The 54,722-nt window shown below is 67.3% G+C and carries 54 protein-coding genes and 2 tRNA genes (2 of these 56 cut by a window edge); 34 read left to right on the top strand and 22 right to left on the bottom strand.

Annotated elements, in window-relative coordinates:
- Together ACWIEX_RS13765 and ACWIEX_RS13760 are read left to right on the top strand one after the other, a co-directional pair.
- Positions 1-788, top strand: the 3' portion of a protein-coding gene (locus ACWIEX_RS13765; protein ID WP_454033605.1) for a lysozyme family protein. It extends 277 nt beyond the left edge of the window; 788 of the gene's 1,065 nt are visible here — the last part of the coding sequence; its start codon lies beyond the left edge, outside the window; the stop codon is at positions 786-788.
- On the top strand, positions 785-1,999 hold the full coding sequence (locus ACWIEX_RS13760; protein WP_454033604.1) for a DUF2336 domain-containing protein: 1,215 nt from the start codon (positions 785-787) through the stop codon (positions 1,997-1,999). Before ACWIEX_RS13765 ends, ACWIEX_RS13760 begins: the two co-directional genes overlap by 4 nt.
- A 12-nt stretch (positions 2,000-2,011) precedes the next feature.
- Here the strand turns inward: ACWIEX_RS13760 and ACWIEX_RS13755 are convergent, their stop codons facing one another.
- The 5 genes from ACWIEX_RS13755 to ACWIEX_RS13735 form a co-directional block, all read right to left on the bottom strand.
- Positions 2,012-2,785 carry an NAD kinase gene (locus tag ACWIEX_RS13755; protein ID WP_061967091.1) on the bottom strand — a complete coding sequence of 258 codons (774 nt, stop codon included), beginning with the start codon at positions 2,783-2,785 and terminating at the stop codon, positions 2,012-2,014.
- 135 nt (positions 2,786-2,920) lie between these two features.
- Positions 2,921-3,904, bottom strand: coding sequence for an MBL fold metallo-hydrolase (locus ACWIEX_RS13750; RefSeq protein ID WP_454033603.1), 984 nt, complete (start codon positions 3,902-3,904; stop codon positions 2,921-2,923).
- 76 nt (positions 3,905-3,980) lie between these two features.
- Positions 3,981-4,415: a hypothetical protein gene (locus ACWIEX_RS13745; RefSeq protein WP_454033602.1), complete on the bottom strand. Its 435-nt coding sequence runs from the start codon at positions 4,413-4,415 to the stop codon at positions 3,981-3,983.
- A gap of 121 nt (positions 4,416-4,536) precedes the next feature.
- A complete protein-coding gene (locus ACWIEX_RS13740) occupies positions 4,537-5,046 on the bottom strand; it encodes a hypothetical protein (protein WP_454033601.1) in 510 nt (169 codons plus the stop codon).
- An 83-nt stretch (positions 5,047-5,129) separates the two neighbouring features.
- On the bottom strand, positions 5,130-5,420 hold the full coding sequence (locus ACWIEX_RS13735) for a hypothetical protein (RefSeq protein ID WP_454033600.1): 291 nt from the start codon (positions 5,418-5,420) through the stop codon (positions 5,130-5,132).
- Positions 5,421-5,444: 24 nt separating this feature from the next.
- Here ACWIEX_RS13735 and ACWIEX_RS13730 point away from each other — a divergent pair, with 24 nt between their 5' ends.
- Complete coding sequence (locus tag ACWIEX_RS13730; protein ID WP_454033599.1) at positions 5,445-6,089, top strand: DUF3617 domain-containing protein; 645 nt, start codon at positions 5,445-5,447, stop codon at positions 6,087-6,089.
- A gap of 106 nt (positions 6,090-6,195) precedes the next feature.
- On the opposite strand, the gene ACWIEX_RS13725 is transcribed toward ACWIEX_RS13730, so the two are convergent.
- The 3 genes from ACWIEX_RS13725 to rlmB all read right to left on the bottom strand — a co-directional run bounded on the left by ACWIEX_RS13725 (position 6,196) and on the right by rlmB (position 9,347).
- Positions 6,196-6,270, bottom strand: a tRNA-Thr gene (locus ACWIEX_RS13725).
- 170 nt (positions 6,271-6,440) lie between these two features.
- On the bottom strand, positions 6,441-8,099 hold the full coding sequence (locus ACWIEX_RS13720; protein ID WP_454033598.1) for an MFS transporter: 1,659 nt from the start codon (positions 8,097-8,099) through the stop codon (positions 6,441-6,443).
- Positions 8,100-8,549: 450 nt separating this feature from the next.
- Complete coding sequence (gene rlmB / locus ACWIEX_RS13715) at positions 8,550-9,347, bottom strand: 23S rRNA (guanosine(2251)-2'-O)-methyltransferase RlmB (RefSeq protein WP_454033597.1); 798 nt, start codon at positions 9,345-9,347, stop codon at positions 8,550-8,552.
- A 101-nt stretch (positions 9,348-9,448) separates the two neighbouring features.
- Between rlmB and ACWIEX_RS13710 the strand changes: the two genes are divergently transcribed.
- Together ACWIEX_RS13710 and ACWIEX_RS13705 are read left to right on the top strand one after the other, a co-directional pair.
- The gene (locus ACWIEX_RS13710; protein WP_454034792.1) at positions 9,449-9,997 is read left to right on the top strand and encodes an AAA family ATPase; all 549 of its coding nucleotides are present in this window, start codon (positions 9,449-9,451) and stop codon (positions 9,995-9,997) included.
- Between the two features lie 260 nt (positions 9,998-10,257).
- A tRNA-Tyr gene (locus tag ACWIEX_RS13705) sits at positions 10,258-10,342 on the top strand.
- Between the two features lie 123 nt (positions 10,343-10,465).
- Here ACWIEX_RS13705 and ACWIEX_RS13700 read toward each other — a convergent pair.
- Both ACWIEX_RS13700 and ACWIEX_RS13695 read right to left on the bottom strand, forming a co-directional pair.
- Positions 10,466-12,187 (bottom strand): ABC transporter ATP-binding protein, encoded by a 1,722-nt coding sequence (locus tag ACWIEX_RS13700; RefSeq protein ID WP_454033596.1) that lies wholly within the window; start codon positions 12,185-12,187, stop codon positions 10,466-10,468.
- Complete coding sequence (locus ACWIEX_RS13695) at positions 12,184-14,769, bottom strand: ABC transporter ATP-binding protein/permease (protein WP_454033595.1); 2,586 nt, start codon at positions 14,767-14,769, stop codon at positions 12,184-12,186. The genes ACWIEX_RS13700 and ACWIEX_RS13695 overlap by 4 nt, the downstream gene beginning before the upstream one ends.
- A gap of 225 nt (positions 14,770-14,994) precedes the next feature.
- Between ACWIEX_RS13695 and ACWIEX_RS13690 the strand changes: the two genes are divergently transcribed.
- Positions 14,995-16,011 (top strand): helix-turn-helix transcriptional regulator, encoded by a 1,017-nt coding sequence (locus ACWIEX_RS13690; protein ID WP_454033594.1) that lies wholly within the window; start codon positions 14,995-14,997, stop codon positions 16,009-16,011.
- 138 nt (positions 16,012-16,149) lie between these two features.
- Positions 16,150-18,291, top strand: a complete 2,142-nt coding sequence (locus ACWIEX_RS13685; protein WP_454033593.1) for a TonB-dependent receptor — start codon at positions 16,150-16,152, stop codon at positions 18,289-18,291.
- Between the two features lie 57 nt (positions 18,292-18,348).
- Here ACWIEX_RS13685 and ACWIEX_RS13680 read toward each other — a convergent pair whose 3' ends face one another.
- Positions 18,349-19,026: a GntR family transcriptional regulator gene (locus ACWIEX_RS13680; RefSeq protein ID WP_454033592.1), complete on the bottom strand. Its 678-nt coding sequence runs from the start codon at positions 19,024-19,026 to the stop codon at positions 18,349-18,351.
- Between the two features lie 76 nt (positions 19,027-19,102).
- On the opposite strand from ACWIEX_RS13680, the gene ACWIEX_RS13675 reads away from it, so the two are divergent.
- The 4 genes from ACWIEX_RS13675 to ACWIEX_RS13660 all read left to right on the top strand — a co-directional run bounded on the left by ACWIEX_RS13675 (position 19,103) and on the right by ACWIEX_RS13660 (position 23,847).
- A complete protein-coding gene (locus ACWIEX_RS13675) occupies positions 19,103-20,827 on the top strand; it encodes an IlvD/Edd family dehydratase (protein WP_454033591.1) in 1,725 nt (574 codons plus the stop codon).
- 128 nt (positions 20,828-20,955) lie between these two features.
- Entirely contained in the window at positions 20,956-22,266 is a 1,311-nt protein-coding gene (locus tag ACWIEX_RS13670; RefSeq protein WP_454033590.1) for a DUF3137 domain-containing protein, read from the top strand.
- A complete protein-coding gene (locus ACWIEX_RS13665) occupies positions 22,263-22,841 on the top strand; it encodes a LemA family protein (protein WP_454033589.1) in 579 nt (192 codons plus the stop codon). The genes ACWIEX_RS13670 and ACWIEX_RS13665 overlap by 4 nt, the downstream gene beginning before the upstream one ends.
- Positions 22,842-22,860: 19 nt before the next feature.
- Positions 22,861-23,847 carry an OmpA family protein gene (locus ACWIEX_RS13660; RefSeq protein ID WP_454033588.1) on the top strand — a complete coding sequence of 329 codons (987 nt, stop codon included), beginning with the start codon at positions 22,861-22,863 and terminating at the stop codon, positions 23,845-23,847.
- A 26-nt stretch (positions 23,848-23,873) separates the two neighbouring features.
- Here ACWIEX_RS13660 and ACWIEX_RS13655 read toward each other — a convergent pair whose 3' ends face one another.
- From ACWIEX_RS13655 to ACWIEX_RS13645, 3 genes are all read right to left on the bottom strand, one after another.
- A complete protein-coding gene (locus tag ACWIEX_RS13655; protein ID WP_454033587.1) occupies positions 23,874-24,131 on the bottom strand; it encodes a hypothetical protein in 258 nt (85 codons plus the stop codon).
- Between the two features lie 89 nt (positions 24,132-24,220).
- Complete coding sequence (locus ACWIEX_RS13650) at positions 24,221-25,168, bottom strand: tetratricopeptide repeat protein (protein WP_454033586.1); 948 nt, start codon at positions 25,166-25,168, stop codon at positions 24,221-24,223.
- A 67-nt stretch (positions 25,169-25,235) separates the two neighbouring features.
- A complete protein-coding gene (locus tag ACWIEX_RS13645) occupies positions 25,236-26,951 on the bottom strand; it encodes a caspase family protein (protein ID WP_454033585.1) in 1,716 nt (571 codons plus the stop codon).
- Between the two features lie 250 nt (positions 26,952-27,201).
- On the opposite strand from ACWIEX_RS13645, the gene ACWIEX_RS13640 reads away from it, so the two are divergent.
- Positions 27,202-27,597 (top strand): (R)-mandelonitrile lyase, encoded by a 396-nt coding sequence (locus ACWIEX_RS13640; protein ID WP_454033584.1) that lies wholly within the window; start codon positions 27,202-27,204, stop codon positions 27,595-27,597.
- A gap of 125 nt (positions 27,598-27,722) precedes the next feature.
- Positions 27,723-27,944: a hypothetical protein gene (locus ACWIEX_RS13635; RefSeq protein WP_454033583.1), complete on the top strand. Its 222-nt coding sequence runs from the start codon at positions 27,723-27,725 to the stop codon at positions 27,942-27,944.
- Positions 27,945-28,147: 203 nt separating this feature from the next.
- Here ACWIEX_RS13635 and ACWIEX_RS13630 read toward each other — a convergent pair whose 3' ends face one another.
- Complete coding sequence (locus ACWIEX_RS13630; protein WP_454033582.1) at positions 28,148-29,581, bottom strand: undecaprenyl-phosphate glucose phosphotransferase; 1,434 nt, start codon at positions 29,579-29,581, stop codon at positions 28,148-28,150.
- Positions 29,582-29,764: 183 nt separating this feature from the next.
- Positions 29,765-30,139 (bottom strand): VanZ family protein, encoded by a 375-nt coding sequence (locus tag ACWIEX_RS13625; protein WP_454033581.1) that lies wholly within the window; start codon positions 30,137-30,139, stop codon positions 29,765-29,767.
- A 335-nt stretch (positions 30,140-30,474) separates the two neighbouring features.
- On the opposite strand from ACWIEX_RS13625, the gene ACWIEX_RS13620 reads away from it, so the two are divergent.
- The gene (locus tag ACWIEX_RS13620) at positions 30,475-31,224 is read left to right on the top strand and encodes an aspartate/glutamate racemase family protein (protein ID WP_454033580.1); all 750 of its coding nucleotides are present in this window, start codon (positions 30,475-30,477) and stop codon (positions 31,222-31,224) included.
- 3 nt (positions 31,225-31,227) lie between these two features.
- On the opposite strand, the gene ACWIEX_RS13615 is transcribed toward ACWIEX_RS13620, so the two are convergent.
- The 4 genes from ACWIEX_RS13615 to ACWIEX_RS13600 all read right to left on the bottom strand — a co-directional run bounded on the left by ACWIEX_RS13615 (position 31,228) and on the right by ACWIEX_RS13600 (position 35,634).
- On the bottom strand, positions 31,228-32,151 hold the full coding sequence (locus ACWIEX_RS13615; protein ID WP_454033579.1) for a 3-hydroxyacyl-CoA dehydrogenase NAD-binding domain-containing protein: 924 nt from the start codon (positions 32,149-32,151) through the stop codon (positions 31,228-31,230).
- 2 nt (positions 32,152-32,153) lie between these two features.
- Positions 32,154-33,887: an L-arabinonate dehydratase gene (gene araD / locus ACWIEX_RS13610; RefSeq protein WP_454033578.1), complete on the bottom strand. Its 1,734-nt coding sequence runs from the start codon at positions 33,885-33,887 to the stop codon at positions 32,154-32,156.
- A 138-nt stretch (positions 33,888-34,025) separates the two neighbouring features.
- Complete coding sequence (locus ACWIEX_RS13605; RefSeq protein WP_454033577.1) at positions 34,026-34,943, bottom strand: dihydrodipicolinate synthase family protein; 918 nt, start codon at positions 34,941-34,943, stop codon at positions 34,026-34,028.
- Positions 34,933-35,634: a GntR family transcriptional regulator gene (locus ACWIEX_RS13600; protein WP_454033576.1), complete on the bottom strand. Its 702-nt coding sequence runs from the start codon at positions 35,632-35,634 to the stop codon at positions 34,933-34,935. Before ACWIEX_RS13600 ends, ACWIEX_RS13605 begins: the two co-directional genes overlap by 11 nt.
- A gap of 198 nt (positions 35,635-35,832) precedes the next feature.
- On the opposite strand from ACWIEX_RS13600, the gene ACWIEX_RS13595 reads away from it, so the two are divergent.
- Positions 35,833-36,804: a Bug family tripartite tricarboxylate transporter substrate binding protein gene (locus tag ACWIEX_RS13595; protein ID WP_454033575.1), complete on the top strand. Its 972-nt coding sequence runs from the start codon at positions 35,833-35,835 to the stop codon at positions 36,802-36,804.
- A 226-nt stretch (positions 36,805-37,030) separates the two neighbouring features.
- On the opposite strand, the gene ACWIEX_RS13590 is transcribed toward ACWIEX_RS13595, so the two are convergent.
- Positions 37,031-37,801, bottom strand: coding sequence for an HpcH/HpaI aldolase family protein (locus tag ACWIEX_RS13590; protein WP_454033574.1), 771 nt, complete (start codon positions 37,799-37,801; stop codon positions 37,031-37,033).
- Between the two features lie 201 nt (positions 37,802-38,002).
- Between ACWIEX_RS13590 and ACWIEX_RS13585 the strand changes: the two genes are divergently transcribed.
- From ACWIEX_RS13585 to ACWIEX_RS13570, 4 genes are all read left to right on the top strand, one after another.
- Entirely contained in the window at positions 38,003-39,013 is a 1,011-nt protein-coding gene (locus ACWIEX_RS13585) for a DUF2891 domain-containing protein (protein WP_454033573.1), read from the top strand.
- A 210-nt stretch (positions 39,014-39,223) separates the two neighbouring features.
- Positions 39,224-40,429, top strand: coding sequence for an NnrS family protein (locus ACWIEX_RS13580; RefSeq protein ID WP_454033572.1), 1,206 nt, complete (start codon positions 39,224-39,226; stop codon positions 40,427-40,429).
- Between the two features lie 214 nt (positions 40,430-40,643).
- Positions 40,644-41,081 (top strand): RrF2 family transcriptional regulator, encoded by a 438-nt coding sequence (locus ACWIEX_RS13575; RefSeq protein WP_454033571.1) that lies wholly within the window; start codon positions 40,644-40,646, stop codon positions 41,079-41,081.
- Between the two features lie 79 nt (positions 41,082-41,160).
- Complete coding sequence (locus tag ACWIEX_RS13570; protein ID WP_454033570.1) at positions 41,161-41,790, top strand: hypothetical protein; 630 nt, start codon at positions 41,161-41,163, stop codon at positions 41,788-41,790.
- Here ACWIEX_RS13570 and ACWIEX_RS13565 read toward each other — a convergent pair whose 3' ends face one another.
- The gene (locus tag ACWIEX_RS13565) at positions 41,791-42,483 is read right to left on the bottom strand and encodes a Crp/Fnr family transcriptional regulator (RefSeq protein WP_454033569.1); all 693 of its coding nucleotides are present in this window, start codon (positions 42,481-42,483) and stop codon (positions 41,791-41,793) included.
- Between the two features lie 346 nt (positions 42,484-42,829).
- Between ACWIEX_RS13565 and napE the strand changes: the two genes are divergently transcribed.
- From napE to ACWIEX_RS13490, 15 genes are all read left to right on the top strand, one after another.
- Positions 42,830-43,024 (top strand): periplasmic nitrate reductase, NapE protein, encoded by a 195-nt coding sequence (napE, locus tag ACWIEX_RS13560; protein ID WP_454033568.1) that lies wholly within the window; start codon positions 42,830-42,832, stop codon positions 43,022-43,024.
- A 10-nt stretch (positions 43,025-43,034) separates the two neighbouring features.
- Positions 43,035-43,547, top strand: coding sequence for a ferredoxin-type protein NapF (gene napF / locus ACWIEX_RS13555; protein ID WP_454033567.1), 513 nt, complete (start codon positions 43,035-43,037; stop codon positions 43,545-43,547).
- Positions 43,540-43,827 carry a chaperone NapD gene (locus ACWIEX_RS13550; RefSeq protein ID WP_454033566.1) on the top strand — a complete coding sequence of 96 codons (288 nt, stop codon included), beginning with the start codon at positions 43,540-43,542 and terminating at the stop codon, positions 43,825-43,827. Before napF ends, ACWIEX_RS13550 begins: the two co-directional genes overlap by 8 nt.
- Positions 43,824-46,325 carry a periplasmic nitrate reductase subunit alpha gene (gene napA, locus ACWIEX_RS13545; RefSeq protein ID WP_454033565.1) on the top strand — a complete coding sequence of 834 codons (2,502 nt, stop codon included), beginning with the start codon at positions 43,824-43,826 and terminating at the stop codon, positions 46,323-46,325. The genes ACWIEX_RS13550 and napA overlap by 4 nt, the downstream gene beginning before the upstream one ends.
- Positions 46,292-46,795 (top strand): nitrate reductase cytochrome c-type subunit, encoded by a 504-nt coding sequence (locus tag ACWIEX_RS13540; protein ID WP_454033564.1) that lies wholly within the window; start codon positions 46,292-46,294, stop codon positions 46,793-46,795. The genes napA and ACWIEX_RS13540 overlap by 34 nt, the downstream gene beginning before the upstream one ends.
- 12 nt (positions 46,796-46,807) lie before the next feature.
- Positions 46,808-47,521 carry a NapC/NirT family cytochrome c gene (locus ACWIEX_RS13535; protein ID WP_454033563.1) on the top strand — a complete coding sequence of 238 codons (714 nt, stop codon included), beginning with the start codon at positions 46,808-46,810 and terminating at the stop codon, positions 47,519-47,521.
- 169 nt (positions 47,522-47,690) lie between these two features.
- Entirely contained in the window at positions 47,691-49,346 is a 1,656-nt protein-coding gene (gene ccoN, locus ACWIEX_RS13530) for a cytochrome-c oxidase, cbb3-type subunit I (RefSeq protein WP_454033562.1), read from the top strand.
- Positions 49,347-49,350: 4 nt separating this feature from the next.
- Positions 49,351-50,085 carry a cytochrome-c oxidase, cbb3-type subunit II gene (ccoO, locus tag ACWIEX_RS13525; protein WP_454033561.1) on the top strand — a complete coding sequence of 245 codons (735 nt, stop codon included), beginning with the start codon at positions 49,351-49,353 and terminating at the stop codon, positions 50,083-50,085.
- A 4-nt stretch (positions 50,086-50,089) separates the two neighbouring features.
- A complete protein-coding gene (locus tag ACWIEX_RS13520; RefSeq protein ID WP_454033560.1) occupies positions 50,090-50,260 on the top strand; it encodes a cbb3-type cytochrome c oxidase subunit 3 in 171 nt (56 codons plus the stop codon).
- A 3-nt stretch (positions 50,261-50,263) separates the two neighbouring features.
- Positions 50,264-51,142: a cytochrome-c oxidase, cbb3-type subunit III gene (ccoP, locus tag ACWIEX_RS13515; protein ID WP_454033559.1), complete on the top strand. Its 879-nt coding sequence runs from the start codon at positions 50,264-50,266 to the stop codon at positions 51,140-51,142.
- On the top strand, positions 51,139-51,345 hold the full coding sequence (locus ACWIEX_RS13510; RefSeq protein ID WP_454033558.1) for a hypothetical protein: 207 nt from the start codon (positions 51,139-51,141) through the stop codon (positions 51,343-51,345). The genes ccoP and ACWIEX_RS13510 overlap by 4 nt, the downstream gene beginning before the upstream one ends.
- Positions 51,346-51,359: 14 nt before the next feature.
- Positions 51,360-52,145, top strand: a complete 786-nt coding sequence (locus ACWIEX_RS13505) for a DUF2189 domain-containing protein (RefSeq protein ID WP_454033557.1) — start codon at positions 51,360-51,362, stop codon at positions 52,143-52,145.
- Positions 52,142-54,400 carry a heavy metal translocating P-type ATPase gene (locus tag ACWIEX_RS13500; protein ID WP_454033556.1) on the top strand — a complete coding sequence of 753 codons (2,259 nt, stop codon included), beginning with the start codon at positions 52,142-52,144 and terminating at the stop codon, positions 54,398-54,400. Before ACWIEX_RS13505 ends, ACWIEX_RS13500 begins: the two co-directional genes overlap by 4 nt.
- Positions 54,397-54,612 carry a cbb3-type cytochrome oxidase assembly protein CcoS gene (gene ccoS / locus ACWIEX_RS13495; RefSeq protein WP_454033555.1) on the top strand — a complete coding sequence of 72 codons (216 nt, stop codon included), beginning with the start codon at positions 54,397-54,399 and terminating at the stop codon, positions 54,610-54,612. The genes ACWIEX_RS13500 and ccoS overlap by 4 nt, the downstream gene beginning before the upstream one ends.
- Positions 54,609-54,722: the beginning of a DUF6522 family protein gene (locus tag ACWIEX_RS13490; RefSeq protein WP_454033554.1), read on the top strand. 189 nt of this gene lie beyond the right edge of the window; only the first 114 of its 303 coding nucleotides appear in the window; it begins with the start codon at positions 54,609-54,611; its stop codon lies beyond the right edge, outside the window. The genes ccoS and ACWIEX_RS13490 overlap by 4 nt, the downstream gene beginning before the upstream one ends.

Here is a 54,722-nt window from a genome sequence, read left to right as displayed (position 1 = left end):
GCGGCGGACGTCTCAGCGTCTCCGACCCGGTGGCGCGCGAGAAGATCCTGCAATTGCGCAACGATCCGCAGGTCGCGGCCGTGATGGCTGGCGCGCTGACCCAGAAGAACCGCGACCAGCTTGCCTCGAGCCTCGGCCGGCAGCCGCAGGCCGGCGAGCTCTACATGGCGCATGTGCTCGGCGCGCGCGGCGCCTCCGACCTGATCCGCGCCGTGGCCAGCGACCCCAGCCGCGTTGCAGCGCGCGATTTCCCGGATGCCGCCGCCGCCAATCGCGGCATCTTCTACGACAAGGCCGGCCGTGCGCGCAGCGTGCAGGAAGTCTATGGCGTGCTGGCCGCCAGCCATGCCAGCACGCAGGTCGCGGCCAACGTGGCGCAGAGCGCGCAGGCTGGGCAGGTCGAGCCTCCGGTTGCCGAGGTGGCTGCCGGGCTGCGCGAGGGCCGCGCCAAGGGGCTCGTCGGGTTGTTCTCCACCAATGGCTCACGCGATCCGGTCTCGAAGGCCGTCGCCAATCTCTGGACGACGCCGCCCCGGGCCGGCACGCGCATGGCCTCGCTCGAAGGCGGCGAGCGCTATTTCCCGCGATCCGGCCAGGGTGAGACCACGATGTCCGATGCGAATCCGGTTGCGGGCAGTTTGGCGACCGGGGCCGTCAACGCGCCGCTGCCGCCGTCGCGGCCAAGTGACCTGTCTCAATCCGCTGTCGCGACATCGCAGCCGGCGAAGGCACGGCGAAGCGGGCCGCTCGACCTGTCTTCGTTCATGATTCAGCGGAGCGGAGCATGATCGTTCGGCGCTTCCTGCTTTGGGCCCGTACCGCACCGGCGGAGGCACGCGCGAGCGGTGCCGCCAGTCTCGCGGCGGCCTATCTGCGCTCCGGCATGTCCGACGAGGACAGGCACGAGGCCGAGACGGCATTGATGGCGCTGATCGACGATCCCTCGCCATTGGTGCGGCGGGCGATCGCCGAGGAGATGGCGCCCTCGATGCGCACGCCGCGCAATCTCGCGCTCAGCCTGATCGCCGAGCAGAGCGATATCGCGGCGCTGGTCCTGGCACATTCGCCGGTGCTGACCGAGGCCGACCTCGTCGATGCCGCCGCGATCGGCGATACGCTTGCCCAGAAGGCCATTGCCATGCGCCGCTGCCTGCCGGCCAGCGTCTGCGCTGCGCTTGCCGAAGTCGGCTGCGCAGAAGCGCTCGTCACGCTCGCCGGCAATCGCACCGCCGATATCCCCGATTTCTCGCTCGAACGCATGATCGAGCGGCATGGCGATCATGGCGCCCTGCGGGAGGCCCTGCTCGAACGCGCCGATCTGCCGGGCGGCTTGCGCCAGGCCATCGCGGCCAAGGTCTCCGACACCTTGGCGAATTTCGTCGCGGGCTGCGGCTGGCTGACGCCGGAGCGCAGCGCCCGGCTGGCGCGCGAATCGACCGAGCGGGTCGCGGTCGCGCTCGCCGCCGGTGGCGAAGCCAGCGATGCGCCGGCGATCGTCGAGGTGCTCAGGGTCACCGGCCGGCTGACCTCCGGGCTGATGCTGCGCTCCCTGCTCAGCGGCGAGCCGGCTTTGGCCGAGGCTGCTTTCGTTTCGCTGTCCGGTTTGCCCGAGGAGCGTGTGGCGGCCCTGCTGCGTGACAAGCGCGGCGCGGGGCTCAAGGCACTCTGCCGCAAGGCCGGGCTGCCGGCTTCATTGGAACCCGCCTTCTCGGCTGCCATCCTCGCCCTCAACGCGCGCGGGTTCGATCGCGGTGCGGCCGGCAACGGCATCGATCGCGGTCTTTTGCGCGCGGTCCTGATCGCCTGCGAAAGACTGGAAGGGCCGGAGGTCGACGGATTGATGGGCCTGCTGCGTCGCATGGATGCGGAGGCCGCCCGCGAGGAGGCGCGCGGCCTGGCGGATTCGCTGGCGGACGATGCCGCGCTCGCGCTGCTGGTCGAGGCCGATCCGTCCTTCCTGATCGAGCTCGCCGAAGGCGATCTGCGCGACGCGGCCTGAGCCCGGACCGCTTCAGTAGCCGAACTGTTCGCGCAGGATGCGCTCGTCCAGGCTGTGGCCGGGGTCGTGCATCATGACGAGATCGACATTGCGATCGATCTCGATTTCGACCGAGCGAACCTCGTCGATCTGGGTGTGATCGGCGACGGCGCTGACCGGGCGCTTCTCGGCCTCCAGCACCTCGATCGAGACGCGGGCATGGTCGGGCAGCAACGCCCCGCGCCAGCGCCGGGGGCGGAAGGCCGAGATCGGCGTCAGCGCGAGCAGCGGCGCATCCAGCGGCAGGATCGGGCCATTGGCCGAGAGGTTGTAGGCGGTCGAGCCGGCCGGCGTCGCCAGCAGCACGCCGTCGGCGATCAGTTCCGTCAGGCGCACCTGACCATCGACCGAGATACGAAGCTTCGCGGCCTGATAGGAACGCCGCAGCAGCGAGACCTCGTTGATCGCGCGGGCCTGCACGGTCTTGCCGTGCTGATCCACTGCCTGCATCGAGAGCGGATGCACGACGCTGCGCTGCGCGGCCTCGAGCCGCTTGCGCAGGCCGCGTTCCTTGAACTCGTTCATCAGGAAGCCGACCGAACCCCGGTTCATGCCGTAGATCGGCTTACCGGTGCCGAGGAAGCGATGGAGGGTCTGCAGCATCAGGCCGTCGCCGCCCAGCGCGACGATCACCTCGGCATCGGCCGGGTCGGCATTGCCGTAGCGCTCGACCAGCCGGGCCAGCGCCGCTTCCGCTTCGGGAGTATCGCTGGCGACGAAGGAGATCGCCCCGAATCGCTCGGTCATCACATATCCTGAAACGGTAGCCTCGGCAGTGTCCGGCAGGCTTACCATGAGCCGGCAGCCGGCCGCGAGGCCGGCCGCCCAAGAAAAAGGCCGGGCGAGATGCCCGGCCTCGTGCCTGCGGCAAGCGTCAGGGCTTCAGAGCGCCGTGCTCCACTGCACCGGCACCATCTCGAAGCCGTTGCCGCTCTTGGCGATATGCCCGGTCGCGGGGAAGGGCGCATGGTAGAACGCGACCTGCATCCTCTCGGCCGAGACCATGTCGAGCAGCTTGCGCCGCGTCGCCGCCGCCTGCGGGCCGTCCATGTCGAACACGGCCGACCAGTCGGGGTTGCGCACGAAGAGCGCGGGATGATTGGTCGTGTCCGACATGATCATCAGCTTGCCGTTGCCGGAGGTGAGCGCGAAGACAGTGTGGCCGGGCGTATGGCCGGGCGCCGCGATCGGCGTCAGGCCGGGCAGCAGCTCCTTGCCCGGCTCGAATTGCTTCACATCCTTGGCGACCGGGCCGAAGACGCGGCGCACGCCGGCGAAGGCGCCCTTCATGCCCTCGGGCGCGGCATTCATCTTCGCGTCGTCCATCCAGAAGGCCCATTCGGCCGCCGGCACCATCACCTCCGCGTTGGGGAACACGGCGGTGCCGTCCTTCAGCCGGAAGCCGTTGATGTGGTCGCCGTGGAAATGGCTGAACACGACGCTGGAGACGTCTTTCGGGTCGAGGCCGGCCGCCTTGAAATTCGCCATCCAGGTGCCGGACGTCGGCGCGCCCGAATCACCGTTGCCGGTGTCGATCAGGGTGAGCTTGCCGCCCTGCTGGATCGCCAGCGTGGTGAAGGTGATGTTGAGCGCGTCCTGCGGCAGGAAGGCCTGCTCCATCGCCTTCTTGACATCGGCGAGCTCGGCGTTGCGGACGAAGCCTTCGAGCGGGCGCTTGCCGAAGCCGTCATTGATCGCCGTCAGGGTGACGTCGCCGATCTTGTAGCGGTAGAATCCGGGAGCCTGGTTCACGGGAACTCCTTGTGCCTGGGCCGGGCCGGGCCCGGGCAGATCGAGTGTTGCAGCGGCAATGACGGCACCGGCGCCGACCAGAGCGGCACGGCGCGTGAAATCTGTGTCCTGCATGGTCTGTTCTCCCCTCGGGTGAGGGGCAGACTAGCGGCGGCCGCCTTGTGTTCAACCGCAAGGGCTTGCCGATAGGTCAAGTTTCCGTGAGGCGCGGGTCCGGGGAGGCGGCAGGCAGGGCCGGCTCGCGTCGTGCGAGCGCGCGCAGCATGGCAGCACAAAGCGCGAGCGAGCCCATGACGCCCTCGCCCGAGCAATCGGCGACGAGCGCCTGGAAGGCCAGGCTGTCGTCGCTCGCAAGGCATTGCAGGCTCCAGTTCCAGCCGGGCGCCTTCTGCCGCAGCAGCGACACGGCGATGTCGATATCGGCGCTGACCGTGCCAAGCGTCTTCCAGAAGGAGCCGTGCTGGTAGATGCCGCCGGCCGGTGTGCGGCGATTGACCAGCCGCGCCGGCTTGCGCCGCACGACGAAGCCCAGCGCCTCGTAGATATCGGCATCGAGCTCGCGATCGGGCTTGCTGGAAGCCTCGCACCGGGCCGCGAGCGTCAGAAGTTGAGTCCGGTCGTCCATTCCGGTCCGTACAAAGATCGATGAGATCGGCGCGTGGCAGGGCGGCGCCGCAGGCTGTGACTTCTAACCCATCATCGCGCCTGTCGGCCAGCCATGGAATGACGATGCCGGCCGGTCGACCTCAGGGGCCGATGACCGTTCCGCGGGCGCGACCGCCCGGCACGCGGCAGGAGCACCCGATGCCGATCGGGGCCGGCTCATAAAGCGTGCAGATCTTGACCGGCGTGCTGCATTGGCCGCCCTCCGCCGCCGGCACCGCCTCGTAAGCCGGATAAACCGGATAGGCCGGCTCGTACGGATAGGTTGCGATTGCGCCGAGCGTGGCCGCAGCCGCCAAACCCGAGGCCGCGCCCCAATAGGGATAGCCGCCGCGATATCCGCGATATCCACGATAGGGGTAATAGCCGCCGCGACGCCAGCCCCAGCCGCCGCCATGCCAACCGGTGCGGTAATTCTGGCGATAGGCCGGAAATGCCGGCCGTATGCCTTGCGGCCTCATGCCGATGCCGCGCGCGTGAAAGCCACCATGCCGGAATCCGGCGCCGCCGAAATGCGGCTGCGCCGATGCCGCCAGGCCGGTGGCCAGCAGCAGCGGTGTGATGGAGGCGGTAACGAGGAGAAGGCGACGCATGCGAACCTCCCTGGGAAGACCGGGGTTTCGCCCCACCCGAGAGAACGTGGCATCAGGCGCGAGGTTCCGTGCAGGACAACCTGTCAGTCGTCGAACCAGCGCGATTGGCTCTTGCAGCGATAGCCGACGAAGCAGGTCTGGCTGTCCCGGCTCGGGACGAAGGCAGGGTCCAGGCCCTCGTCGATCTGGCAGAAGCTGCGATCGCGCACGAAGCGGTCATAGGTGTAGCCGCCGGTGCCCAGCACGATGGCGCCGTTGACCTGGACATCGCGCTGGCTTGCTGCGCAGGGGCGCGAGACCGTCGAGGGGCGCGTTTGCGCCGCCGCCATTCCGGCATTCAGGAGGAGGGCGAACATGACGACAATGGCCTTCATCGAAGCCTCCCGGAGCTTGATCGGATGGGTAACCGTCCGGCCTGCCAAACGTTCCCGGAGCGACGGATCTGTCAAGGCCGCTTTCCCGGTCGTCTTGCCGGCCCTGCGAGGCGCTGCCTCATTCTGGCCTTGGCGCCCGTCTTGTCTGGACACCGCCCATTTCAGATCGGAAAGCGTTCCATGAAACCTGTGTTGATTGCCGCGCTCGGTCTTCTCGTTGCGCTGCCCGCCGCCGCACAGGAGCAGATTCCGCAACGCAAGCCCGGGCTGTGGGAGACGAAATCGACCGGCAACGAGGGCGAAACGATCGCGAAGCAATGCGTCGGGCCGGGAACCGACCAGTCAATCGTCGGCGGGCTTGCTGCCGGAGCCTGCTCGAAGATCCTGGTGACGAAGACGGCAACGGGCTACGCCGTCGAGACGGAATGCGCGGTCGGCCAGATCAAGGCTTCCGGCAGCAGCGTCATCACCGGCGATTTCCAGACCTCGGTCCGGACCGAAGGGACGACGAAGCTGAGCGGAATGCCCGGTCAATCCGCTCCGGTGGAGCGCAAGCTGGTCGTAGAGGCCAAGCGCCTCGGCGAATGCGCGGCCGGCCAGAAGCCCGGCGACATCATCATGCCCGACGGCAAGGTCATCTCGATGCCCTCGACGAAGCCTGCGCCGTAAGCCCGGAATCGAACGCGATCCGGCAAGCGGTACGGCATCGGAGCGTCCGTCACGCGCGTATCGGCGAAGAGGGTATCCGCGCGTCGCGCGGATGGCCGTCTGGACGTGGTGCCGGCGGAGAGGATCGAACTCCCGACCTTCGGTTTACAAAACCGCTGCACTACCGCTGTGCTACGCCGGCGCCGTCGCATTCGGCCTTGCGGCCGGAAGCTGCCGCCTCGAAAACGAGCCTTCGAGGCTGACCGGAGCAGCGGTTACCAGCCGCGCGGCGCGAGGGCAAGCCTGCGCATCCGTGCCTATAAAAAAGACCCCGCCTCGGGAGGCGGGGTCCGGATCGCCGTCAGGCGATGATCACTTCAGGATGTCGCGATCCTTGGTCTCCGGCAGGAAGAGCAGGCCGATCACGAAGGTGCCGAGCGCCACGATGATCGGATACCACAGGCCGGAGAAGATGTTGCCGCTGGCCGCCACGATGGCGAAGGCGGTCGGAGGCAGGAAGCCGCCGAACCAGCCATTGCCGATGTGATAGGGTAGCGACATGCCGGAGTAGCGGATGCGGGTCGGGAAGAGCTCGACCAGCAGCGCGGCGATCGGGCCGTAGACCATGGTCACGAACACCACGAGGATGAACAGGATGCCCGCGGCCTGCAGAGCACGGCTGTCGGTCAGGACCTGACCGATGGTCGGCGTCTTCAGGATCGTCGGGTCACCGGCCTTGGGATAGCCGGCGGCCTGGGCGGCAGCGACGAGCTCGGCGGCAGTCGCCGGGGCGTCAGTGCCGTTGATCGAGGCCTTGAGCGGCGAGCCGGCCGGGCCGGGCACCAGATCGTAGTGGATCGAGTTGGTGGCCAGGGTGCGGCGGACGACGTCGCAGGGCTTGGTGAAGGTGCGCACACCGACGGGGTCGAAGAGCGTGCCGCACTGGGCGGGGTCGGAGGTGAGCACCAGCTTGACCGTGTCCGTCGCGGTGATGAGCTTCGGATTCGCGGTCTTCGCGAGCATCGTGAAGAGCGGGAAATAGGTCAGGGCGGCGATCAGGCAGCCGGCGAGCAGGATCGGCTTGCGGCCGATCTTGTCCGAGAGCCAGCCGAAGAAGATGAAGAACGGCGTGCCGGCGAGCAGCGAGAGCGCGATCAGCAGGTTGGCGGTGGTGCCGTCGATCTTCATGGTCTGGGTCAGGAAGAACAGCGCGTAGAACTGGCCGGTGTACCAGACGACCGCCTGGCCGGCGGTGCCGCCGAACAGCGCGATAAGGCCGATCTTGGCGTTCTGCCAGTTGCCGAAGGCTTCCGAGAGCGGGGCCTTCGAATGGGTGCCCTCTTCCTTCATCTTCACGAAGGCCGGCGATTCGGAGAGCTGGAGACGGATCCAGATCGAGAAGCCGAGCAGGATGATCGAGAGCAGGAACGGAATGCGCCAGCCCCAGGCCGCGAAGGCTTCCGGCGACATGCTGAGGCGCAGGCCGAGAATGACGACCAGCGACAGGAAGAGGCCGACCGTCGCGGTCGTCTGGATCCACGAGGTGTAGAAGCCGCGCCGGCCCATCGGGGCGTGCTCGGCGACATAGGTCGCGGCGCCGCCATACTCGCCGCCGAGCGCGAGGCCCTGCAGCAGGCGGCAGACGATGAAGGCGGCGGGTGCGAGATAGCCGATGGTCTGGAAGCTGGGCAGCAGGCCGACGACGAAGGTGGAGATGCCCATCACGGTCATCGTGACCAGGAAGGTGTATTTGCGGCCGATCATGTCGCCGAGGCGGCCGAAGAACAGGGCGCCGAAGGGGCGGACCGCGAAGCCCGCGGCGAAGCCGAACAGCACGAAGATGAACTTCGCCGTATCGTTGTCGCCGGGCACGAAGGTCTGGGCGATGTTGGCGGCGAGCGAACCCGCCAGATAGAAGTCATACCACTCGAAGACCGTGCCGGCCGACGAGGCGATGATGACCTTCCGTTCCTCCTTGGTCATCGGCCGGGGCGCTGCCCGCGAGTCCGATGCTTGCGATGCCATGCTCATGGCGCTTGTCTCCCCTGATGAAGCCCTGAAGCCGGGCATGCCCGGCAACCCCGTTTCGCGCGGGTCGCTTTTTTGAATGACGATGGCCGCGCTGCCGGAAGGTGGGTGCGTCCCCCTCATTCCAGCTCGATTCAGAGGATTGCGCGCGGATTGTCGCAGCGGCAATCAGGCACTTGGTCGTGCACCGTTCGTCTATAAGACTATCGGTGGGGAGTCATCACGCAGGCGGGGCGCGCTCTGGCAACGCGTCGGCAGAGGGTGTCTTCCCGCACGCGCTGCGGCACGTAGTGCTGCTGCGCAGATGCGGGACCGTCATCCGGAAAGGACGCCTTCTCGTCATCCGGTCCCGTGTCTGCGGCGCACCGCTACGCGCTGCACCGCGCACGGGATGACATCGCGCTCAGCGAGGGCGAATGATCGCCCATTCCCGCCGCGCTGCAGCGGGTGCGGTCAGCGGCGGCTGGCCGCGTAAAGCGCGATCGCCGTCGCGTTCGAGACGTTGAGGCTGGTGATCGTGCCGGGCACTTCGAGCCGCGCGACATGATCGCAGAGCTCGCGCGAGCGCTGGCGCAGGCCCTTGCCCTCAGCGCCCATCACCATCACCAGCGGGCGGCGCAGGGAGACGTCGTCAAGCGCGACATCGCCGTCCGAATCGAAGCCGATGCGCAGGAAGCCGCGCTTGCCGAGCATATCGAGCGCATCGCCGAGATTGCGCACGGCGATCAGCGGCACATGCTCCAGCGCGCCGGAGGCGGATTTAGCCAGCACGCCGGTCGCCGCCGGGGAATGCCGGATCGTGACGATCACGGCCGCGGCCGCGAAGGCCGCGGCAGAGCGCAGGATGGCGCCGACATTGTGCGGATCGGTGATCTGGTCGAGCGCCAGCACGACGCAATCGTCCGGCAGGTCGTCGAGATCGGGCGAGGGCAGGGGATCGCAGACGAGATAGAGGCCCTGATGCACCGAGTCGGGGGTGAGCAGCCGGTCGATCTCGGAGGGGCGCACGATCTCGGCTTCGAGCGGCAGGACCTCGACTTGCTCCTGCAGGCGGCGCAGGCCATTCTCCGTGGCGAGCAGGCGCCTGTGGCGCCGCTGCGGATTCTTCAGCGCCTCGATGACGGGATGCACGCCGTAGAGCACGGCCTCGTCGATCTCGCCCGGCCGGTGCGGCGGCGGCCCGTCGGGGCGGCGGGCGCCATGTCTGCCCCCGGCGGGCCTGGCATGTTTCGGGCGGAACGGCGGAGCCATCGCTCTCTCCAGTGATTGCCGGATTGCCGTGCCACGACGCGGCGCGCTTGGCCAGCGCGAACCCTTCTTTTGCCAACAGATCCGCGAGGACAGGAACCATGATGCCAGGCGAAACGGACAGGCTGATCGCGATCACCGGAGGGCCGGGTTCGGGCAAGACCAGCCTGATCGAAGCGCTGGCTGCGGAAGGCCATGCGGTGCGGCCCGAGGCCGGGCGCGCCGTCATCCGCGATCAGCAGGCGATCGGTGGCCGCGGGCTGCCCTGGGCCGATCCTGCCCTGTTCGCCGAGCTGATGCTGGCAGCCGACCTGCGCAGCCATGCCGAGGCGCTCGCGCGGCGGGAAAGCGTGTTCTTCGACCGCGGCGTTCCCGATATCGCCGGGTATCTGGCGCTCTGTGGTCTGCCGATTCCCGACCATGTCGAGCGGGCGGCGCGGCAGCTGCGCTATCGCCGCACCGTCTTCATCGCCCCGCCCTGGCGGGACATCTTCACGCAGGACGCCGAGCGGAAGCAGGATTTCGCCGAGGCGGAGCGGACCCACGCGGTCATGGCCGAAATCTATCCCCGCTATGGCTATGAGCTGATCGAGCTGCCGCGTGCGAGTGTCGCCGAGCGGGTCGCCTTCATCCTCGTCACGGGCACACCGTGAATCGACCGGTCGTGGACTGATTTCCCTATCTCGCGCGCGTTCGGTTCGCTCACTGCTCCGATCGGGCAGTCACTCTTGCGAACCCTTCGCGCTCGGTCCCGCCTCAGCGCGGCGCCCCATCACAACGAATTCGTGCCGTCGGCCTTTTTGCCGTTGACAGGGCGCGGCCCGGTCACCATAAGTCCGGCCGCGCCTACCGGTCGTCGCGAAAGTGACATGTCGGTGGCCCTGGGCTCACAGAGCCGATCAAGGGCGCAGGCGGGGGAATGTCCCGAGCGGCAAAGGGGGCGGACTGTAAATCCGCTGGCTATGCCTTCGCAGGTTCGAGTCCTGCTTCCCCCACCATTTCCGATCAGAACTGCGAACCGGCCAGCGGCCTGGCTTCGCAAGTTACTGACGAAGTTGCCTCTTCTGTCGATCAAGCGGTTTTTTCCAGGCTCGACGCAATCGCGTCGGTGTAATGCGGAATCACGCTTGCTTGGGATCGAATCTCCAGCTCCGGGCTGCCTGGCGATGTTTCCAATAGGCTGAGAAGCGCCCGTCAGCCGCGACCAGCTCATCGCGCGAGCCGGCCTCGATCACGCGCCCGTCCTCGACGAACAGGATCTGGTCCGCGCGGGCGATCGTTTCCAGCCGATGGGCCACGATGAGGACCGTGCGCTGTCCGAAACGGCTCAGCGCCGTCATCACGGCCGCTTCGTTCAGGGTATCGAGCCCGCTCGTCGCCTCGTCGAGCAACAGGATGGGGGCGTCCTTCAGCAAGGCACGTGCGATGCTGACGCGCTGGCGTTCTCCGCCGGAGAGCGCGCCGCCGCCTTCGCCGACCTGCGCATCCCAGCCGCCGAGCCGCGCGACGATCTCGTCGACGCCGGCCGCGGTGGCTGCCGCATGAACGGTCTCATTGTTCGCAGAGGGGCGAGCGATGCGGATATTCGCGGCGATACCGCCCTCGAACAGCTGCACGTTCTGGAAGACGATCGAGAGCTGGTCCATCAGGGTCTGCGGCCGATAGGTACGGACATCCTGCCCGCCGAGCTGGACAGAACCCGCATCGACATCGTGCAGCCGGGCGACGAGCGACAGGATCGTGCTCTTGCCCGACCCCGAAGGCCCGACGATCGCCGTGGTCGATCCTGCCGGGACCGAAAAGGACACGCCCTTGAGAACGCGCTGTCCCCCTGGACTGAAGTCGACCTCGCGGAATTCGATCGCAGGCGGGCCGGGCCTGGCATCGTGCCCGGGCTCCGGCTGACGCGGGACATCGAGGATCGCGAGCGTGCGGCTAGCCGCGCCATGGGTCGATTCCAGCGCCGGGAACAATTCGGACAGCGTGTTCAGCGGCTCCAGGAAACGCAGCGCCACCACGATCAGCGCAACGGTCTGGGCCGCATCCGTCATGCCCCGGGCGAACATCAGGGCCAGCACCGCGACAAGCGCGAGCAGCGCTATCTGCATCGCCAGCGAGAAGGCGAGCGTGCCAGGCAGGGTGAACCAGAGAATGCGCAGGCCGTTGCGCTTCTGGTGTTCGATCGCCTTGCCGAGCGGCGTCCCATCCGCACCCGTCCGGCCGGCTGCGCGCAGCACGAGCTGGGAGCGCGCGAATTCCTCGGTACGGGCGGCGGCCTCTTCCGAAGCTGCGGCGAAGTCTGCCTCGGCCTTGCGCATGAGCTTCGCTCCGAGGAGGAGCGCGCCGAACAGAAGCGGCACGGCGAGCAGCGCCGCCACCCCCAGCGTCCAGGCGACGACGAGGAGGCCGAGCGCTATCGCGGGCGGCAGCATGACGGCGATCGTCGCCTGCGTGGCGAGGTTGACCGAGCTGGCGAAGAGCTCCGGCACGGCCCCGGCCAGCGCACGCTTCGCCTGGGCTTGCTGCCCGGCGCCGAACCAGCCGATCGGCACCGCCAGCAGATGATCGACGAGGCGGCGGTTCATCGAAGTCATCATCGCGAAGCCGAGATCGAAGGCGCGGATCACCAGATACCGCTCCAGTGCCCAGCCGGTCGCGATGCTTGCCGCAAGCGCGCCCAGCCAGGGCAGGGCCTCGCGCGGCGCCGCGGAGAACAGCGCGCCGAGCAGCGGCACCAGCAGGAGCGCGGCCGCCGCCCGCAGGCTCGCGGCGAGGGCAGCGAGCAGCAGATAAGGCACCAGCCGCGGGCGGGCTTCCGGCGGCAGGAGGGCTGCGACGATCATGATGCCTTCCTTTCGGCGCCCGCCTGCCAGAGGTCCCGGTAGAGGCCGGGCTTGAAGAGCAGTTCGTTGTGGCGTCCGCGCTGGACGATGCGGCCGGCCTGCATCACCGCGATGCAATCGGCATGGGTGATCGTGTGCAGGCGGTGTGCCACCACCAGCACGGCCCGCTGGCCGATCAAAGCGCTGAGCGCCTGCTGCACGAGATGCTCCGATTCCGGATCGACGAAGGCCGTGGCCTCGTCGAGCACGAGGATCGGCGGATCGGCCAGCAGCGCCCGGGCGATGGAAAGCCGCTGCGCCTCGCCGCCCGACAGGCGCGCATCCTCGCCGATGACGCTGTTATAGCCGCGCGGCAGGGCCAGGATACGCTCGTGGATCTGCGCGGCGCGGGCTGCCGTCTCGATCTCGGCCATCGTGGCATCCGGGCGGGCCAGCGCGATATTGTCGCGCAGCGTGCCCTTGATCAGGCGAACGTCCTGGAAGACGAAGCCGACGGCGCGTTGCAGAGCCTCGGGCGTGAGGTCGCGAATGTCGATCGCCTCGCCACCGGCGACGATCTTGATCGCGCCCTCGGTGACGTCGTGGAAGCGGCCGGGCAGGCCGGCCAGCGTCGATTTTCCGGCCCCGCTCGGCCCGACCAGCGCCGTCAGAGTCCCCGGCTTCAATTCGAGATCGATCCCGTGGAGCACCGGCTTGCGCGGCCGGTAGCCGAAGCTCGCAGTCTCGAAGCGCAGGCCCAGCGGCCCCGGCGGCAGGTTGCGCAGCGAACGGCTGCGGTCGAGCTCGGTCTCCTCCAGCAAAAGGCCGATGCGCTGCGCCGCCTGCTTTGCCTCACGCAGCGGCACGAAGCCGTACATCACCGCCATGATCTGCGCGCCGAAGGCGGCACCGAGGAAGAGGAAGGGCAGAAGCTCGGCCGGCGTCATGCCGCCGGAGACGATCCGCCAGCAGCCGATCGCCACGATCAGCAGCAGGAAGGCCGGGGGCTGGATCGCGAGCTGCGAGGCGACCTTGCGCCCCGCCATCGGGCGCTGCCAGCCATTCAGGAAGCCAGCCTGCCCGTCGAGGGTCTCGCGCAGGGCCCGGCCGTCGCCGCCGAAGACGCGCACCACCGGCAGCGCTTCGACGAAGGCGCTCGCCGCGGCGTTGGTGCGTTTCGTCCAGTCGGCATGGATGACGAGCTTGTCGGCGACGCCGCGCATCATGTGGCTGAACAGGGCGACGAAGGCGATCAGCGGCAGGAACAGCATGGCCGCGAGACCGGCATCGACCGTGAACAGATAGATGATGACGGCGACCGGCGTGACGATGCCGGCGACCACGTCCGGCACCGCATGGGTGATCATGTAGTGCAGCCGCCCGGCATCCTCCTGCACCGCCTGGTGCACGCTCGCGGCATTGCGGTCGGTAAACCAGCCGAGGGGCAGCCGCGCCAGCTTCGCGACGACCCGAAGCCGCAGCGCATGGCCGAACCGGGCATCGACCGCATGCAGCCAGAGCATCAGCCCGGCCGAGAGCGTCGCTGCCGCGCCGTAGAGGCCGATGGCCCAGAGGATCAGGCCCGACAGATCGTCCCAGCGCGTCTGGCCGGCGAGCAAACGGCGGCCCAGCTCCGCAAGCAGGACGAGCGGCGCGAGCTGCATCAGCGAGATCAGTCCCTGCAGCACGCCCGCCGCACGCAGCTTCCAGCGCAGCGCCGCCAGCAATTCCGTGCCGCCTTGCGAGCGCCAGCGCGGGCGCTTGGCGGAGCCTTCGGGAGCGGCCTTCCCGGCGATCACAGGCGCGGGTTCGATGGCGGGTTGCGGCGCAGCGGGTTCAAGCTGCTCTTCGGATTCCGACGCGGACTCCTTGCGCAGGCGCATCGCCTTGCCACGCATCCAGTAGGCGGTGTGCTTGATGTCGGCGAGCGGGAAGCCGTGCGTCTGGTTCAATGCCACGCGCAACTGCTTGATCGCGGTGTTCTCGGCCGCGACCCAGGCATACCAGTTCGACCAGTCACGGACGGGGACGGCGGCTGCGAGCGCACCCGTGCCGGCTCCCGTCCAGAGGATTTCGGCGCCGGGATGCGGCGTGATCGGGATCGCCGCGTCGCCGGGCAGATTGGCCTGCAGGATCACCACGATCTGCGCCTCTTGCGGCAGGACCCCGAGGATGGCGTTGATCGCGGGGATCGCTGCCGGGTCGCCCATCAGCAGGTAGCCTTCCGGGTCTTCCGGCGGCTCGAACTTATGGAACATGTAGTAGGAGGCGGTGATGGTGTCGCCCGGCCTGGCCGTTGCGGCCCAGCCCGAGGCCGGCCCCATCGGCTCGTGCAGGACGAAATCGAAGCTGACCTCGCCCGTCGCGGCGTCGGGATCGACCAGGGTGTAGCCGCGCTGATGCACCTTGCCGGGCTCGGCCGGATCGGGCGCCCAGAGCCGGACATAGCTCGCCGTCGGCGTTTCGCGGCCGTCGATCATCGTTGGAGCGGCGAGGCGGACGCGGCGGAATCCCGGCGTGATGTCCGTGACCGAGAGCACGGTCATGACATGATCCGTGGCCCCGAGAGCCTTCATCATCGTCTTCTGGAAACCACGCGCCACGACTGCCTCCGATTGTCGGCGCTGCCGTGCACAGGCGGATCGCGGCTGTCAAATCACTCGGGAAAGTGGATTCCATCGTAAGCGCAAATATCAGTGCCGCTTAAAGACTATGCGGTATCTGGCCGAACTGATTGACTATTTAAACAATGCGTCGATATTGGCTTGTGAGCACGCCTGTATACGCATTGTTGGAATTGTTTTTAATTGAAAAGACCTCGTGTCGCCATGACGATGCAGAATCTGATTCCCTCGCGCGGGATGACCACCTCGGACCTCATCCGCCTCGGCGCGGAGTTCTCGCTCGGCGCCCAGCCGGTCGATGTCTCGCCACGGGAGCTCGACACGCCGCTCTATACCGGCCGGCTGCTGGCGCATGAGGTGCAGCCCGGCCTGACGGTGACCGCGAGCGACGTCACCTATGTCGGCCGGCAGGACATGGTCGTCGACATGGAGCCGACCCTGCTCTGCGGCGTCATGCTGACCGGCTGCACCATCGAGACCGAGGTGATGGGGCATGGCCGCGTCACGCGGCAGCCGGGAAACGCCTATCTGATGGGCTTCGGCCGGACGGTGCGGTATTGCAGCCCGGTCGTTCCCGGGCAGCGCTTCCGCACCGCCGGATTCATCCTGAAGCCGGCCTTCTTCGACCGGTTCGGCGACAACCTCGCCGATGACGGACTGGCGATCCTGCGCGATTTCGTGGTCGGCGATTTCCGCGCCGAGATGCTGCCGCGCTCGCCGCGCCTCCTGGAGATCGCCCGGCTCTGCCTCGAACACCCCTATAGCGGCCAGCTCGGCCAGCTCTTCCTGGAGAGCAACGCGCTCGCCTATGTCGTCGAGGTCGCCGAGCTGCTGAAGCAGGAGCGGCGGGTTATCGCGCTGATTGGGCGGCGCCAGTACGAGCGGGTTCTGGAAGCGCGCGAGATCCTCGATTCCGACCTCGTGAACACGCCGACGAGCCTGCAGCTGGCGCGGCGCGTCGGCGTCAACGTCACCACGCTGCAGGCCAATTTCAAGGCAGCCTTCGGCACGACGATCTTCGGCCATGTCCGCGACCAGCGCCTGATGATGGCGCGCGTGCTGCTGCGCGAGCATGGGCTGGGCGTGGCCGAGGCGGCCCATCGCGTCGGCTTCGCCCGCGCTTCTGCTTTCAGCGCCGCCTATAGAAAACATTTCGGTCATTCGCCGCGCGGCGAGACATCGCAAGGTAAAAGCGACCAAAGCAGTTTGGAAGAAATCTAATAAATATTTGTTTTTGCGAATGTTTTTCCGTGTCGGGCGATGGTCCCGGCATGGCGGCGCAGAGGGCGGCCCCGTATTCCTCGCTTCAGACAGGAACCTGGGGCGACCATGATGAACAGTGCTGCGCGATCGAGTCTCGTGGGTGGAACCGCTTTCACGCTCGTTGCCGTCAATCTCGGGCTGGCGGGCATGGCACTGGCGCAGGCTCCGGGCGAAACGATCCAGCTCGACGCCATCACGATCACCGCGACCAAGCGCCCGCAGGCCGATGCCAACCTGCCGATGGCGACGACCGTCCTCTCGCCGGAGGCGGTGCCGCCCTCTTCGCTCGACCCGATCGCCGATGTGGCGCGCCAGTCGCCCGGCACCAACTTCATGGATTTCGGCCGCTTCGGCGAGAGCTACATGACGATGCGCGGCGTCGGCACGCTCGGAACGGCGCTGAACTCACTCGATAGCGTGATCGGCCTGTCGGTCGACGGCGTCCCGACGACGCTGTCAGCCATCAACGCGCCCTTTCTCGATGTCGAGCGCATCGAGGTGCTGCGCGGCCCGCAGGGCACGACCTTCGGCCGCAACGCCTTCGCGGGCGCGATCAACGTCGTCAACACGCCGGCGGACGGCAAGCGCGAATTCCGCATCGATGCCGAGGGCGGCTCGCGCGGTTACGGCTTCGTTCAGGGCGCCGCGGGCGGCTGGCTCGTCCAGGACAAGCTCGCTGGCCGTGCCGCCGTCCGAATCCAGAACTTCAACGGCGACATCCCCAATGTCGTGATCGGCGGCCGGGAAGGCGGCGCGCAGCTCGGCAGCGCGCGCGGCACCCTGCGCTTCACGCCGGACCAGAGCCTGACCATCGACATCACCGGCGCCTATAGCCGCGACCAGCGGCACAACTCCGCCTTCATCCTGCGGGAGCAGGTGCGCTACCCCGCCAGCGGCACCGATATCCGGCCGCAGAACGAACAGGTGCTCGCCTCAGGCTCGCTGAAGATCACCAAGCGCTTCGAGCCGTTCATCCTGACGTCGACCACGAGCTATCAGGACATCAAGCTCAGCAATCTCGGGGATTTCACCGACTCGCTGCTGTTCAGCAAGGCGACCGGCTTCCCGGCCTTCGTCTTCAACAATCCCTTCACCGACAAGATCTACTACGAGGATCGCGAGCGCATCTTCAACCAGGAGATCCGCCTGAACTCGCATGAGGGCGCGCCCGTGCAATGGGTGGTCGGCGCCAGCTATTTCCGCTCGGATTTCGAGACGAACCGCGTCTATGGCACGGCCTTCTCGCCGACGCTGAACGGCACCTTCAGCAACAAGATCGCCAGCGAGACCATCGCCGCCTTCGCCGACGCGACGGTCCCGATCGGCCATGGCTTCGACCTGTCGGGCGGCCTGCGCGTTGCCCATGACCGCCAGACGCTGCGCGGCAATTACGTCTCCAACGGCTTCCCCGGCACGGTGCCGGCGCTGGCGCAGCGCAACAGCTTCGACGACACCTACCTGACCGGCCGGCTCGCCCTGTCCTATCACTGGAACGACAAGGCGATGAGCTACATCTCGGCAGCGCGCGGCTATGCCTCGGGCGGTTTCGAGAAGACCACCTCCTTCGCCGGCTTCGGCCTGCTCTCGACGCCGTTCCGCCCGGCGAAGTCCTGGACCTACGAGCTCGGCACCAAGGCCGAGGTCGCGGACGGCGTACGCCTCAACGGCGCGTTCTTCTTCAACGACGTCAAGGACGGCCAGCTCTCCGGCTTCGACCCGCTGACCTTCCTGCCGTTCATGACGAACCAGGCCTATCGCAGCTACGGCTTCGAAGGCAGCGTCAATGCCAGGCTGGCAGAAGGGCTGGAGCTGACGGCCGGCGGCGCCTGGATCAAGTCCCGCGTCGTCGATGCGACCGCGGCCGCCCTGGCCTCGGGCGTGCGCAACGGCAATGAGGTGCCGCAGGTCCCGAGCTTCACCGCCAATGTCGCATTGTCCTATCGCGTCGCTGCCGCTCCGCTGGGTATCCCCGGCTATTTCAATGCCCGCGCCGAATACCAGTTCGTCGGCAGCCGCTACAGCGACGTGCAGAACAGCACGGGCGCCAAGATGGAGGCCTATCACATCGTCAACGGCCAGATCGGTTGGGAGAAGGACAATCTGAAGGTCTACGCCTTCGCCCGGAACCTGCTCGACGAGCGGCCGCTCTCCTATGCCTTCACCTATGCGCCGGGCGCGACGGTCAATTATGTCGGGCGCGGGCGCGTGATCGGCGTCGGCACGTCGGTCACCTGGTAGGACGGCGCCGTCGCGGAAAATCCCGTCCGCCACGTCAGGCTTTCCAGGCTCCAGCCTTCAAGTGCGGGGAGGGCGCCCGCCGGATCGCCTCTCCACGGCGGCGATATAGGCGTCGCGTGAAGGGCTCAGATGGTCGCGGCAGAGGCTGACGAGCCGTGCTCTGTCGCCAGCAGCGATCGCCGCGATCATGGCTCGGTGCTCGTCGCGCGCTCGCGCAAGATGCTGCTCACTCCCAGCGGTGATCGAGCGCACCCCATGGACTTTCTGGGCCATGGCCTGGATCAGCTCGACGAGATGCCCGTTGCCGCACGCCCCGAACAACGTCTCGTGGAACGTCATGTTGGCCCGAAACGCAGCGCGAGCGTCGCCGATGGCCACCGCAGCGCTGTGCGTGTCCTGGATGTCCTCGAGCCGCGAGACGAGGCCAGCAGGCGCGGGAAGGGGAATTTGTTCGGCGGCCAGCGTTTCGAGAGCCGTCCTGACCGAATAGATCTGGCAGACGTCGCTGGGGTCCAGCAGCCTCACGACGGCGCCGCGGTTGGGAACGCGCTCCACCAGCCCGATCCTTTCGAGCTCGGCCAGCGCCTCGCGCACGACATGGCGCTTCACCTCCAGCCGCTCGGCCAGGTCTTCCTCGACCAACCGCTCGCGGGGCATCAGCCAGCCGAGCACGATCTCCTCTTCGAGCGTCGCGGTGATGCTGCGGACGCGGTCGGTCGTCTGGAGCTTGAGCAATCTCGCCGGCATATCACTTTATATCTATTCAAGAGTATTGTTGACAATATTGGCAACCGTATGCATCCGATGATGCATGACCAAGCACGACGATGATACGCCGTCTCCCGGGCCTGCCGCGCGTGGCATGCGTCGCAATCTCGCGACCTATGGCGACCCGGGCTTCTCGCTGTTCCTGCGCAAGGCCTTCATCAAGGCGGCCGGGTTCTCCGACGACGCGCTCGACCGGCCGATCATCGGCATCACCAACACCTTCAGTGACTTCAACCCCTGCCATGGCAACGTCCCGCGCCTGATCGAGGCGGTGAAACGCGGCGTCATGCTGGCCGGCGGGCTGCCGATGGAGTTCCCGACGATCTCCATCCACGAATCCTTCGCCAACCCGACCTCGATGTTCCTGCGCAACCTGATGGCGATCGACACCGAGGAGATGATCCGCGCGCAGCCGGTGGATTCCGTCGTGCTCATCGGCGGCTGCGACAAGACCGTGCCGGCGCAGCTCATGGGCGCGGTCAGCGCCGACGTGCCGGCAATCCAGCTCATCACCGGGCCCATGCTGGTCGGCCATCACAAGGGCGAGGTGCTTGGCGCCTGCACCGATTGCCGTCGTCTCTGGGGGCAGCATCGCGCCGGCCAGATCGACGAAGCCGAGATCGAGGTGCTGAGCGGGCGCCTAGCTCCCACGCAGGGCACCTGCATGGTCATGGGCACGGCCAGCACGATGGGCTGCCTTGTCGAGGCGCTTGGCATCGCGCTGCCCGGCACCGGCACCATCCCTGCCACCCATGCCGACCGGATCCGCGCGGCCGAGGCCAGCGGGCGCGAAGCGGTGCGCCTCGCCAAGGGCGGGCCGAAGCCGAGCGAACTTTTGACCGAGGCCGCCTTCCGCAATGCGCTGACCGTGCTGCAGGCGATCGGCGGTTCCACCAACGGGCTTGTCCATCTCGCCGCGATCGCACGCCGGGCCGGCCTGGGCATCGATCTCGAGGAGTTCGATGCGATCGGCCGCAAGGTGCCGGTACTGATCGATCTCAAGCCCTCCGGGGACCATTACATGGAGCATTTCCACTGGGCCGGTGGCGTGCCGAAGCTGATGAAGGAGCTGGGCGAGCATCTCGACCGCGCGGCCGCCACCATCGACGGCCGCACCATCGGCGAGATAGCGGACGCTGCCGAGGAGGTGCCGAACCAGAGCATCATTCGAACGGCGCAGAGTCCGGTGAAGCCGACCGGCGGCATGGCGGTGCTACGTGGCAATCTCGCGCCCGGCGGGGCGGTCATCAAGCACTCCGCCGCGTCCTCGGCCCTGCTGACCCATACGGGCCGGGCTGTGGTCTTCACCTCGGTCGAGGACATGGTCCGCCGCATGGATGACCCGGGCCTCGACGTGAAGGCCGATGACGTTCTCGTGCTGACCAATGCCGGCCCCAGGGGCGCGCCGGGCATGCCCGAGGCGGGCTACATCCCGATCCCGAAGAAGCTGGCCCAGGCCGGCGTCAAAGACATGGTCCGGATTTCGGATGCCCGCATGAGCGGCACGGCCTTCGGCACCATCGTGCTGCATATCACACCGGAATCCGCGGTGGGTGGCCCGCTCGGACTTGTCCGCGATGGCGACCTGATCCGGCTCGACGTGCCGGCGCGCGCGATCGCGCTGCTGGTCGACGAGGCCGAACTCGCGCGCCGCAAGGCGCAATGGCTCCCGCCGGCACATCTTGCCGAAGAGTCGCGCGGTTACCGCCATCTCTATCTGACGACGGTTCTGCAGGCCGACGAGGGCTGCGATTTCGATTTCTGCTGAACGGCCGCTGCGAAGCACCGAAGCCGAGGGCCCGGCAGAAGGCGAAGCCTGGTCCATCAAACGGGGGACGCGAAGCCTGACGGTTTCCGGCGTGATCGTGCGAGGTGAACCGCACGGATACGCGCTGGATGGAACGGCCCGATCGCCCTGTCACAACGCAGCCCGAAGAGGGCTGGCCGTCTTCGGCGGTCGCGTTGCAGCGCCAGCAGCGCAAGGCCAAGCGCGTCATCGAACGCATCGCGCTCTTCGTGATCGCGGGGCCGGTCTGCCTGGCGCTGCTCGCCTTCCTGATCTTCTGGCTCGGATCGGATTCCGGCTGGGCTCTGCTCGGGCTTCCGCTGATCGCGCTCGCGGCGCTGGTCTCGCTGGCGCTGCCTGTGCTGGTTCCGGCGCTGTTCGTGCTCGGAGCCTGGGCGCTCATTCGCAGTTACTACAAGAAGCCGCCGACCACGGCGGGTGAGGCTCTCGCGTCCTCCGATGCCACCTCGCCGCTCGTGGCAGAAGTCGCCCTGCTGGAGGCCTTGCGCGGCAAGCTCGCAATCGAAGCCCGGCGGCGGACGCTGCTCTTCGTCCCACTCGGCCTTGCGGCCGCCATGCTGCTGTACTGGCTGATGATCGGGAGCAGCGGCTCTTCGAAGGGCTCGCCTTTCGTAGCCCTGGTCATCTTCCTGGTGATCGGCGGTGGCGGAGCGTGGATCTGGGCGGTCGGAGGCCCCGGAGGCCGCTACCGGAAGGCCTTCAAGGAAAGCCTGATCCCGCGCCTGCTCGCCGCCCATGGCGAGATGGTCCATAACCTCGGGGCGAAGCCCGATCTCAGCCGTGCCGTCGCGCTCGGCCTTCTGCCCGCCTATGACGATCTCGATGCCGATGACGGCTTTGCCGGGCGCTATCGCGGCCGCCCGATCACGATCAGCGAGATCGCGGTTACCCGCAAGGCGGGCAAGAGCAACCAGACCTTGTTCCAGGGGCTCTTTGTCGAGCTCGGCGTCTCCACGCCGTTTCGCGGCACGACGATCCTGCGCGACCGGGACGGCCAGCAGCCCGGCAACGGCCTTCAGCGGCTGCGCCTCGAAGACCCGGTCTTCGAGGAGGTGTACGCGACATGGTCGAGCGATCAGGTCGAAGGCCGCGCCGTTCTGACGCCGGCGGTGATGGAGCGGCTGCTCGTGATGGCGGACGGCAAATCCTTCCTGCCGCCGCTCTTCCTGGTCAGCGGCGACAGGATGGTCTTTGCGCTTCCGACCATCATTCCCGGCGCGCTGTTCGAGCCCCCCGGCCTCGAGACCCGTGTCGCGGCACAGCAACTCGCCAGCCTCGAAGCCGATTTCGCCCGCGTCTTCGCGCTCGTGGACGCGATGATCGACATGCATGTCGCCGTGCGCGCGCCGCACGAGGCGCTTCCTCCTCCGCCCTCGCACCCTCCCGGGAGCCCGCCATGACCCTGTTCCTGATCCTGATCCTGCTCGTGCTCGCCGCCGGCATCGTCCTCTATGTCTGGTATGCGGCGATCGTGACGCGCCGGAACAAGGTCGCGGAGACGCTGGGCGGCATCGACGCGCAATTGCAGCAGCGGCATGACCTGATCCCGAACGTGCTCGCCATCGCCCGCCGCTTCCTCGAACACGAGAAGACGCTGCTCGACCAGATCACGACGCTCAGGACGCAGGCGCTGCCGCAGATCGGCGAGCGCGATTTCGGGCGGATCGCCGAGAAATTCAAGGCGGAAGCCTCGCTCGGCGCCGACATGACCCGGTTGTTCGCGGTCGCCGAGAGCTATCCCGAGCTGACCTCGTCCGGGCCGATGATGGAGGCCCAGCGCAGCTATGCCGAGGTCGAGGCGAACATCGCTGCGGCCCGGCGCTTCTACAACAGTGCCGTCGGCAATCTCCGCAACGCGGTGCAGATCTTTCCGGGCGGCCTGCTCGCTGGCGCGGCCGGCGTCGGCACCCTGCCGCCATTCTACGAGGCGGAGGCCGCAAGCCGCGCGCCGGCTTCCGCAGCCGACCATCTGTGACAGGCAAAGAGGTGTGACGATGCCCCGTTCGCTAAAGCTCTTCACGCTCCTGCTGACGCTGCTGCTCGCGCCGCTTGCAGCTGCGGCGCAGGATCATCCGCTGCTCGGCCGCTACGGCGATTCGAAGCAGGTCGGCTACAAGGTCGACGCCTATGACGAGGCCCGGATCATCACGGGCAAGATCAACGAACGCGGCTCGACGGCGCAGGACGGGCCGGGCTGGGCCCTGATCGAAGGCAAGATCACGACGCTCTACTACATCCTGCCGGCAGGCCGGACGAGCCTGGAGGCCCAGCGCAACTATGAGGCCGCCTTGAAATCCAAGGGCTTCGAGATCGCCTTTACCTGCTCGACCGAAAGCGGAAGCTGCTTCAACGAGGGGCCGTTTCCCGGCCTCTTCCTCGGGCTCGCGCTCGATGGCCGGGTCGACATGCCCAAGCTCCAGCTCGGCGATCTCGTCCGCAATTTCTTCGGCAAGGGCAATGGCCGCTATCTCTACGCCAGGCTGAACCGGCCAGCCGGGACGGTGCATGTCAGCCTCGCCTTCTCCGATGACGAGAGCCGGGGGCGAGCGGTGATCGCCCGCGTCATCGAGAGTACGACGATGGATACCGGCATGATCAAGGTCGTCGAGGCCGACGAGATGAGCCGCAACCTCGATGCTGAGGGCCGGATCAATCTCTACGGAATCCTGTTCGATTTCGACAAGGCCGAGATCAAGCCGGAATCGCAGCCGCAGCTCCAGCAGATCGCCGCGCTTTTGAAGCGCAATCCGGCGCTCAGGCTCGATGTCGTCGGGCATACCGACGGGCAGGGCGGGGCGGCCTATAACCTCAAGCTCTCCGATGCGCGCGCCTTCGCCGTGGTGGCCGATCTCGCGATGCGCCACGGCATCGACCGCACGCGCCTCAACCCCGTCGGCAAGGGCATGGACCAGCCGATCGCCTCCAACGCCGACGAAGCCGGCCGGGCCCAGAACCGCCGGGTCGAATTGGTGAAGCGCTAGCGTTCGCCAGCGCTTCACCTCCCGCCTCAGCGCCTGCCGGGCCGGCCTCGCCGTCCCCAGCGGCGCGCGGCGGCGACGCGATGACGCCACCACCCTCCGGCGCGCCGGCGATGCGTGAGACGCCCGACCAGCAATGAGAATTCGGCATCGGTTTCGGGCACTGCCGCCAAGGCTTGATCGAGGGAAAGTGCCGAGGGCGCGGCTTCGGCTTGCGTGACCAGTGTCGCGCTGGTGCCACCGGCAACAAGCCCGGCGAGGGCGATCAGAAAATGACGGCGTTGCATGGCAGAATCTCTCCTGTGAAGGGTGAGATGCTGCGCTTTCTCCGTTCGAAATAAATCATCCAAGTGGATGATATGGTTGAATTTTATTACTATCGCATGCGGCAGGAACGCCTCAGGTTCCTGGCGGCGACATCGTCTCCCAGCGTCGAGCCTTCTCGCCAGTATTCGCAAGCCTTGGTGCGGTCGCGGGGCACGCCCTGGCCGTTGGCGTAGAGCACGCCCATGTTGGTGTAGGCGCCCGGCGTCTTCGCCGCGATGGCGCGCTGGTAGTAGTCGCGCGCCTTGACATAGTCGCGCCGGACGCCGCTGCCCTCCGCATACATGGCACCGAGCTGGACCAGGGATTCGTTGAGCCCGGTTCCGGCGGCACGCTCGTAGAGCGCCATGGCGAGGCCGGAATCGCGCTTCACCCCGGCGGCACCGCGGCGCAGGATGCTGGCGAGATCATGCATCGCCCCGGCATGGCCGAGTTCGACCGCCTTGCGCAGATAGGTGACGGCATCGGCGGTGTTGCCGCTTTTCTGGATCGCGCGGCCGAGCTGGAAGAAGGCGCGCCGCGGCGCACCGGCCGTATCCACCGCCTTGCGGCAGGCGCGGATGGCAGCCCCGGCATCGATCGCCGCGAAGGTGACGCCGGGGATGCTCGCCGGCTTCTCGGGATCGGCCGCAGCGGCTGCGGCACGGTCGCAGGCCTCCAATTCGGCGGAGGAGCCGGCGGTCGGATCGGCTTTGCCGATGACGACGGCACGACCGGCCCCCTGGTCGACGGGTTTCGGGACGGGGGCAGCACCTTTCAGGCTCGCGATCCTGATCTCGGCCAAGGCCTTGTAGATGCCGGTGAAGCGGCCAGCGCCGACCTGGTCGAGATAGGCCTGGTACATCGCGGGGTCGCTGCTGGTCTGGATGCTCTGCCAGAAGATGTCCTCGGCCGAGAGCTGCGCCTGCGCGATGCGCAAGGGCGGCGGGGCGGCGGCCAGGGGCAGCGTGCCGCCTGCGAGAGCCGCCAGGATCAGGGCGAGGGAACGTGCGGACGACATGGGCGCTTCCTTCGGCATCGGCTTGCCGGCTCCGTGCCGGCGTCTCGTCTGCGGGCGATCGGCGGCGCTATCGCCCGGCGCAATTGGCTTTCTCCCCGGCGATGGAGGCGGCGTTTCCGGCCGCCGCACCTTGCCTGAACAACTGGCAGGCCTTTCCGATATCCCTGAGGACGCCCCGGCCGTGGAGATAGGCGGCGGCCAGTTCCGGATAGACCGTCGGCTCCTGAAGCTTGAGCGCGAGATTGTAGAAGGCGACCGCCTTGGCATGGTCGCGTCCGGTGCCTTGCCCATTTGCGTAGATCAGGCCGATGCGGACGACCGCGCCGTTGATGCCGGCATCGGCAGCACGGTAAAACAGGGCGAGCGCGCGGGATGCGTCACGGGGCCTGTCCTGACCGGCGAGAAGCTTGTCGGCCAAGGTGTAAAGGGCGAGCGGGTGGCCGAGATCGGCTGCCTTCTGCAGGAAGCGGGTCGCATCGACGCGGTTGCCGTTCGCCTCATAGGCGCGAGCGAGCTGATAGAAGACGCGCCGGGGCGGCGCCTCCGCATCGGCTGCCCGCGCGCAGGCGGAGATGGCCTGGATGGTGTTCCCGGCGCTCAATGCCCCGCCTGCGATGTCCGCGGGTTTCTCGGTATCGCGGCTGTCGGCGGCGGCGCGGTCGCAGGCGGCGATATCGGGACCGCTGGATGGCGCCGGGGGCGAGGCGGCCGGAGGCGGCTTCGGTGGCGCCATCTCGGTGCGGGCCGGAGGGGAGGGCGGGCCGCCGCGCAGCGCGATGAGACGCAGCTCGGCGAGCTTGCGATAGGTGCCGCTGAAGGTGTTGCCGCGGACCTGCGCGAGATAGGCCTCGAACATGGCGGGCTGCATGCTGCCTTCGATCGATTGCCAGAAGACGTCCTCCGCGGCGCCGGTCTGGGGCTGCCGAGGCGTGGGCGCATCGGATTTGGCGAGGAGCTCCGGCTTCGCGGCCGGCAGCGCGCCGGTCAGGTTCACGCGGCCGACGATGCCGTCGTAATAGGCCGGGATCTGCTCATGGCCGATGCTGCGGGCGAGGTCGCGGACCTTGGCCTGCGTCTCCTTGGCGATGTCGATCAAGGTGAGGTCGGTGCGCTCGACCAGGGGCAGGAAGCTGCGGACGAAGATTGAGGTCGCTGCCGGATCGTTCGGCGAAAGCTTGTCCAGCGCCTGCTGCTTGGAGCCGGCCGAGAACATGATGAAGACGCCGTTCGAGGCGTCCATGCGGGCGAGCCCCTGCGAGCCGACGAGCGCGCGCGTGCCGGGGCGGGCGAAAGGATTGTTGCGGCAGGCATCGAGGATGGCGACCACGGTGCCGGCGCCGCGTGCCTGCAGGCGCTCGATGATCTCGGCGGCGTTGAACGCGGCGTCCTTCACGAGCCCGGATTCACCTTCGCGGGCGGCGGGCACGTCGACCGGCAGCAGCCAGTTCTGGCCGTCGATCTCGAAGCCGTGGCCGGAATAGTGGAAGAGCACGGTGTCGCCGGGAGCGATTCGCCCCTCGATGGCGGCCAGCGCGCGGCTGATCTGGCGCTGCGTGCCGTTCTCGACCAGCTCGATCTCGAAACCGGCGCGCTTCAGCGCGGCGCTCATCGCCCGCGCGTCGTTGACGCCAGCGCTGAGCGGCGAGATTTCCTGATAGGCGTCGTTGCCGACGACGAAGGCGAGCTGTTTCGCCATGGCCGCCGCGGGCAGGCCGATCGCAGCGAGGGCCGACAGGAGCGTGCCGGCGATCCAGGCGATCCATGAAGGGCGATCTCTTGCCATCGCCCGATGGATGCAGGCCGGACCTCCCCCTGGCTTCCTTCATTTGAACGATGCAGTGCGTGAATGCTGGAAGGGCGGAGCGAGGCGTGCCATCCCGACGTGGTTTTTGGCGTGCTTCCCAGGGCCGCCACGGGCTGCTCGCAAGGCTGCTTGATACGCGGGCGGCGGCGACAGAGGCTTCACCGCACTGGATTCCCGGTCGCGACGGCGGCATGCTTCTCGAGCCCGGATCGGAGCGAGGAGCAATTCATTGGACATCACGCGCGCAGGCTCAAGGCCTTCCGGGAAGGGACCCTCGGACTGGTTCACCGGAGCGGTCCGGATCGATCCGCTCTGCAATGCGCATGCGGCCGAGCGCGTCCAGGGTGCCAGCGTCACCTTCGAACCGGGTGCACGCACGGCCTGGCATACACATCCCCTCGGCCAGACGGTGATCGTCACCGCCGGTCTTGGCCGCGCGCAATGCTGGGGCGGACCGATCATGGAAATCCGGCCCGGCGACGTGGTCTGGTTCCCGCCCGGTGAGAAGCACTGGCACGGCGCCTCTCCGGCGACGGCGATGACGCATATTGCGATCCAGGAGGTTCAGGACGGCAAGGTCGTCGACTGGATGGAGCAGGTCTCCGACACCCAATATGGCGGGTAGGCGACAGTCGCGGTGCTTTGGCGCGCCTGTTGGGGAGCGCTCGTATATTGTTCTTTTATTTTGTTGCGAATTGGATCATTGATATGTGCGTGGTTTAACGCCTGCGTAACCTTACGAGAGAGTTCATGCGCCCTGAACGCGTGCATCGGTTTTCCGCACCTGTTCACGCTCCCAGCTTCGGGCGGCGGCCGCAAGCGGCGAACGACAATGAACCGGCGAATTCCGAAAGCATCGCGAGCATCGTGATCGGCCGCTCCCTGCTCGTCGGGGGAGCGCTGCTGGTCATCGGGCTTCTTGCCGGCTGGGGCTTCTGGCTCGGCCGCGCCGTATGGCGCCATTTCGCCTGACCGGACGCTGATGCGGCCTGCCGGTTCGCCGATCAGGGTCGGGCTGCCGCGCGCCTATTGCCGCAACGGCGTCCATCGTTGAAATTTGCCGTATCGTTTCAGGGCGAGTCCCGCGTGCCTCGCCGTCTCGGCCCGATGATCCCGGCGTTTGATCCTGCATCGGCTTCTTGCGAAAGCCGCATGCCGCTTTTCGGCCCGATGCTTCAGCGGGCGTTGACGAAGGCTTTTCGGCTCAGAACGGTCCGGAACAGGATCCGGATGTCGAGCCAGAACGACCAGTTGTCGATGTACCAATGGTCATAGGCGACGCGCCCGGCCATCTTGGCGTCGGTATCGGTCTCGCCGCGGAAGCCGTTCACCTGCGCCCAGCCGGTAATGCCCGGCTTGACATTGTGGCGGCGGGCATAGTTGGCGATCTTGCGCTCGAACTCGACATCATGCGCCAGCGCGTGGGGGCGCGGGCCGACGAGCGACATGTCGCCGGCGAGGACGTTCAGGAATTGCGGCAGCTCGTCGAGGTTGTAGCGCCGCAGCAGATGGCCGAGGCGCGTGATCCGGGGATCGTTGCGCTTGGCCTGAACGACCACCTTGCCGTCATCGGTGGTCGTCATCGTGCGGAACTTGAAGATCCGGAAGGCCTGTTGGTTGAAGCCGTAGCGCCGCTGGCGGAAGAGCACGGGGCCGGGCGAATCGAGCCGGATCAGGACCGCGATCAGGAGGAGCAGCGGCAAGGTCAGGATGATGCCGCAGGAGGCGGCGATGATGTCGAAGGCGCGCTTGGTCGCGACCTCCGCCGTCGAGAGCGGCTGGCGCGTCAAGCGCAGGCTCGACAGTGTGCCCGTATGCACGACATGCGCATTGGCGAAGCGCTCCATGATCGGCTCGGGCGCGAGATGAATCGCGACCGGCAGGTTCATGAAGGCGTCGACGCAGGCCGTGATGGCTTCCTGCTCGGACCAGGGGACGGCGATGAAGACCGCGTCCGGCCGCGTCATCCGGCAGTTCGCGACGGCCGCCGCGAGATCGGCGGCAAGCGCAGCTTCGCCGCCCGATTTCAGGAAAGCGACGTCGGTGACGGCGAAGCCCATATGCCAGGGCTTGTGCCGTGAAACGAAGGACATGATGTTCGCCTCCCGCCCGATGAGAAAGGCGCGCTCGGCGGTGATCCGTCCGCTACGGCTGCCGGCGGCGACCAGCCGGACGACGGCCGAGCGGGACAGCGCGAGGACGGGGATGCCGCCGAGATAGGTCGCGACCATCACGATGCGTGAATAGTGGTCCGCGATCTTGGCGAGGAACAGCAGGGCCAGGAAGGCGACGAGGGTGATGTTCCAGACGGCGAAGGCGGAACCCACCTGCCGCTGTGTCGAGAGATAGTTCGCGATCTGATAGCGCCTGCGCATCAGATTGATGAAGACGAACAGCGTCGCGAGCATTGCCGCCAGCTCCGGCGTGGAGCGGTCGACGCCCGGCAGGCCGGTCGCGCCGAGGTGATAGGCGAAGGAAACCGCATAGACGAGGGCAGCGACGACCACCGCATCGCAGGCCGCCGTCAGGGGGCCGAGCCAAAGCCGCCAGAGGCCCAAATGATTGTCGGGCAGGGCCTGCGGCATATCGCTCAGATCATTGACGCTCATCTCTCTCCCGCCCGCTTGCGCATGTTCCGTCGCGGCACGATGTGCCGGTCTGGAGCACGATGGGAGCAGAGTGGCAAGGCGCATGCCGTGGCGATGCGGGCCAGTTTGGCGCGAGCAAGGGCTTTTTTGGGGGCAAGGAAACCTGCGCCGACGGCGCGCCGGCACAGGTTGTGCCAGGATGAATCAGGCAGGCTTGCGGAAGCGCTGCGCCATCGTATCGAAGGTGGCCGAGAGAATGCTGCCGAGTGTTGCGCCGGCGACCTTCACGATCGCATCATGCGGCAGGCCGTGGCGGGTCTTTTCCAGCGTCTGGAGCCACTCGAGGCCGATGGCGAGGGCGACAATGCCCGCCAATACGAGCCAGCGCTGCCGCGGATAGGCGAAGGCGAAGGTCGCGCCGGCTGCGAAAAAGGCGAGGAAGCGCTCGAGATCCGCACCCAGCAGCGGAATATGCGGACGTACTCCCAGCGGCGACAGCGTCGAGAACAGGATCGCCAGCAGCGCGGCCCAGCCCGCGAACACGGCAAGGCGGCGAAGCTTTTCAAGCGATCGAATCAAGGCCGGGCTCCGGACGAACGGCGAGACGGGCAGGCGAGACCGGGACCAGCGCCGGCGGAAGCGCGCGAAAGCGGGGCGGAAGCCGATCTTATGACGATGCAAAATGGACGAAGCAATGGCGGCGGCGAGAGTTTGGGCCGGGCCTTGTGAATTTTCTCTATGTCATGGGCTTTCCAGGCATCCGGTCCGGGCGATCCAGGCCTTTGACCCCGTGGTTCATCGAATCGCGGGATTGCTCCAGGTTTTTATACAGCCGCATTTTTCACACGCGAGCCGGTGCCCATTTCACCCCAAAATGCTCTAGCTTGCTGACATATCGGCAGATGGGAGGCTCGATGACCGAGATTTCGACAGCGTCCGCGGCGACGCGGATCGCACGGGGCGGCAAGGCGATCTACGGCGTTCCGTTGGGCATCCTGATGCTGGAGGCGCGCTTCCCGCGGATTCCCGGCGACATGGGCAACGGTACGACCTGGCCTTTCCCGGTGCTGTACCGCGTCGTCGGCGGGGCCAGTCCCGAGAAGGTCGTGCTCAAGGGCGCTGCCGGGCTCCTGCCCGATTTCGTCGAGGCGGCGCGCGATCTCGTCCGGCTCGGCGCCGAGGCAATCACCACCAATTGCGGCTTCCTCTCACTCTTCCAGCGCGAACTCGCGGCGGCTGTCGGCGTGCCGGTCGCGACCTCGTCCCTGATGCAGGTGCCCTGGGTGCAGGCGACGCTGCCACCCGGCAAGCGCGTCGGTATCGTCACGGTCTCGGCGGCGACGCTGACGCCGAAGCATCTGGAGGCAGCCGGGGTGCCGCTCGATACGCCCGTCACCGGCACGGAGAACGGGCGCGAGTTCTTCCGCGTCCTTATCAAGGCCGAGAAGGACGACATGGATGTCGAGCTCGCCCGGCAGGATGTGGTGCAGGCGGCGCTCGATCTCGTCGCGGGGCACCCCGATATCGGCGCCATCGTGCTGGAATGCACGAACATGCCGCCCTATGCGGCCGATGTGCAGGCGGCGACCGGGCTGCCCGTTCACGACATCTATTCGCTGATCAACTGGTTCCACGCCGGCCTGCGACCGCGCCGCTTCGGCTGAGGGTCACTCGCTGACGAGCTTGCGGGCGCGCAGCAGCGCCAGCAGCCCTTCGTCGCGGCGCTCTTCAAGCTGCTCAATCGTGCGCCCCGCGGCTTCCTCCGCGACGCCCTCGATGATCTTGTGCTGGACGTCTGCGTCGAGCGAAGGCGTCCCGAGGGATTGCCAGCGCCGGACCTGGCTCGGCCCGAGATGGGCGAGATAGCCCGCGATCCCGCCTTCGCCGCCGCCGAGATGGTAGGTCATGTGCGGCCCCATCAGGGCCCAGCGCAGGCCGGGGCCGTTGCAGAGCGCGGCATCGATCTCGGCGACGCTGGCGACGCCCTGCTCGACCAGGTAAACCGCCTCCCGATAGAGCGCCGAGGCGAGCCGGTTGGCGACATGGCCGGGCATCTCGCGCTGGAGGACGACCGGGCGCCGGTCGAGGCTGCGATAGAAGGCGGCGGCGCGCGCGACGATCGCCTCGTCCTCGCCGACGATCTCGACCAGCGGGACGAGATGCGGCGGGTTGAAGGGATGGGCGACGATCACCCGGCGCTTGTTCCGGCAATCGGCGACGATCGTGCTGCGCAGCAGGGCCGAAGTGCTGCTGGCGATGATGATATCGGGCGGCAACGCGGCGTCGAGCCGTGAAAGGAGCGCGCGCTTGGCGGCTTCGTTCTCCGGCCCGTTCTCCTGAACGAAATCAACACTTTCCAGGGCTTCGTCGAGATCGCGCGTAAAGCGATACTGGCCGGTATTGGCCAATCCCAGCTCGGCGAGCTGACCGCGCGCGCGCTCGACGGTATGGCGGAAGCGCTCTTCGGCGCCGGGCGCGGGATCGTAGGCCGAAACGTTCAGACCATGGCCCATGGCGAGGGCCGCCCAGGAACTGCCGATCAGTCCGGCGCCGATGACGGCGATGCGCTCGATGTCGCGGATGTCCTGCATGCTCAATGGATCTCGGGCTCCGGTATTTTCGCGGTCCCCTCCAGATAGTCGAAATCGCAGCCTTTGTCGGCCTGGCGGATATGGGCCGCCGACATCTTGCCCCAGCCGCGGGGATAGTCGCGGTCCGGCGGCGTCCAGGCGGCGAGGCGGGCGGCGATCTCGGCATCGGTGAGGCCGACCGAGATGCTGCGCGCCTCGACATCGACGCTGATGATGTCGCCGGTTTGGACCGCCGCGAGCGGGCCCTTGATATAGGCCTCCGGCGCGACATGGAGGATGCAGGCGCCGTAGCTGGTGCCGGACATGCGGGCATCCGAGATGCGCAGCATGTCGCGCACGCCCTGTTTCAGCAGCTTCTTCGGGATCGGCAGCATGCCCCATTCCGGCATGCCGGGGCCGCCGACCGGGCCGCAATTCTTCAGCACCATGATGTGATCCGCGGTCACGTCGAGGTTTTCGTCGTTCACCGCCTTCATCATCGCATCGTAATGCTCGAAGACGAGGGCCGGGCCGGAATGCCTGAGCAGGCGCGGCTCGGCGGCGGAGGGCTTGATGACGCAGCCATCGGGCGCGAGATTGCCCTTGAGCACGGCGAGGCCGTTCGCGGTCGAGACGGGCTTGTCGAGTGGGCGGATGACATTGTCGTCATAGACCTGGGCGAGCGCGATGGTCTCGGCGATCGGCTTGCCGGTGACCGTCATCGCATCGGTGTGGAGCTTGCTTTCGAGCTGCTTCAGCAGGGCAGGGAGGCCGCCGGCGTAGAAAAAGTCCTCCATCAGGAAATCGCCGGAGGGGCGCAGGTTTGCGACGACGGGGACGTTGCGCGAGAAGGCGTCGAAATCATCCGGCGTCAGCGGCACGCCGGCACGGCCGGCCATGGCGACGAGATGGATGATCGCATTGGTCGAGCCGGCGACCGCCATATGCACGGTCAGCGCGTTCTCAAAGCTCTTGCGGGTCAGGATCTGGTCGGGGGTCAGGTCCTCCCAGACCATCTCGACGATGCGCTTGCCGGCGGCGGCGGCCATGCGCGGATGGGCGGCGTCGGCGGCGGGGATGGCGGAGGCGCCGGGCAAGGTGAGGCCCAGCACTTCCGCATGGCTCATCATCGTCGCGGCGGTGCCCATCACCATGCAGGTGCCATAGGAGCGGGCGATGCCGCTCTCCATGTCCTTCCAGTCACTGTCGGTGATGTTGCCGGCTTCCTTCTCGGCCCAGTATTTCCAGACATCGGCGCCGGAGCCGAGCACCTTGCCGGCCCAGTTGCCGCGCAGCATCGGGCCGGCCGGCACGAAGATGAAGGGTAGGCCGGCGCTGCAGGCGCCCATGATCAGAGCCGGCGTGGACTTGTCGCAGCCGCCGAGCAGCACGGCGCCGTCGAGCGGATGGGAGCGGATCGATTCCTCGGTCTCCATCGCCAGAAAGTTGCGATAGAGCATGGTCGTAGGCTTCTGATATTGTTCGGAAACCGACATGACGGGGATTTCGATCGGAAAGCCACCGGCCGCCCAGACCGCGCGCTTCACCGCTTCCGCCCGGTCGCGCAGATGGGTGTGGCAGGGGTTGATCTCGGACCAGGTGTTGATGATGCCGATGATCGGCTTGCCCATGAACTCCTCATGGCCGAAGCCCATCTGCAGCGCTCGCGAGCGATGCCCGAAAGAGCGCAGGTCGCTCGCCCCGAACCAGCGCCAGCTGCGCAGGGTCTCGGGTGTCTTGCGGGGGCGGGCGGACATCGGCGTTTCCTCGAATTCTTGTCGTTCTAATCGCTGCTGGCGTCATGGCCGGGCTTGACCCGGTCATCCTGGGAACCAGCGTCATCTTGTCATGAGATTCTCGGGTTTGCGCTTCGCTTCGCCCGAGAATGACGGCTACTACTCCGCTGCCGCGCGCTGGCCACCCCAGCTCGACACGATCGCGCGAAGCTCCGCCCGCTCGGCTTCGTTGAGCTCGGGCAGGCCGGGGAGGCGGACCGGGCCGACATCGGTGCCGAGCAGGCCGAGCGCCTCCTTCACTACGGTGACATTGGCGCCGTTGCCATACTTCGTGCGCAGCTTCTCGAAGCCGGCAATGGCATCGACCTCACGGCGGGCCGTGTCGTAGTCGCCGGCCTCCAGCGCGCGCCAGACGGCGAGCGAACGCTCCGGCGCAACATTGATCAGGCCCGAGGTGAAGCCGCGCGCGCCGAGCGCATGGAAGGGCGCGGCCCAGCCCTCGGCGAGGCCGCAGATCCAGTTGGCGGAGGAGCCTTCCGTCTCGCGCACGCAATCGGCGAGCAGCATCATGTTGTTCGAGGCGAACTTCACGCCGGCGACGTTCGGGTGGGTCGCGACGCGGATCAGGTCCTTCACGCCGATGGCGTCCGAGCGGATATAGGCGACGAGCGGGATCGTCAGCGCCTCGGCGATGGCGAGGATGTAGTCGGCCTGGGATTGCGGCGCGGCGAAGGGATCGAGCGGGTGATGCACCATCGCGGCATCGCAGCCGGCCTGGGCCGCGAGCTTGCCGGTCGCCACGGCTTCGCGCAGTGAGCGGCCGATGCCGGCCGTGACCAACGCCTTGCCTGCGGCGGCTTCCGCGGCGGTGGCGTGGGAACGCTCCACCTCAGCCGTGGTCATCGGGTAGAATTCGCCGGTATTGCCGGCCGAGACGATGTTATGGATGCCGGCCTCGGCGATGCGCCGGACGATCCTGCCGGTCAGCCCCCAGTCGGCTTCGCCATCCGCCTTCCAGGCGGTGACATGGACGCCGGAAATGCCACGCAACGCGCGGCGAACCTTGTCATTCGTCATAGTCCAGTCCCTCCGCATCCGCGCCGAAGACCAATCGTGCATGGGCCTTCGCCGAGCGGACGATGTGACGGCGCATCCTGAGTTCGGCGCGCGCGGGATCGCGCGCCAGGAGCGCCTCGTAGATGTCGCGATGTTCCTCGAAGCCGCGGCGGCGCTCGTCCAGCTCCGAGTGCAGGGCGATGCGCTGGGCATGGTCGTACATGCGCTGGCCGTCGAGCCGGCGTTCCAGATAGGTGCAGCCGGAGATGCGGTGGATCGCGCGGTGATAGGCCTCGTTCAGCGCGACGAGGTCTTCGAGATCGCCATGTTCGGTCGCCTGTTCCATCTGGGCGATGAGCTTGCCGAGTTCGGCCGCGCCGACCTTCGTCAGATGGTTCGCCGCGATATGGGCCATGACGCTTTCGAGCGCGGCGCGGCCGAGCGCCATTTCCAGCGCCTGTCGGGGCGAGAATTCGACGAAGACGCCGCGGCGTGCCTCGGTCCGGACCAGCCCCTCGCTTTCGAGCTTGCGGATCGCGTCCTTCACCGGGGTGGTGCTGACGCCGAGCATCTCGGCGAGATGGCGTTCGTTCAGCCGCTCGCCATCGCGGAAGCGCCCGGCGACGATGGCGCGGCGCAGGCGCTCATGGACGTGCTCGCGCAACGAGCGCAGCAGATCGGGAGCGACAGGTTCGATGGCAGGCTGCAACATGATTCTTCCGCGGCGCGCCGCCGAAACCGCCTCGTCGCGGTGGTCGGCCTTGCGCCATGATCCATCAAAACAGCACAAAGCGATGTGTGCGGCAATCTGAAATTTCAGATTTCAAACCCGCAATCCTGTGCTATCCCTCTGAGGCAAGCGCCCGCCACGAGGTGCGAGCGGATTGGCCGCAACGGGAGGAACGAACCGATGAGCATTACACGCAGGACCGTCATCGCCGCCGCCTGCCTTGCCGCGGCAGGCCCCGCCTTCGCGCAGGGCGAGTATCCCGGCAGCAAGGTCGTCACCATCGTCGTCCCCTTCGCGGCCGGCGGCACCACCGACCTGCTCGGGCGCATCCTGGCCGATCGGCTGGGCCAGCGCCTCGGCGGCAAGTTCATCGTCGAGAACCGGCCCGGTGCCGGCGGCAATACCGGGGTTGCCGCCGTGGCGCGTGCTCCGGCCGATGGCTACACGCTGACCATGGGCACGGTGTCGAGCCATGCGATCAACCCGGCCGTCTATGCCCGGCTGCCCTTCGACCACATCAAGGATTTTGCGCCGATTTCGCAGGTGGCGAGCGTGCCGAACATCCTGATGGTCAATATCGACCTTCCGGCCAAGAGCGTGCCGGAGCTGATTGAGCTCCTCAAGAAGAACCCCGGCAAATATTCGTTCGGTTCGTCGGGAGCGGGCACCTCGACCCATATGGCGGCCGAACTGTTCAAGGTCTCGACCGGCACCGACATGGTGCATGTGCCCTATCGGTCGAGCGGGCAGGTGACGCAGGACCTGCTCTCCGGCCAGATCCAGATCACCTTCGACAACATCACCATCGCCTGGCCGCATGTGCAGGCGGGCAAGATCCGCGCGCTCGCCACCGCGACGCCGAAGCGGCTCGCGGTCGCCCCGGACCTGCCGGCGCTGTCGGAGTTCATTCCGGGCTACGATGCCAGCTCATGGCACGGCTTCTTCGCGCCGTCGGGCGTGCCGAAGGAGATCGTCGCCAAGCTTTCGACGGAGACGCAGGCGATCATGAAGGAGCCGGCGGTGATCGAACAGCTCAAGAAGCTCGGCGTCGATCCGGTCGGATCGAGCCAGGAGCAGTTCACCGCTCATATCGCCTCCGAGACCAAGCGCTGGGCCGAGGTCGCGCAGAAGGCGAACGTCAAGATCGAGTGAGAGCCGGGGCGGGCGCCCGCGGCTCGGCTGCCGAGAACCACCTTTGTCATTCCGGGGCTTCGCGCAGCGAAGAACCCGGAACCCACGACCGGGTGAGCCCTTCACAGCCGGCTTTGCGATGTTCAGCCCAGTCGTGGGTTCCGGGTTCGCGCCTGCGGCGCGCCCCGGAATGACAAAGGGGGCGAGATCGCTTTTTCGCTCAGTGTTCACACTGCCGGCGCTTCGATCAGCGCTGCGGGGCGAAAGCCTTGGCCAGCGCGTCGGCGTGCTTGGTCATCAGGCCGAGATCGGAGCCGACGGCGACGAAGCGATAGCCCCATTCGATATAGCGGCGCGCATCGGCCTCGGACGGCGTCAGGATGCCGGCCGGCTTGCCGAGTGCGGTCAGGCGCTTCACCGCATCCTGGATCGCGGCCTGGACTTCCGGGTGGCCGGGATTGCCGATATGGCCGAGCGAGGCCGAGAGATCGGCCGGGCCGATGAAGACGCCGTCGACGCCATCGACGGAGGCGATCTCCTCGATCCGGCTGAGCGCCTCGCCGGTCTCAACCTGCACCAATACGCAGATCTCGCCATCGGCGCGCTTGAGATAGTCCGGCACGCGCCCGTAATGGCTGCCGCGACCGCTGACAGTGATGCCGCGGATGCCGGCGGGCGGATAGCGGCAGGCGGCGACAGCCTTGGCCGCCTCCTCGGCATTCTGGACGAAGGGCACGAGCACGGCCTGCACGCCGATATCGAGCAGGCGCTTGAGCAGGACGGCGTCGTTCCAGGCCGGGCGCACGATCGGGGTCGCGGTGCCGCCCTTCAGCGCCTGGAGCTGAGCGAGAACATCGGGCGGCTCGTTGGGGGAGTGCTCGGTATCGACGAGAATCCAGTCGAAGCCGCTCTGGCTGATGATCTCGGAGACGATCGGGCTGCACAGGCTGCTCCACAGCCCGATCTGAAGCTCACCACGCTTGAGCGCGGCCTTGAAGGCGTTGGCAGGCAGGTCCACGGCGATTCCCTCAGGCAAACAGGTTGGCGACGCTGCCTGCCGACTGAAATCGGTGTGGAGCGCGCTATCCTTGTTAGACCAGACCGGAGCGATGAAGGAACCCAACGAGAGGAGATGGCGGGGTTGCACCTCGATGGCGCACGGCACTTTGCGGCAGCCGAATCGCTGGTAGGTTGCGCGGCATCGGAGACAAGCCACGCCATGACCACCCCATCGCTCACCGAAGAGATCGCGCAGCGCTTCGCCGGGATCGCGCTCGGCCATGTCCGCCGCGAGTATCCGAACAAGCCGGACCATACGCTGGCCGGGCCACAGGATGCGCGGACGCCGCGCGCGCTGCATCCGGTGTTCTACGGCAGCTATGACTGGCATTCCTGCGTGCACAGCTACTGGATGCTGGCCCGCCTGCTGCGGCGTCATCCGAAGATGGAAGCGGCTGCCGAGATCGTCGCATTGTTCGACGAACAGCTCGTCCCGGAGAAGATCGCGGTCGAATGCGCCTATCTCGCCCAGCCGACGGCGCGCGGCTTCAAGCGACCTTACGGCTGGGGCTGGCTTCTGAAGCTCGCCGCCGAATTGAGGGAGCTCGAAGACGGGCGCTGGAGCGGGGCATTGGCGCCGCTCGCCGAGGCTTTCGCCCAGCGCTTCCGCGACTTCCTGCCGATCGCGACCTACCCGGTGCGGGTCGGCACGCATTTCAACACCGCCTTCGGCCTGCGCATGGCCGCCGATTATGCCGATGCGACCGGGGACCGCGCCTTCCTGACATTGCTGCGCGAGACGGCTTTGCGCTGGTATGGCGCCGATGAGGATTGCCCGGCCTGGGGCGAGCCGAGCGGCGACGATTTCCAGTCCTCGGCCTTGATCGAGGCGGAATGCATGCGCCGCCTGCTGCCGGCGGAACGTTTCCTGCCCTGGTTCGAGCGCTTCCTGCCGCGCATCGGCCTGAGCGAGCCGGCGATCCTGTTCACGCCGGCGACCGTGACCGACCGGACCGATGGCAAGATCGCGCATCTCGACGGGCTCAACCTCAGCCGGGCCTGGTGCTGGTACGCGCTGGCCGCCGCCCTGCCGGAATGGGACGTGCGGCGGCCGGTCATAGCGAACGCCGCAAGGCTGCATCTCGAAGCAGGGCTGCCGCATATCGCGGGCGACTATATGGGCGAGCACTGGCTCGCGACCTTCGCCGTGCTCGCCATCGAGGAGCGGTAAGCCGGTCGATGCGGTTCCGAACCGCGACGTGCAGGCAACATAAGTGCTCTCATGCGCCGGGAGGACCGGCGCCGGCGCAGCGCTTTTAGCGATCAACCCTGAGTTTGCGTTTTCGCAAATTGGCGATCCGCCGAGCGGCTAAAGTTGCGACGCCAAGGGGAGCGGGCGCGCAACGATCCGCCGCGCCCGGTCACGTCAGGAGAAGCCAGCATGGCGCCCATTCCGAGGCTGAAGGCCTATGACGGACCCGCGCTGTTGTCCTACGGCTTCCGGCCGCTCTTCCTGCTCGCGGCGCTGCAGGCCGGACTGACGATCCTGGTCTGGCTCGGCTTCGTCACCGGCCATCTCGCCATCCCCACGGCTTTCGCGCCGGTGGACTGGCATATCCATGAAATGCTCTTCGGCTATCAGGCGGCCGCGATCGGCGGCTTCCTCCTGACGGCCATTCCCAACTGGACCGGGCGATTGCCGGTGCAGGGCACGCCGCTGCTCATGCTGGTTCTCGCCTGGATCGCCGGCCGTGTCGCGGTCGCGATGTCGACCTTGATCGGATGGCGTCTCGCGATGGCGATCGATGCGCTCTTCCTCATCCTGCTGGCTGGTGCGGCTGCACGCGAGGTCGTCGCCGGCCGCAACTGGCGCAATCTCAAGATCGTCGTGCTGATCGGCCTGCTCCTCGCGGCCAATCTCGCCTTCCACCTCGAATCGGCGCTGACGGGAGGGGCCGATTATGCCCGCCGCTTCGCCATCGCCGCCGTGCTGATGCTGGTCGCGCTGATCGCGGGGCGGATCGTGCCGAGCTTCACGCGCAACTGGCTGGCGCCGCGCCGGGCAGGGCGCCTGCCGATCCCGTTCGGTGGCTATGACAAGCTCGTTCTGGCGGCGAGTGGGCTGGCTCTCGCTCTCTGGGTCGCTCTGCCGGATGCGGTTGCGAGCGGCGCCGCGCTGGCTCTGTGCGCCGCGCTCCATGCCGTTAGGCTCGCGCGCTGGGCGGGCGATCGCACCTGGCGCAATCCCCTGCTCGTCATCCTGCATGTCGGCTACGCCTTCGTGCCGCTGGGCTTTGCGCTCTCGGCTGCGGCAAGCTTCGGGCTGGTCGGCCCCGGGGGCGGCCTGCATGCCTGGACGGCCGGCGCCTTCGGGACCGTGACGCTGGCGGTGATGTCGCGAGCCAGCCTCGGCCATACCGGGCGCCCGCTCGTCGCGACCGCCGCGACGCAGGCCTGCTACGTGCTGATCGTGATCGGCAGCGTCGCGCGGATCTGTTCGGCGCTCGGCCATGGCCCGGTCGCCTTGCTCCATGTCGCCGGGCTGTGCTGGTCGCTCGCCTTCCTCGGATTCGCGGCGAGCTACTGGCGGGTGCTGACCGGCGCGCGGCTCGGGGCGAGGGCCGCATCGGCCGCCGGCCCGGCCTGAGGTCTCCTGCCATGGGATCGGCGTTTTTGGGGAGGATCTATTGATGCACAAGGGGCCGGATTGCCGTAGTGAGGCGCGCGAGACGCGCCGCGTCGCGCTCCAGAACGCGGCGTGCCGGGCGGGAGAGCCCACCGGGCGGTGAACAGGACTGTCGGATGGTGCTCCTTCCAGATGTTGGCGACAACCGGCCTGGCCGTGGCCACGAGGGCGGCGCATGCGCCTGACCCAGTTCAGCGAATATGCGCTGAGGCTGCTGGTCTTCGCGGCGGCGCATCCGGAGCGGCTGGTCACGGTCGAGGAGGCCGCGACCGCCCATGACATTTCGCGGACCCATCTGATGAAGGTCGCCAATCTCCTGGTTCGGCAGGATTTCCTCAAGGGCGTGCGCGGCCGTGCCGGCGGCCTGATGCTGGCGCGGGCGCCGGCCGAAATCTCGCTGGGCATGCTGATCCGGGCGACGGAGCCGGCCTTCGCGATCGTCGAATGCTTCGGCGAGGCTGAGGGGCGCTCGGCCCTGCGCGGGGATCGCTGGCGCGGCATCCTGAGCGATGCGATGGAGGCCTTCCTCGGCGAGCTCGATCGCTATTCCCTGACCGACCTGCTGGCTGATCCGGAACGTCTCGGCCTCGGCCTTGGCCGGCAACCGGTCTGACGCGCGGCTGCTTTCTCATAATGACATCATTCCCGGGCGAAGCGGCGAGGCCGACTGCCCCTTGCTCGAAGGGAGCGCGATGAATTTCCCGTCCTTCTTCGCTGAGGCGCCACGTCTCAAGGTCCGCGACCCGCTCTCCGCCTTCCTGGGGACGAGCGAAGGCGGCATCCTCGAATATGGCTACGAGGACGCGGTGCGGCTGGCCGGCCATTCCTGCCCGGCAGTCGCCGGCGCCTATCTCATGGTGGTCAACGGGCTCACCTATCTCCATGACGAGGAGATGCCGGAGCGCGGCGGCATCGAGGTCTTCATGCGCGGCGGGCGTGACCAGGGCACGACCGGCGTCCTGGCCTCGGTCGCGACGCTGCTGACCGGGGCTGCGCCCGAGACCGGCTTCGTCGGGATCGGACCCGCGCAGCGCTTCTCCCGGCGCAACCTCCTGCAATTCGGCGCCGATATCGAAGGCACGATGGCGCTGCGACGGCGGGATACCGGAGCCGGAGTCGTCGTCGATATCGATACCGGCGCGGTGCCCCATGCGCCGGCGATGGGCGCAGTGATGCCGCAGGCGGTGGCCGGAGAGGCGGATGAGGCGGGGCTCGAGAGCTTCGCCGCGCTCTGGCAGGACCGCGTCCGCCGGATGCTGATCGAGCATGCCGACGATCCGAAGCTGGTCCATCTCTACGACTGGGCGCCGGTCGAGGTCTGATCAGCCGGCGTTCTCGGCCAAGCGCTTCAGGCCGGGCGCGTCGCAGACGACGAGCTTCCGGCGCCCGCCCTCGACCAGCCCCTGCGCCTCCCAGGCGCTGAGGATGCGGGAGACCGTGTGCAGCGTCGTGCCGGTCATCTCGGCGATGTCGCGTCGCGAGATCGGGAAGTCGACGCGCGTTCCGGCGGCCACGCGCGTGCCAGCCTGCTCGATCAACCTGAGCACGGCATGAGCCACGCGCCGCTCGACCTCCTGGGTCGACATCTCGCGGATGCGGGTATGGGCCTCGTCGAGGCGCTGGCCGATGGTGCGGATCGCGTTCATCGCCAGATGCGGGTTGTCGGCGACGAAGACGTCCCAGGATTCGGTCGGCCAGCTCGCGACGAGGCTGTCGACCGCCGCCGTCGCGGTGCCCGGATAGTCGCTGCGGCCCAATGCCCGCGTGAAGCCGAACAGATCGCCGGGGTGGACGATGCGCACGATGATCTGCTGGCCGTCGCGCGTAACCTGCGTCACCTTCAGCCGGCCATGCAGCAGAAGGTAGAAGGCTTTGGCTGTCTCGCCCTGCTCGAAGACGGCCTCGTCCTGCGGGACCCGCCGTGCGCTGGCCTGCGCCGTCATGCGGTCGAGCTGGTCGTTGCTCATCGCGGCGAACAACGGGACGCTGCGCAGCACGCTGCGGTCCATTCCCACGTGACAGCCTTTCCTTCGGACGGGTTCAGGGGCGCTTGCGATGCCCGATCCGTCGGCGCGCAGCGCCGGATAAGACTGCAATCGATGGCTGCGTTCAAGTGCGGCACGGTGGCCCGCAGGGGGAAGGCGATACGCACTAAAGAGCGTTATGAGATGGGCAATATCCGGGCCACCAGACCCGGATAGGTCGCATTCGGCGGACCTTGTTTGCGTTATGTCAAAGACGGCTGCGAAAGGGCAGCGCAGTGTGGCCCTTGACATGGACAGCGCCCGGGAATCCATATTCTCTTTAGTCAATCTCTCAACACGAGCCGGTGCGATATGCGGCCGGCTGAAAGGGCTGGAGATGACGATCGAGACCGCGAAGACGGGCGGCCCGGAGGCCGCGCCCGAGAAGCCGACACGTCGCGCCGAACTTCTCGCCTTCCTGACGCTGGCCGTGCTGATCTGGCCGGTTGTGGCGGTTGGTATCGTCGGCGGCTACGGCTTCCTCGTCTGGATGTCGCAAATCGTCCTCGGCCCGCCCGGGCCTCCACGTTGAGGAGGCGGGCATGGGCGAGAATTCCATCGATCTCGGACGGCGACGTTTCCTGACAGGCCGTTCCGCGCGGCCGCGGCCGGAAGGCGTGCGTCCGCCATGGTCGCGCACGGCTTCGGTCGCGGCGGCCTGCACCGGCTGCGGCGCCTGCGTGCCGGCCTGTCCGCAGCACATCATCGCGCAGGATGCCGGAGGCTGGCCGATCCTGAGCTTCGCCGAGAGCGAGTGCAGCTTCTGCGGCGCCTGTGCGCAGACCTGCCCCGAGCCGGTCTTCGATCGCCTGCTCCCGGCCTTCGAGCACGTTGCGGTGGTCGGTGCCGACTGCTTCGCCGGACGGGGCATCGTCTGCCAGAGCTGCGGCGATGCCTGCCCGGAGAGCGCGATCCGTTTCCGCCCACGGCTCGGCGGCCCGGCTTTGCCGGAGATCGCGAGCGATCGCTGCAATGGTTGCGGCGCCTGCATCGCCGCTTGCCCTGCACAGGCCATCGCGGCTGGTGCGCGTCTGCCGGAGACCGCCCATGCCTGAGCGTCCACGCCAGCGTTTCCATCATATTTCGAGCGCCGTCGTCTCGGCCCTGCCGGCCAAGGTCGAGGCCGTGCTCGCGCGTATCGCCGAGCTTCCCGAGACCGAGATCCATCGCGTCGAGAACGGCAAGATCGTGATCGTGCTGGAAGGCTCCAGCACGGGCGTGATCGGCGACCGGCTGGCCGCGATCAGCCTGATCGACGGCGTGCTCTCGGCCAACATGGTGTTCGAGCAGATCGAAGACCTCGAAACCCTCGACGACCCCGGAGTGATCCCATGACCCTGTCCCGTCGCGAGATGCTGAAGGCGCAGGCGGCCGGCGTCGCCGCGCTCGCCGCCAATATGAGCGTGCCGGCAGAGGCCCAGCCGGTGACCGGCGGCGTCGACAGCCTGCAGATCAAATGGTCGAAGGCGCCCTGCCGTTTCTGCGGCACCGGCTGCGGCGTCATGGTCGGCGTCAAGGAGGGCAAGGTCATCGCCACCCATGGCGACATCAAGGCCGACGTCAATCGCGGCCTCAACTGCATCAAGGGCTATTTCCTCTCCAAGATCATGTACGGCAACGACCGGCTGACCCAGCCGCTGCTGCGCAAGAAGAACGGCGTCTACGCCAAGGACGGCGAGTTCACGCCGGTGTCCTGGGACGAGGCCTTCGACACCATGGCCGCCAAGGCCAAGGAGACGCTCAAGGCCAAGGGGCCGACCGCGCTCGGCATGTTCGGCTCGGGCCAGTGGACGATCTTTGAGGGCTATGCCGCGACCAAGCTGATGCGGGCCGGCTTCCGCTCCAACAATCTCGACCCAAACGCCCGCCACTGCATGGCATCCGCGGCCTATGCCTTCATGCGCACCTTCGGCATGGACGAGCCGATGGGCTGCTACGACGATTTCGAGCATGCCGACGCCTTCGTGCTCTGGGGCTCGAACATGGCGGAGATGCACCCGATCCTGTGGACGCGGGTGACGGATCGCCGGCTCGGCCAGCCGCATGTGAAGGTCGCAGTGCTCTCGACCTATACCCATCGCAGCTCGGACCTCGCCGACATCCCGATCGTGTTCAAGCCGGGCACCGATCTCGCGATCCTCAACTACATCGCCAACCACATCATCACGACGGGGCGGGTAAACAAGGATTTCGTCGGCAAGCACACGACCTTCGTGAAGGGCGCAACCGAGATCGGCTACGGCCTGCGTCCCGACGATCCGCGCGAGGTCAAGGCGCGCAAGGCAGAGGATGTCACGGCGACGACGCCGATCGATTTCGAGGCCTATGCCGCCTTCGTGAAGGACTACACGCTGGAGAAGGTCTCGGCCCTGACCGGGGTGGAGCCCGGCTTCCTGCAACAACTCGCCGAGCTCTATGCCGACCCCAAGCGCAAGGTCACGTCGTTCTGGACGATGGGCTTCAACCAGCATGTGCGCGGCGTCTGGGCGAACCAGCTCGTCTACAACCTGCATCTGCTGACGGGGAAGATCTCGGAGCCCGGCAACAGCCCGTTCTCGCTGACCGGCCAGCCTTCGGCCTGCGGCACGGCGCGCGAGGTCGGGACCTTTGCCCATCGCCTGCCGGCCGACATGGTCGTGACCAATCCCGAGCACCGCAAGCATGCCGAGGAGATCTGGCGCATCCCGCACGGGATCATCCCGGACAAGCCCGGCTACCACGCCGTCGAGCAGGATCGGATGCTCAAGGACGGCAAGCTCAATTTCTACTGGATCCAGGTCAACAACAACCTGCAGGCCTCGCCGAACAACACCAACGAGGCCTATCCGGGCTATCGCAACCCCGACAACTTCATCGTCGTCTCCGATGCCTATCCGACGGTGACGACGCTGGCCGCCGACCTGATCCTGCCCGCCGCGATGTGGGTCGAGAAGGAGGGCGCCTACGGCAATGCCGAGCGGCGCACCCATGTCTGGCACCAGCTCGTCAATGCACCGGGCGAGGCGCGCTCCGACCTCTGGCAGCTCATGGAGTTTTCGAAGCGCTTCACCACCGACGAGGTCTGGCCGGCGGAGATCCTCGACGCCAACCCGAACTACAAGGGCAAGACGCTGTTCGACGTGCTCTATCGCAACGGCAATGTCGACAAGTTTGACGTATCCGAGATCGATCCGGGCTATGAGAACCGGGAAGCGAAGGCCTTCGGCTTCTACGCGCAGAAGGGGCTGTTCGAGGAATATGCCGCTTTCGGCCGCGGCCATGGCCATGATCTCGGGCCTTACGACCTCTACCATCAGGTCCGTGGGCTGCGCTGGCCGGTGGTCGACGGCAAGGAGACGCTCTGGCGCTATCGCGAGGGGCTCGACCCCTATGTGAAGCCGGGCAAGGGCGTCGAGTTCTACGGCAACAAGGACGGCAAGGCCCGGATCATCGCGGTGCCCTACGAGCCGCCGGCGGAATCGCCCGATACCGAATACGATCTCTGGCTCGTCACCGGCCGCGTGCTGGAGCACTGGCATTCCGGCTCGATGACGATGCGCGTGCCGGAGCTCTACAAGGCCTTTCCTGGCGCGCGCTGCTTCATGCACCCGGAGGACGCCCGCAAGCGCGGGCTCAACCAGGGCGCCGAGATCCGCTTGATCTCGCGCCGCGGCGAGATGCGCACCCGCGTCGAGACGCGCGGGCGCAACCGCATGCCGCCCGGCGTGGTCTTCGTGCCCTGGTTCGACGCCAGCCAGCTCATCAACAAGACGACGCTCGACGCCACCGATCCCATCTCCAAGCAGACGGATTTCAAGAAATGCGCGGTCAAGATCGTTCCGGTCTCGGGCTGATGCGCTCGCGGACCCTGCTCGGGGCGGCCCTCGCGGCCGGCCTCGTCCTCGCCTTCGGTGCCGCCGTCTCGCAGGAGGGCGCGCCGATCAAGATCGTGCCGCGGCTGACCGGCACCGCCGATCCGATGGCGCTGGAGCGGGTGCCGGCGCTCGGCCGCCCGGTCGTCGACGACGTCAGGCGGATGCGCAACTACCCCGAGCAGCCGCCGGTGATCCCGCATGCGATCGACGGCTACCAGCTCACCCTCAACACCAATCGCTGCATGGACTGCCACAAGCGCGAGTTCACGGAAGGCTCGGGCGCGCCGATGATCAGCGTGACCCATTTCCAGGACCGTGACGGGCAGGTGCTCTCGGACGTGACGCCGCGGCGCTATTTCTGCACGGCCTGCCATGTCCAGCAGACCGATGTCGCGCCCCTGGTCCAGAACCGGTTCCAGGACGCCAAAGACATCGGCCGGAAGCCGTAGCGGGGCGGGATCATGGGTCGACTCAAATCCTTCATTCTCTGGTGCTGGGGCGTCGTCGTCAGCTTCTGGCGCATCATCAGCCGGCCGAGCGCCTATCTGCCGCTCGGCCTGCTGACGCTCGGCGGCTTCGTCGGCGGCGTGCTGTTCTGGGGCGGCTTCAACACGGCGCTGGAAGTCACCAATACCGAAAAATTCTGTACCTCCTGTCACGAGATGCGCGACAACGTCTATCAGGAGCTGCAGTCGACGGTGCATTTCTCCAATCGTTCGGGCGTGCGCGCGACCTGTCCGGACTGCCATGTCCCGCATAACTGGACCGACAAGATCGCCCGCAAGATGCAGGCCTCGAAGGAGGTCTGGGGCAAGATCTTCGGCACGATCTCGACGCGCGAGAAATTCCTCGGCATGCGCCTCGAACTCGCCAAGCACGAATGGTCGCGCCTGAAGGCGAACGACTCGCTGGAATGCCGCAACTGCCACTCCTCGGTCGCGATGGACTTCACCAAGCAGACCCGCCGCGCCGCCGAGATCCACAGCCGCTTCCTGACCACCGGCGAGAAGACCTGCATCGACTGCCACAAGGGCATCGCCCATCTGCTGCCGGACATGACGGGAATCGAACCCGGCTGGAAGGACGCGCCCGAACTGCAGGGCAAGGGCAGCGCCTCCTGGCATGGGCCGGAACGCGCTGTCCGCACCTATCTCGCGGAGATCGAGACACGGTGAGATTGCCTTGCGCTGGCGACCGCGTGGCTTGCCCTGCGTCAATTTTGCCTAGGGCATTATGTCCGATCTTCCGATCGGCAAATCAGGTATCTGAGATGAGTCTTTTATGCGATATCCGTCGCGAAGGCGCCGGGCCGCCGGCCCGCGCCAGTCATGGAGAAGGTGAGCGATGATTGCGGCACTCACTGTCGCGGAGCGGCAGCGCGCCATCTCGATCTCGGCGCTTCTGGCGCTGTGCGGGTTTGCCATGGCGATCGCCGGCCGTGACGACCTGTTCACTGTGCATGGCGCGATCATCCTGCTCTTCGGGCTCGGCTGCATCGGCCTGGTCATGTCGAACTACTTTGCGCCGGAGCCGCCCGACGAGCGCCTGACGCGCTATTACGACGATCCGACGCGGGTCGGCATCGTGCTCTCGCTCGGCTGGGCCGTGGCCGGCATGTTCTTCGGCGTCTGGGTCGCGGCGCTGCTGGCCTGGCCGGATCTCACCTTCGATGCGGGATGGGCGAGCTTCGGCCGCCTGCGGCCGGTCCATACCTCCGGCGTGATCTTCGGCTTCGGCGGCAATGCGCTGATCGCGACCTCCTTCCACGTCCTGCAACGGACCACGCGGGCGCGCCTGCCGGACCAGTTCAGCCCGTGGTTCGTGCTGATCGGCTACAACCTGTTCTGCGTGATCGCGGCCAGCGGCTACCTGATGGGCGTCACCCAGTCGAAGGAATATGCCGAGCCGGAATGGTATGCCGATATCTGGCTCGTGATCGTCTGGGTCACCTACTTCCTGATCTATATCCGCACGCTGCAGCGGCGGAAGGAACCGCATATCTACGTCGCGAACTGGTACTACATGGCCTTCATCCTGGTCGTGGCGGTGCTGCACATCGTCAACAACCTGGCGGTGCCGATCTCCTTCGGCGAGGCCAAGAGCTATTCGCTGTTCTCCGGCGTGCAGGATGCGATGACGCAGTGGTGGTACGGTCATAACGCCGTCGCCTTCTTCCTGACCTCCGGCTTCCTCGGGATGATGTATTACTACCTGCCGAAGCGGGCAGGGCGGCCGATCTACTCCTACAGGCTGTCGATCATCAGCTTCTGGGGCATCACCTTCATGTATATGTGGGCGGGCTCGCACCACCTGCACTACACGGCGCTGCCGCAATGGGTGCAGACGCTGGGCATGACCTTCTCGGTGGTGCTCTTAGTGCCGTCCTGGGCCTCGGCCGGCAATGCGCTGGCGACGCTGAACGGCGCCTGGGGCAAGGTCCGCGACGACGCGACGCTGCGCTTCATGATGGTCGCCGCCGTGTTCTACGGGCTCTCGACCTTCGAAGGCTCGTTCATGGCGATCCGGGCCGTGAACTCGCTCTCGCATTACACCGACTGGACCGTCGGCCATGTCCATGCCGGCGCGCTCGGCTGGGTGGCGATGATCACCTTCGGCTCGCTCTACGCGCTGGTGCCGTGGATGTGGAAGGTCGAGCGGATGTATTCGCCCAAGCTGATCGAGGTGCATTTCTGGCTCGCACTGGCCGGGACCGTCATCTACGTCTTCGCGATGTGGAACTCGGGCATCATCCAGGGCCTGATGTGGCGCACCTACAATGACAGCGGCACGCTGGCTTATTCCTTCATCGACAGCCTGGTCGCGATGCATCCCTATTACATCGCGCGCACCGTCGGCGGTTTGCTGTTCCTGATCGGCGCGATCGTCGCGTCCTACAATGTCTGGATGACGATCCGGATGTCGCGCTCGCAGGCTGCGGCGGCCGCCGGCGATACAGACCTGCCGGCGCTGCAGGGCGCGGCCCTTCAGGCCGGGGAGTAAGCCGATGCGCGAGTTCTTTCATCGCAAGCTCGAACGCAGCGCGATCGGCTTCGTCCTCGCCATCATCGGCGTCTCCGCGATCGGCGGCTTCGTCGAGATCGCACCGCTCTTCACCATCGGCGACACCGTCGAGAAGGCGCCGGACATGCGCGTCTACACGCCGCTCGAGTTGGCGGGGCGCAACATCTACATCCGCGAGGGCTGCTATGCCTGCCATAGCCAGATGATCCGGACGCTGCGCGACGAGGTCGAGCGCTATGGGCCGTATTCCCTGGCGGTCGAGTCGAAATACGACCATCCGATGCTCTGGGGCTCGAAGCGGACGGGGCCGGATATCGCCCGGCTCGGCGGCAAGTATTCCGATGCCTGGCATGTCGCGCATCTGATCAACCCGCGCGATGTCGTGCCGCAATCGGTGATGCCGAAATACGGCTGGCTGATGCGCAACGAATTGAAGACCGAGGATCTCGGCCGGCACCTCAAGGCGCAGCGCGCGGTTGGCGTGCCCTATAACGATGCGCAGATCGCCAATGCCAGCACGGACGCCTATGGCCAGGCGAGCCCTGACAGCGCCTATGCCGGCGGCGTCAGCGAGCGCTATGGCGATGCGACGAACGTGCGCGCCTTCGATGGCGAGCCGGGGCGCCTGACCGAGATGGACGCGGTGGTCGCCTATCTCCAGGTGCTGGGCCGCCTGACCGATGCGGCGCAGAAGCAGTCCGCCGTGGCGGAGAAGTGAGACGATGGATGTCGATCACCAAACGCTGGTCGGTTTCGCCAAGAGCTGGGGGCTGTTCTACCTCGTGGCCATGGCTATCGGCGTGCTGATCTACGCGCTGTGGCCGTCGAACCGGAAACGCTTCGACCGGGCCAAGAAGAGCATTTTCGACAAGGACGACAGGCCGGGGGACTGAGCGATGGCAGATGCGAGGCGCGACCCCGCCACGGGGACAATCACGACCGGCCATGAATGGAACGGCATCGAGGAACTCGACACGCCGATTCCGCGCGTCGTGCTGTTCTTCCTGGCCGCCACCACCCTGTTCGCGATCGGCTACTGGCTGCTGATGCCGGCCTGGCCTTTGGGCGTGACCTATACCAAGGGGCTGCTTGGGATCGACCAGCGCCAGGTCGTGACCGAGCAGGTGCGCGATGCCGCCGCCGAGCGCGCGAGCTGGACCGCGAAGCTCGACAAGGCTTCCTTCGCCGAGATCGCCGCTGATCCCCAATTGATGCGCCATGTCCGCGACACCGGCCGCACGCTTTTTGAGGATAATTGCGCCGTCTGCCACGGTGTGCAGGGCAAGGGCGGGCCGGGGTTCCCCAATCTCGCCGCCGGCTCCTGGCTCTGGGGCGGCAGCCCGGAGGCGATCGCCGAGACGATCCGCGTCGGCATCAACGGCACGGCCAAGGATACGCGCACCGGGCAGATGATGGCCTTCGGCCGCGACGGCATTCTCCAGCGCGAGCAGGTTCTGGCCGTCGCTGCTTATGTCCGCTCGCTCTCGGGCCAGAAGCTCGACGCGGCCGAGCAGGCGCGCGTGCCGGCGGGCAAGGAGGTCTTCGCGGCGAATTGCGTCGCCTGCCATGGCGAGAACGCCAAGGGCCAGCATGATCTCGGCGCGCCTGACCTGACCGACGCCAACTGGATCTATGGCGGGGACCTGCAATCGGTCGTCAACAGCATCCATGGCGGCCGGCAGGGCCATATGCCGAGCTGGGAAGGCCGGCTCTCGCCGACCGATATCAAGCTGCTGGCGCTCTATGTCGGCACGCTCGGTGAGGCGAAGCGATGAGCGCTCCGGCAGACGGCGAAACCCGGCGCCGCGGCGGGCGAAGGGGCTTCTGGCTGGCGCTCGCCGGCGTGCTGGCGGGTGGGCTCATCCTCGCCAACGCCCATCTGGTCTATGTCGCCATAGGTTCGCAGACGGACTGCGTGCCGCATGCGAAATCGGCGGGCGAGGCGGGCGGTTTCCGCGCCGCCCGTCCGTCCTGCTGAGGGAGGAGGAGCACATGGCTGCGATCGGGAACGGCCAGGAGATGCCGCTGCCTCTCTCCGCCCAGCGTCGGCGCAACCTGCCGGCGGGCGCCGCCCTGTCCTGGCTCGGGGCGGGCTGGCGCGATCTCTGGCGTAATCCGGCGCCGAGCCTGCTCTACGGGCTCGCGGTCTTCGCGGTCTCGGCCGTCATCGTCTGGGGGCTGTTCCGGCTCGGGCTCGACTACATCCTGTTCCCGGCGCTGGCCGGCTTCATGGTGATGGGGCCGCTGCTGGCGATCGGGCTCTACCAGAAGAGCCGCGCGATCGAGCAGGGCGAGCCGGTCAGCCTCTCCCGGATGATCTTCGTCAAGGCGGCTTCGGGCGGGCAGGTCTGGTTTACGGGCGCGATCCTGTCGCTGCTGATGCTGGTCTGGATGCGGGCGGCCGTCATCATCTACGCGCTGTTCTTCGGCCTGCGGCCGTTTCCCGGCCTCCACGATGTCGCGGCCATGCTGTTCGGGACGCCGGTGGGCTGGGCGATGCTGCTGGTCGGCACCGTGGTCGGCGGGCTGTTCGCCGCCTTCTCCTTCGCCATCAGCGCCTTCGCGATCCCGATGCTGCTCGACGAGCGGGTCGATGCCTTCACCGCGATGGGCACCAGCATTTCCATGGTCTGGAACAACCTGCCGGTGATGATCGCCTGGGGCGCGATCGTGCTCGCCCTGTTCCTCGTCTCGGTCGCGACCGGGCTCCTCGGGCTGATCGTCGTCTTCCCACTTCTCGGCCACGCCACCTGGCACAGCTACCGGGCGCTCAGATGAGCTGCTGCGCGCCGCCGCTGGCTCTGGACGGCGCGCCCGATCCGTCGGCGGCGCGGCAGGAGATCCGCCTCGCCAGCCGCGACCTCGGCAATGGCCTGCGGCAGAGCGACTTCTCGGTGCCCGGCCTGCATTGCGCCGCCTGCATCCGGGCGGTGGAAACGGGGGTTGCCCGGCTGCCCGGCGTCGCGCAGGTGCGGGTCAATCTCTCGACCCGCCGTGCCGCGGTGCAATGGCGGGGCGAGGAAGCGCCTGACCTGCTGACGGCGCTCGCAGGGCTCGGCTATCCCGGCCATCTCTTCGAGAGCGAAGCGGATGGCAAGGACCCCGAGCGCGATCGGCTGATCCGGGCGCTGGCGGTCGCCGGCTTCTGCGCCATGAACATCATGCTGCTCTCGGTCTCGGTCTGGTCGGGAGCGGAGCCCGAGACGCGGCAGGCCTTCCACTGGATCTCGGGCGCGTTGGCCTTGCCCTGCCTGCTCTATTCGGGTCGCGTCTTCTTTGCCTCGGCCTGGGCGGTGCTGCGGCACGGCCGCACCAACATGGACGTGCCGATCTCGATCGGTATCTGCCTCGCCTTCGGCTTAAGCCTCTACGACACGATCCATGACGGGCCGCATGCCTATTTCGACGCGGCGACCTCGCTGATCTTCTTTCTGCTGATCGGCCGCACGCTCGACCATCTCATGCATGAGAAGGCGCGCGCCGCCGTGCGCGGCCTGATGCGGCTGGCACCGCGCGGTGCGACCGTGCTCGATACCGATGGCGGGCGGACTTATCTGCCGCTGGCCGAGGTGGCGCCGGGCATGCGGATCGCGCTCACGGCCGGCGAGCGCGTGCCCGTCGACGGGATTGTGGAGGAGGGCGCCTCCGAGCTCGATTGCGCCATCGCGACCGGCGAGAGTGCCCCGCAATCCGTGTCGCCGGGTGTGGCAGTGCAGGCCGGGACGCTCAATCTCTCGGGGCCGCTGACGATCCTCGCCACGGCCAAGGCCGAGAGCTCCTTCCTCGCCGAGATGGTTCGGCTGATGGAGGCGGCGGAGGGTGGCCGGGCCCGTTATCGCCGCATCGCCGACCGGGCGGCGGCGCTCTATTCGCCGGTCGTCCATGCCACCGCGCTGATCGCCTTCCTCGGCTGGATGATGGCGACCGGCGACTGGCATCGCGCGATCACCATCGCCATCGCCGTGCTGATCATCACCTGCCCCTGTGCGCTGGGACTGGCCGTGCCGATCGTGCAAGTCGTGGCCTCGCGACGCCTGTTCGAGGCCGGGATCATGGTCAAGGACGGCTCGGCTATCGAGCGGATCGCCGAGATCGACACGGTCGCCTTCGACAAGACGGGCACGCTGACCTACGGCCAGCCGCAACTGGTCGATCCCGCCGCGATCCCGGCCAAGGATCTGGTGATTGCGGCAGCGATCGCGCGTCGCTCCAGCCACCCCCTCTCACGCGCCATCGCGGCAGCGGCGCCGGAGGGCGGCTTGGCCTTGAAGGAGATCCGCGAGCATCCGGGTCTCGGTGTCGAGGCGGAGCTGGAAGGGCATCGCTATCGCCTCGGGCGGGCGGAATGGGCGCTCGCGGAAACGGGCGGCGAGGACGAAAGCGGCACGGTGCTGAGCCGCGACGGCGTGCTCGTCGCCGGCTTCGCTTTCGCCGAGACTTTGCGCCCGCAGGCGCGTGTCGCTGTCGATGCCTTGCGTGCCGATGGCCTTTCCATTGCTCTGCTTTCCGGCGACAGGACAGCGGCGGTCCAGCCGATCGCGGGCGGGCTCGGCATCGACGATATCTCGGCCGGTCTGCTGCCGGCCGGGAAGGTCGAGCGTCTCGCTGCGCTGGCTGCCGAGGGGCGCAAAGTGCTGATGGTTGGCGACGGCCTCAACGATGCGCCCGCACTGGCTGCGGCGCATGCCTCGATGGCGCCGGCCTCGGCCGCCGATATCGGCCGCAACGTCGCCGATTTCGTTTTCCTGCATGATGGGCTCGATGCGGTGCCGAAGGCTGTTGCCGTCGCGCGCGCCGCCGGCCGGCTGGTACGGCAGAACTTCGCCCTGGCGATCCTCTACAACGCGCTGGCCCTGCCAGTTGCCATTGCCGGCTATGTCACGCCGCTGATCGCGGCGCTCGCGATGTCGCTGTCCTCGATCCTCGTCGTGGCCAATGCCTTGCGGCTCGATGCGGGCAAGGCGCAGGTTCGTGTCGAGACTGACACGCGGCGGGCCGGAAAGCTTGCCCCGGCCTGCGAACCCGGCGAATGAGCAGCCTGGTCTTCCTCGTTCCGTTGGCGCTGGTGCTCGGCGGGGCCGCGCTCGCCGCCTTCCTGTGGTCGTTGCGTAGCGGCCAGTATGACGATCTCGACGGCGCCGCCGAGCGGATCCTGCTCGATGAGGACGAAGGCGCTCTGGATGCGGCCCGCCCTTCAGTGCAGAAGGAGCCGGAACGATCGACGCGCCGGAGCGAAATGCCATGACCACCGGTGAAGCCTCGCCCGAACCTCCCTTCGTCCGGGATGCGGACGGCTCCTTCGTGCTGGACGCTGCGCGCTTGGCGAAGCGCTTCGGCTGGTCGGCGGAGGAATTG

It is taken from the genome of Allobosea sp. NPDC055353, from assembly GCF_053644975.1.
This window is presented reverse-complemented; position numbering and strand designations above follow the sequence as displayed.

Excerpts from the sequence above, each read along its gene's own strand:
- ACWIEX_RS13760 (WP_454033604.1), top strand. The coding sequence starts at position 785 with ATGATCGTTCGGCGCTTCCTGCTTTGGGCCCGTACCGCACCGGCGGAG.
- ACWIEX_RS13755 (WP_061967091.1), bottom strand. The coding sequence starts at position 2,785 with ATGACCGAGCGATTCGGGGCGATCTCCTTCGTCGCCAGCGATACTCCC.
- ACWIEX_RS13750 (WP_454033603.1), bottom strand. The coding sequence starts at position 3,904 with ATGCAGGACACAGATTTCACGCGCCGTGCCGCTCTGGTCGGCGCCGGT.
- ACWIEX_RS13745 (WP_454033602.1), bottom strand. The coding sequence starts at position 4,415 with ATGGACGACCGGACTCAACTTCTGACGCTCGCGGCCCGGTGCGAGGCT.
- ACWIEX_RS13740 (WP_454033601.1), bottom strand. The coding sequence starts at position 5,046 with ATGCGTCGCCTTCTCCTCGTTACCGCCTCCATCACACCGCTGCTGCTG.
- ACWIEX_RS13735 (WP_454033600.1), bottom strand. The coding sequence starts at position 5,420 with ATGAAGGCCATTGTCGTCATGTTCGCCCTCCTCCTGAATGCCGGAATG.
- ACWIEX_RS13730 (WP_454033599.1), top strand. The coding sequence starts at position 5,445 with ATGGGTAACCGTCCGGCCTGCCAAACGTTCCCGGAGCGACGGATCTGT.
- ACWIEX_RS13720 (WP_454033598.1), bottom strand. The coding sequence starts at position 8,099 with ATGAGCATGGCATCGCAAGCATCGGACTCGCGGGCAGCGCCCCGGCCG.
- rlmB (WP_454033597.1), bottom strand. The coding sequence starts at position 9,347 with ATGGCTCCGCCGTTCCGCCCGAAACATGCCAGGCCCGCCGGGGGCAGA.
- ACWIEX_RS13710 (WP_454034792.1), top strand. The coding sequence starts at position 9,449 with ATGCCAGGCGAAACGGACAGGCTGATCGCGATCACCGGAGGGCCGGGT.
- ACWIEX_RS13700 (WP_454033596.1), bottom strand. The coding sequence starts at position 12,187 with ATGATCGTCGCAGCCCTCCTGCCGCCGGAAGCCCGCCCGCGGCTGGTG.
- ACWIEX_RS13690 (WP_454033594.1), top strand. The coding sequence starts at position 14,995 with ATGACGATGCAGAATCTGATTCCCTCGCGCGGGATGACCACCTCGGAC.
- ACWIEX_RS13675 (WP_454033591.1), top strand. The coding sequence starts at position 19,103 with ATGACCAAGCACGACGATGATACGCCGTCTCCCGGGCCTGCCGCGCGT.
- ACWIEX_RS13670 (WP_454033590.1), top strand. The coding sequence starts at position 20,956 with ATGGAACGGCCCGATCGCCCTGTCACAACGCAGCCCGAAGAGGGCTGG.
- ACWIEX_RS13665 (WP_454033589.1), top strand. The coding sequence starts at position 22,263 with ATGACCCTGTTCCTGATCCTGATCCTGCTCGTGCTCGCCGCCGGCATC.
- ACWIEX_RS13660 (WP_454033588.1), top strand. The coding sequence starts at position 22,861 with ATGCCCCGTTCGCTAAAGCTCTTCACGCTCCTGCTGACGCTGCTGCTC.
- ACWIEX_RS13655 (WP_454033587.1), bottom strand. The coding sequence starts at position 24,131 with ATGCAACGCCGTCATTTTCTGATCGCCCTCGCCGGGCTTGTTGCCGGT.
- ACWIEX_RS13650 (WP_454033586.1), bottom strand. The coding sequence starts at position 25,168 with ATGTCGTCCGCACGTTCCCTCGCCCTGATCCTGGCGGCTCTCGCAGGC.
- ACWIEX_RS13645 (WP_454033585.1), bottom strand. The coding sequence starts at position 26,951 with ATGGCAAGAGATCGCCCTTCATGGATCGCCTGGATCGCCGGCACGCTC.
- ACWIEX_RS13635 (WP_454033583.1), top strand. The coding sequence starts at position 27,723 with ATGCGCCCTGAACGCGTGCATCGGTTTTCCGCACCTGTTCACGCTCCC.
- ACWIEX_RS13630 (WP_454033582.1), bottom strand. The coding sequence starts at position 29,581 with ATGAGCGTCAATGATCTGAGCGATATGCCGCAGGCCCTGCCCGACAAT.
- ACWIEX_RS13620 (WP_454033580.1), top strand. The coding sequence starts at position 30,475 with ATGACCGAGATTTCGACAGCGTCCGCGGCGACGCGGATCGCACGGGGC.
- ACWIEX_RS13615 (WP_454033579.1), bottom strand. The coding sequence starts at position 32,151 with ATGCAGGACATCCGCGACATCGAGCGCATCGCCGTCATCGGCGCCGGA.
- araD (WP_454033578.1), bottom strand. The coding sequence starts at position 33,887 with ATGTCCGCCCGCCCCCGCAAGACACCCGAGACCCTGCGCAGCTGGCGC.
- ACWIEX_RS13605 (WP_454033577.1), bottom strand. The coding sequence starts at position 34,943 with ATGACGAATGACAAGGTTCGCCGCGCGTTGCGTGGCATTTCCGGCGTC.
- ACWIEX_RS13600 (WP_454033576.1), bottom strand. The coding sequence starts at position 35,634 with ATGTTGCAGCCTGCCATCGAACCTGTCGCTCCCGATCTGCTGCGCTCG.
- ACWIEX_RS13595 (WP_454033575.1), top strand. The coding sequence starts at position 35,833 with ATGAGCATTACACGCAGGACCGTCATCGCCGCCGCCTGCCTTGCCGCG.
- ACWIEX_RS13585 (WP_454033573.1), top strand. The coding sequence starts at position 38,003 with ATGACCACCCCATCGCTCACCGAAGAGATCGCGCAGCGCTTCGCCGGG.
- ACWIEX_RS13580 (WP_454033572.1), top strand. The coding sequence starts at position 39,224 with ATGGCGCCCATTCCGAGGCTGAAGGCCTATGACGGACCCGCGCTGTTG.
- ACWIEX_RS13575 (WP_454033571.1), top strand. The coding sequence starts at position 40,644 with ATGCGCCTGACCCAGTTCAGCGAATATGCGCTGAGGCTGCTGGTCTTC.
- ACWIEX_RS13570 (WP_454033570.1), top strand. The coding sequence starts at position 41,161 with ATGAATTTCCCGTCCTTCTTCGCTGAGGCGCCACGTCTCAAGGTCCGC.
- napE (WP_454033568.1), top strand. The coding sequence starts at position 42,830 with ATGACGATCGAGACCGCGAAGACGGGCGGCCCGGAGGCCGCGCCCGAG.
- napF (WP_454033567.1), top strand. The coding sequence starts at position 43,035 with ATGGGCGAGAATTCCATCGATCTCGGACGGCGACGTTTCCTGACAGGC.
- ACWIEX_RS13550 (WP_454033566.1), top strand. The coding sequence starts at position 43,540 with ATGCCTGAGCGTCCACGCCAGCGTTTCCATCATATTTCGAGCGCCGTC.
- napA (WP_454033565.1), top strand. The coding sequence starts at position 43,824 with ATGACCCTGTCCCGTCGCGAGATGCTGAAGGCGCAGGCGGCCGGCGTC.
- ACWIEX_RS13540 (WP_454033564.1), top strand. The coding sequence starts at position 46,292 with ATGCGCGGTCAAGATCGTTCCGGTCTCGGGCTGATGCGCTCGCGGACC.
- ACWIEX_RS13535 (WP_454033563.1), top strand. The coding sequence starts at position 46,808 with ATGGGTCGACTCAAATCCTTCATTCTCTGGTGCTGGGGCGTCGTCGTC.
- ccoN (WP_454033562.1), top strand. The coding sequence starts at position 47,691 with ATGATTGCGGCACTCACTGTCGCGGAGCGGCAGCGCGCCATCTCGATC.
- ccoO (WP_454033561.1), top strand. The coding sequence starts at position 49,351 with ATGCGCGAGTTCTTTCATCGCAAGCTCGAACGCAGCGCGATCGGCTTC.
- ACWIEX_RS13520 (WP_454033560.1), top strand. The coding sequence starts at position 50,090 with ATGGATGTCGATCACCAAACGCTGGTCGGTTTCGCCAAGAGCTGGGGG.
- ccoP (WP_454033559.1), top strand. The coding sequence starts at position 50,264 with ATGGCAGATGCGAGGCGCGACCCCGCCACGGGGACAATCACGACCGGC.
- ACWIEX_RS13510 (WP_454033558.1), top strand. The coding sequence starts at position 51,139 with ATGAGCGCTCCGGCAGACGGCGAAACCCGGCGCCGCGGCGGGCGAAGG.
- ACWIEX_RS13505 (WP_454033557.1), top strand. The coding sequence starts at position 51,360 with ATGGCTGCGATCGGGAACGGCCAGGAGATGCCGCTGCCTCTCTCCGCC.
- ACWIEX_RS13500 (WP_454033556.1), top strand. The coding sequence starts at position 52,142 with ATGAGCTGCTGCGCGCCGCCGCTGGCTCTGGACGGCGCGCCCGATCCG.
- ccoS (WP_454033555.1), top strand. The coding sequence starts at position 54,397 with ATGAGCAGCCTGGTCTTCCTCGTTCCGTTGGCGCTGGTGCTCGGCGGG.